This window comes from Streptomyces sp. NRRL F-5755, assembly GCF_001279365.1.
GTDB classification, from domain to species: domain Bacteria; phylum Actinomycetota; class Actinomycetes; order Streptomycetales; family Streptomycetaceae; genus Streptomyces; species Streptomyces rimosus.
In genome coordinates this window covers 57,672-100,419 of record NZ_LGCW01000261.1, presented here as the reverse complement: position 1 = coordinate 100,419, position 42,748 = coordinate 57,672, and the positions used below count along the sequence as shown (strand labels likewise).

Sequence of the window (42,748 nt, the reverse complement as noted above, 5' to 3'; positions counted from 1 at the left end):
GGCGGAGACACATGGCTCGCGGCACGGCCGTACGGGCAACCCTTTCCGCAGCGGCGGCAACAAGGGAGCACCTATCCGGACCCGAAAGGCAGGTCGTCCCATGGCAGCACCTGGCCGTCACCGCTCGTCCCGCAAGCGCTTCCTCGTCGCGCTGCTCGCCGCCGCCACGCTCGGCGGCGGAACCCTCTTCGCGCTCGACACCGCCGCCCAGCCGGCACGGGCGGCGGACGGCTGCGCGCCGAACGAGTCCACGCCGATGGGCAAGTACTGGCTCAACAACAACACCTGGGGGTCGGGCAGCGGCTCCGGCTGGACCTGCACCTGGGCCACGTACCAGTCCGGGAACACCATCGGCTGGGGAACCAACCACGACTGGACCGGCGCGCCGGAGTCCGTGAAGTCGTACGCGAGCAGCGTGCTGGGCTGGCACTGGGGCTGGAAGTCCAACGCCACCGGGCTGCCCGTGCGGGTGTCGGCGAAGACCCCGGTCCGCACGAAGTGGTCGTACAAGGTGAAGGAGTCCAGGCCGGGCGCGTACAACGTCGCGTACGACCTGTGGCTGCACGACCGGCCGGACACGGACTGGCAGAGCCGCCCCAAGCACGAGGTCATGGTGTGGCTCGCGAAGGGCGGCGGCGCCGCGCCCCTGGGCACCCGGCAGCAGCGGGTGAAGATCGCCGGTGCTTCCTGGGACCTGTACGTCGGCCGGACCGACTGGAACGTGTACTCCTTCGTCCGCGTCGGCGACACCACGGCCTCCGACTTCGACCTGAACGACTTCCTCCAGGCACTCGCCCGGCGGGGCCTGGTGGCGCCGGCCGACTATCTCAGCGGGGTGGAGGCCGGTACGGAAGCCTTCACGGGCAAGGCGCAGCTGGACACGTCCGCGTATGAGGTGAACGTCGGCTGAGACGGCTGGGGATGACGGGGTGTCGGTCGCGGGGCTCCGCCGGAGGTGCGGCGGAGCGTCGCCCGCGGGGCCTGGGTACCGTACGGGGACCGTCCGGCCTCGCCGTACCGATCCGTGCCGAAAGGATGCAGCACATGCCGTCCCGCCCAGAGGTGACCTTGCAGGAGTATGTCGTGGCCGGCCCGGAAACGGGCCCGTACGCGCTGACCGCCGGGCCGGACGGCGCCCTGTGGTGCACGCTCGTGCACCAGGGGCGGGTCGCGCGGGTGACCACGGCGGGGGACGTGACCACCTACCCCCTGCGCACCGCCACCGGCGGGCCCACGATGATCGCCACGGGGACGGACGGCGCGCTGTGGTGCACCGAGTTCAAGGAGCACCGCGTCACCCGCCTCGTGCCCGGCCGGGCCGCCGACGGCGGCGCTCAGGTGGAGTCCTTCACCCTGCCGACCGCGGACGCCGCGCCCCTCGGCATCGCCGCGGGCCCGGACGGCGCCGTCTGGTTCACCGAATCCGCCGCCGACCGCATCGGCCGCATCACCCCGGACGGCACCGTCACCGAATACCCGCTGCCGGTACGCGGCGCCTTCGCCTCGGTGATCGCGACCGGCCCGGACGGCGCCCTGTGGTTCACCGCCAACCAGGCCAACGCGATCGGCCGCATCACCCCGGACGGCGACACCGTCCTCCACGACCTGCCGACGCCGGGCGCGGGCCCGGTCGGGCTCACGGCAGGGCCCGACGGCGCCCTGTGGTTCGTGGAGATCGCGGCGGGCCGGGTCGGCCGCATCACCACGGACGGTACGGTCGAGGAGTTCCCGCTGCCGGACCCGGCGTGCCGCCCGCACGCGATCGCCGCGGGCCCGGACGGCGCCCTGTGGTTCACCGAATGGGGCGCGGGCCGCATCGGCCGCATCACCACCAGCGGACGCGTCGACGGCTACGACCTCCCCGACCCCGCGTCCGAGCCGCACGGCATCGCGCTCGGCCCCGACGGCGCGCTGTGGGCGGCGCTGGAGACCGGGTCGGTGGTGCGGATCGCGGTGGCCGCGGAGGGCGCGTAGCCGGGCCGGTGACTCCCGTGCGTCAGCCTTCGGCCGTCAGCTCTCGGCCGCCGTGATCCACCGGTACGCGGCCTCCGCCGTGAACTCCCGCTGCCCGCCCGGGAAGAACAGCCCGGCGCTGCCGAAGGCCGGGTCCGTCGCCGTTTCCGGTACGTACGGGATCGCGACGCACCGCATGCCCGCCCGGTGCGCGGCCTCGGCGCCGGGCGGCGCGTCCTCCAGCACCACACACTTCTGAGGCGGCGCGCCCAGCCGGCGCGCCGCCTCCAGGAAGATGACCGGCGCGGGCTTGCCCTGCCAGACCTCCTCGGCCGAGACGAGCACGGTCAGCTGCGCGTCCAGGCCGGTGCTGCCGAGCACCGCCTCGATGGCGTGGCGCGAGGAACCGGAGGCCACCGCCAGCGGATGCCCGGCGGCATGCAGCAGTTCCACGAACTTCCGCATTTCCGGGAAGACCTCGGTGTGCGCCCGCGCCCGTTCCAGATAGGCGCGGTTCTTGTCGGCCAGCAGGTCGTCGAGGGGCGCGTCGATGGCGTGCTCCCGGCGGAGCGTCGCCAGCGTCTCGCGGGAGCCGATGCCGATGAAGCGGGTGTGGTCCTCCCAGGTGAAGCCGGAGACGCCGTGCCGGGCGAGCACACTGCGCGTCGCCTCGAAGTAGTTCGGCTCGCTGTCCACGAGCGTGCCGTCCAGGTCGAAGATCACGGGGGCGGGGGAGCCGGGGGAGGCGCCGGCGGAAATGCTCATGGCCCCAGCATGCCAAGGGGCCCCTCAGCGCGGTCCGGCGGCCCGGCCCACGGCTTCGACCAGCGGCAGCATCCGGTGCGGCACCCGCTCGCGCAGGGCCACCTCGGTCCGGGTGCGCACCACGCCCGGCAGGCTGATCAACTGCTGGATCACGTCCTCCAGATGCGCCGCGTCGCGCGCGACCACCCGGGTCAGCAGGTCACCGCCGCCGGTCGTGGAGAACGCCTCGATGATCTCGGGCACCTCGGCCAGCGCATCGGCGACCTCCTCCAGGTGCCCCTGGGTGACCTCGATGTGGACGAAGGCGAGTACGGGGTGGCCGAGCGCGGCGGGCGACAGGCGCGGCCCGTACGCCGTGATCACCCCGTCCCGCTCCAGCCGGTCCAGCCGCGCCTGCACGGTGCCCCGGGCGATGCCGAGGATGCGCGCGTACTCCCGCACGCTGGTGCGCGGCTGCTCCAGCAGGAGCCGGAGGATCTTCGCGTCGAGTGTGTCCACGGCCATGGGCCAACGGCCTCCTCGGGGGCGGGGCGGGGTCCGGCGACTGTACCAATGGCCTGGTGGCAGGGGTGTGGGGTGGGCCGTTGGTCCGGAGGCCGGGACGATGACCGTACGCCGGGCCGAAGCCGTGCGCCGGGCCGAGGGCCGTATGCCGGAACCGCGCGTCGGCGTACGGCCCTCACCTCACCCCTCAGCAGACACCGTCCCCCGGCTTCGGGTTGGCCAGCCGGAAGACCGGCCGCAGCTTCAGGCCCGCCCAGGTGCCGAGCAGGGCCGTCGCGCCCCAGATCCAGCCGTGCAGGCTGCCGGAGGCGATACCGGCGAGGTAGGCGCCGATGTTGCAGCCGCCGGCCAGCCGGGCGCCGATGCCCATCAGCACACCGCCCACGACGGCCGCGACCGCGGTGCGCCACGGGGTGCCCCGGTGCAGCGCCCAGGTGCCGCCCAGCGCGGCGGCAAGCGCCGCGCCGATCATGATGCCGATGTCGGTGAGACTCGTCCTGTCGGCCAGCACCGGCCCGGACAGGGCGTGCGCGTTCGCCGGCTTCTGCCAGTACGTCCAGGTCTCCGGATGCCCGCCCAGCGCGCTCACCAGCTTCGCGCCCCACAGGCTGAACGCGCTGGTCACACCCCACGCACCGCCGGAGACGAGGAGCACGCCGCCGCCCAGCACCGCCAGCACCACGGCACCGGCCGCCAGCGGCCAGGAACCGCGCAGCACCCGGGCGACCGTGGTCCTCGCCGACGGCACCGGGCCGGTCGGCGGCGGGTTGCGGCGCGCCTGGACCGCCCGGCTGACCACCACGATCACGGCCAGCGCCAGGAGGGTGACGGCCCACGACCCGAACCAGCCGATGTGGTCGGCGAACACCACGGGCTCGTACGCCGGCAGGTCCTTCCACAGGTCGAACTGCCAGGCGGCCAGCGTCGAACCGGCGATGAACCCGCCCAGGGTCAGCACGATCGAGGTCTGCCCCGACCCCACCGCGAACAGCGTGCCCGAGGCACAGGCGCCGCCCAGCTGCATCCCCACGGCGAACACGAACGAGCCGAGGAGCAGCCCGACGCCCAGCGGCCCGCCGGACGGCTCGGGAACCGAGCCGAACAGCCCGGTGCTCGTCCCGATGACCAGGGCGAACAGCGTCGCCGTCGTACCGAGCAGCAGCGCGTGGGCCCGCAGCCCGGAGCCGTTGCCCACGGCGACGAACTGCCGCCACGCCGAGGTGAACCCGAACCGCGAGTGGAACAGGGCCACCCCCAGACCGAGCCCGAGCAGCAGCAGGACGCCCGGCTTCGCGCCGTACGAGGCGAAGACGAAGCCCGCGAGCGCCACGGCGATCAGCAGGCCGACGACGAGCGGCACCCGGCGGACCGGCGGCGCCTCGGGAGCCGCCGGGCGGGGCACGGAGGTGGGGGAGGGAGCGAGCAGGGCCGGGGCCGGGCGGGGGACCTCGGTGAGCGGATCAGGGGGTGCTGTGGTCACAGCGGGCTCCGTGAAGGTGAGCGGGGGAGGTGAGGCAGCCGGGGTTTCCGGGGCAGGCAGGGCCTTCCGGGGTGCCTTGATTGCACGTCGCCCCGGGGAGGTCGGGGGAAACGGAGGGGGATTCGGACGCGCCGGCGCCGCGTCGTGCGGGCGCGCGGGCGGACAGGCGTCAGCGGCGACAGAGCCCGTCGTCGACGCACCAGGCCGAGTTCGCGAAGAGCGCGAGACAGAGGAGGCGTGCGGGTGCGGACATGACGACGAGGGTAATGCGTGGGGGATGCACGCGGTCGGGGCGTTCCGGGATGTGGACGGTTGGATGAGACGCGGGGGAGGCGGGGGCGGGACGCGGGTGAGGCGCGGGCGGGGTACGGGTGGGATGCGCGCGAGGCGGGACGGCTGGCGCCGGTCAACCCGTACGCCGGGTAGCGAGCCGCGCCATTGGCCACCTTCTGGCCCGTGCTCACTCGTTCCTGCTGGGCCAATGGCTCAGTGCTCAGGGACTCTGTTGAGCCAACGGTAGTGTTGATGTTGTCATAGGCCAGTCAACGGCGCTGCGGAATCCCGCGGCGCCTTTTTCGTGCGGAATCAGTGCGGATCCAGCGCGGGAATGCGGCGCTGCGCGGCAGAGCCGGTCCGCGGCCGAGGTACCGAGCCGACCAGCAGAGGGGTGGGAAACCGTGGTGAAGAAGGTGTTCATGGCGCCGGACCCGGGACGGCTGCGGCTGCGCAGCGCCGCCCGCGCCGTCCTGGGCGTCGCCGCGGGCGTGGCCGTCTGCGGCCTCGTCGGGCACTCGCTGGCCGGCGCCGTGGTGGGCGGGCTCGCCGCGCTGCTCGCCCTGTTCACCGTGGCGGACACGACGGTCCGCGGCCAGATGGTCACCACGGCCCTGCTGCCCCTGGCCGGCTTCCCGGTCCTCGCGGCGGCGGCGCTGCTGCACGATCACCCGGTCGTACGGGACGTGGCCTTCCTCGCCATGGTCGGCGCCGGGGTCTACGCCCGCCGGTGGGGGCCGCGCGGCAACGCCCTCGGCATCTTCGCGTTCATGTCGTTCTTCGAGGCGCAGTTCCTGCGTACGGTCCCGGAGCAGCTGCCCGAGCTGTACGCGGCCACCGCGCTCTCCCTCGTGGCCTGCTCGATCGTCCGCTTCGGGCTGTGGTGCTACGAGCGCCGTACGCCCCCGCCCGCCGTACCGGCCCTCCCCGGCGGCAGGGGACTCGCCCGGCCGACGACCCGCCAGGCGCTCCAGGCGACCGCCGCCGGAGCGTTCGCCCTGCTGGCGGGCCAGCTGCTCTCCCACGAGCGCTGGTACTGGGCCGTCGGCGCCACCTGGTGGATCTTCGTCAACACCGCCTCGCGCGGCGAGACCGTGGTCCGCGGCTTCCGCCGGATGCTCGGCACGCTCCTCGGCATCCCCGCCGGGCTGCTGATCGCCGTACCGCTGCACGGCGCCGTGGCCCCCACCGCCGCCCTGATCGCCGTCTGCGTCTTCTCGATCTTCTACGCGTCGCCGGTCTCCTACACCTGGAACATGCTCGCGGTGACCCTGCTGGTCGGGCTGCTGTACGGGCTGCTCGGCGTGCTGGACCCCGCCCTGCTCGCGCTGCGCCTCGCGGAGACCGGCGTCGGCGCGCTGAGCGTGATCCTGGCCGTCCTGGTGGTGCTGCCCGTCACCACACACTCCACGACGGACGCCTGGATCCAGCGGGCCCTGCGCTGCGTGCACCGCTGCACCGCCGAGGCCGCCGCCCGCATCGCCGGCGACGCCACGGCCGACCCGGCCCCGCTCGTCGCCGAGCTGGAGCTGCTGCTGCGCCGCGTACGGCTCTCCCTCTCGCCGCTGGTGCATCCGCTGGCCCCGATGCGTGCGCGCAAGGAGCGCGCGCGGCAGGTGCTGGCGCTGCTGGACGACTGCGCCCGCGAGGTACGCGGCCTGACGTCCATCGCCGCCGACCCCGAGGCTTCGCACGACGCCCGCCTCACCGCCGCCTGCCAGCGCGTGGAAGCCGCCGTCGAAGCGCTCACCACGCCCCAGCAGGCCCGCGAAGCGACAGCCGCGCAACCGGCCGCCGCCGCGCACCCGCCCGCCCTGGAACCGGCCCTCGCCCACCTCCACAGCCTGGAACGGGCCCTGGCCGAACTCGCCGCACCCCTGCGCAGCCACCCGCGCGCACCGCTGGCCGACGCCTGAGACCGGGCGAGCCCTCCTGCCGCCCCGGCGGGCTGTTAGCGTCGGCCCGTACGCGTAGTGCAACTCCGTACGACGCGCGGGGCGGACGAAGGGCAGGCGGGGAGCCGATGGGCACGACAGGCGGCGGGCGGCGGGCGTACATCGGGTCGTTCACGGCGGCGGGCGGACGCGGAATCGTCACGGCGGCGGTCGACCTGGAATCGGGCGCCCTGACCCCGCTGCACGCCACGGTCGAGGTCGGCAACCCGAGCTACCTCGTGCCCGCGCCCGACGGACGCCACCTGTACGCGGTGAGCGAGACCTCCGACGGCGCGGCCGCCGCCTTCGCCCTCACGGAGCACGGGCCGCGGCCGCTGGGCGCGCCCGTGCCGGTGCGGGGCGCCGACCCCACGCACCTCGCCCTCTGGGCCGGGCACCTGCTGACGGCCAACTACAGCTCCGGCAGCGTCAGCGCGCTGCCCGTACGGGCCGACGGCGGCCTCGCGGAACCGGCCGCCGTGGTCCGGCACGAAGGCGGCGGCCCGCACCCCGACCGCCAGGAGGGCGCGCACGCCCACGCCGTGGTGCCCGACCCCACCGGCCGCTGGCTGCTCAGCGTCGACCTGGGCACCGATTCCGTGCGCATCTGCGAACTCCCGACGGCCGACGGGGAGCTCGTCGTACGCCACGAGGTGCCGCTACGGCCGGGCAGCGGGCCCCGGCACCTCGCCTTCCACCCGCGCGGCGGCCACGCGTACGTCATCAACGAGCTGGCCTCCACGGTCACCCCCTGCCGCTGGGACGCCACCACCGGCACCCTCACACCGCTGGCCGAGACGGCGGTCCTGCCGCCGGACGCGGACGCGGACGGGGAGGCGGCGGACAACTACCCCTCCGAGCTGGTCGTCTCGCGGGACGGCCGCTTCGCCTGGGCGGCGAACCGGGGACACGACAGCATCTCGGTCCTCGCCGTCGACCCGTCGGCGGAGGGGATCTCCCTGGTCACCACCGTCCCGTGCGGCGGCCACTGGCCCCGCGACCTGGCGCTGCACCCCGGAGGACGGCACCTGTACGCCGCCAACGAGCGCTCCGGGGACGTGACCTGGTTCGCCATCGACACCCGCACCGGCGTGCCGGAACGCCGCGGCTCGATCGAGGTGCCGGCCGCCTCCTGCGTGGTGTTCGTCTGAGGCGGACGGGGCGGTCGGTGCCATGCGTACGGCCGTAAGGATGGCGCGGGCCCCCGGTAAGCCGAAGAGCCCCGGTAGGCCGAAGGGCCGCTCCCCGCACCGGGAAGCGGCCCTTGGTCATACGTCGGTCACCGTACCGGCGTGCCCTGGCCCGCCGACTGCAGCTTGATGCCCAGCGCCGACGCGTAGTTCGACAGCACCAGGCGGCCGACCGTGCCGTACGCGCCCAGCGGCTCCGCCGCCGAGCAGCCCGCTTCCGCTGCCGCCGCCCCCACCAGGCCGTCGGCGATCTCGGGACCGATCAGATACGGGGCCAGGGCCAGCTGCTGCGAGCCCGAGGAACGCAGTTCGTCGGCCGTGCGCGCGATGGCGCCCTCCTCGTCCAGCGCGGCGGCCAGCACCGGCACGGCCAGGCGCGCGGACAGCAGCATGCCGGTGATCCCGGCGGCCTGCACCGCCTCGTCGCCGCCGACGGTGGCGAGGACGATGCCGTCCGCGGCCGTCGCGACCGTGAACAGCCGCGCCCGGTCGGCACGGGCCAGACCGGCCTCGGAGAGGCGTACGTGCAGGGCCTCGGCGAGCAGCGGGTGCGGGCCGAGCACATCGGTCAGCTCGGCGGCCGAACCGCTGTTCATGATCGCCTGGCGTATGCGGCGGAGCAGCGCGCTGTCCGGCCCGGCCAGCAGCGGGACGACCACCGCGGGCGGGCCCTGCTGCTCGGACTGCGCACCGTCGCCGGCGCGGTCCTTGTGCTCGGCGGCGGCCTGCGCGAGCACGGCCTCCAGCGAGGGGTACTCCTCGTCGCCGCCGTCCACGTAGCCGATCCGGGCGTCGAGGCCGGGCAGCTCGGAACGCGCGATGCTGGTCACCTCGGCGGCCAGGCCGCGCGCGGCGGCCGAGGGGGCGCCGGGTACGGCGAGGACCAGGGCGGGCGCGCCCTCGGGCGCGACGACGGGCTCCGGCCGGCGGTGCCGACCGGACTGCCGGGGACGCGGCATTCGTACAGGCAGGCCGGGTGCGGCGCCCGAGCTCGGAGAAACTTCGTCAAAGCGGGGCGAGCCGGGTGCGGGCCCAGTGGGGGAACTCATGGCGTCGCATGCTAACGCCTCATAGGTCCCCCGCGCGGCGGGAGGGTTCGGTCGGGAGGTATCCGTCCCGAATTGTCCCGCGCGGCGTATGGCCAGGTCAGAGCCCGGATCGGCGGACAAGCGGTGACATGCCGGACGGCTCGGTACGGGGCGTTCGAGACCGCCCGCACGCCTGTCCACGCGCCCGCGCCTTTCGTGGTGCTCCGCGCCCCTTGAGTGCGCCTTGCGCGTGCCCGGATGGATGTGCTGCCGCCATCGGCTGGGGAGCCGAAGGATGTGCCGAAGTATCGGGCGAACCGTGACGACTTCGGGATTTATGGGGGTGCTGGGTGCGGTTGCCGATATGCGTCGGGTGCCGCCTGCCTTGGGTGCCATCGTGCAGGTCTCGCTGGGTGGACGCTTTGTTCACGTACTGGACCGGGTCGCGTCGACCGGGTCCCGCGGGCACCGACCGTCCCAGGCCGAGCCGTTCCTACGCCGTCCGGCAGACGGACCGCGCCCGCACCTACCGCGTAACCCGCAGCAACTTCTCATCCCTGGGCAGCCGCAGTTCGTCCGTCGCCAGCGCCGCGGCGACGCGCAGCGCTCCGTCCAAGGGGTCGCCCGCTGCCCGGACACGCCGGGCGTGCGGCAGCAGTTCGGCGAACGCGGCACGGAGGGGCGCCAGCAGCGGTTCGCCCAGGTGCAGCAGGCCGCCGGTGAAGGCCACCGCGCTGTCCGCCGCCGGGGGACAGGCCGCCGCTGCCGCCTCCACGAGGTGGCGCGCCGCCTCGGTCATGATCGCCGACGCCACGGTGTCGTGCCCGGCGCAGGCGGCCACCTCGGGCGCGAAGGACGCCAGGACGGCGGGCCGGTCGGTGCGCGGGTACAGCGCCCCGGGCAGTTCCGCCGCCGGGCCGAACACCGCCTCCATACGGGCCAGCAGCGCGGCCGAGCCGCCGGCCCGCCCGTCGTGGGCGCGCAGCGCGGCCTCCAGCCCGGCCCGGCCGATCCAGGCGCCGCTGCCGCAGTCGCCCAGCAGGTGACCCCAGCCGTCGGCACGGCGCCAGCCGCGCTCCGGCGTGAGGTCGGTGCCCATCGCTATGACGCCGGTGCCCGCGGCGACGACGGCGCCCGGCGTCTGGCCGAGCGCCCCGGCGTACGCGGTCACCGCGTCGGCGGCCAGCGCCACGCGCCGTACGCCGAACGCCTCGGCCAGTGCCGCGGGCAGCTCGGCGCGCAGGTCGTCGCCGAGCGTCGCCATGCCGGCCGCGCCGACGCACACCGCGTCCAGCTGCCGGGCACCGGTGTCCCGCATCAGGTCCTGGGCGGCAGGCACCAGCTGTTTGAGCAGCTGGTGGGCGTCCATGCCCTTCGGCCCGGTGCCGATGGGCTCCTGGGAGGTGTACGAGGCGAGCGGCCGCGCGTCCCTCCCGTCCGCGCGGGCCACGGCGATCCGCAGGCCGGAGCCGCCGGAGTCCACGCCGAGGACATGGCCGGACACCGGGCCTGCCGCACCGCCCCGGGGCTCAGCCAAGTCCGCGCGCGTCCTGTTTGAGGGCGGTGTCCACGGTCAGGGCCGTGGCGACGACCAGGCTCCGCAGCGGTTCGGGGAGCTGCACGTGGATCTGCAGGACGTAGTTGTCCGCGGTGGTGAACATTGTCTTGGCCAGGCCCTCCCAGGTCTTGGTGATCCGGGCGACCTCGGTGTCGGTGTGGTCGACGATCGCGAAGTTCCAGGCGCGCCAGTTCTCCGCCTTGATGGCGCCGATCTGCTGCCCGCCCGCCATCATCGCGAAGTTGATCTTCCCGATGGCGTTCTGCTGCACGATCTCGCCGACCGGCTGTCCGTCGGGACGCTCCACCAGCACCTTGGACTTGATGAACTTCGCGGGGCGGGTGAGCGCCAGCTGCGGCTGCCCGTAGGCGTCCCGGATCTCCAGCCGGTGGGTCATGTACTGGTCGAGGCTGGAGACGATCCGCAGTACCTTCTTCGCGGTGCTCTGGCCGACCTGGACGACCGTGCCGAGGGTGTTGCCGTGCTGGTCGAAGACGCTGTACTCGTTCGTCACCTCGATCAGCTTGGCCTTCTGGTTCACCACCAGGACCGGTTCGGTGAACAGCGTCCCGCCGCCCTGCGCGGTGGGCGCGACACCGGCCTGCTGCTGGACCTGGTGCTGCACTTTGCCGGGGTCACCGCTCGGCTGCCCGTACCCGGGCTGCGCGCCCGGCATCGGCTGCCCGCCGGTCATCTGATGGCCGCCCGGCGCCTGCTGTCCCACTGCCACCGGCTGTGCCGCCTGCGGCGCGTACTGCTGCGGCATCGGCTGCCCGGGGCCCTGGCCGTATCCCTGCTGCCCGTACGGCTGCCCGCCCTGCTGCGGCGCCTGCTGGGCCTGAGCCGCATGCGCCGGGACGGGGCCCTGGGCCGGGGTCTGCCGGGCGGCCTGCCCCTGGTGGTGAGCCTGGGCCTGGGCCTGCTGTCCCGGATGCGTGTGCTCGGTCCACCGGGAGCCGTCCCACCAGCGCAGCTGGTCGGGCGTGCCCTGCGGGTCGGCGTACCAGCCCGCAGGGATGTTCGCGTTCGTCATGCGGGCACACTATCCCGCAGCCTCAGGGCAGTCTCCAGTCCACCGGCTGTGCCCCCTGCCGCACCAGCAGGTCGTTGGTCCGGCTGAACGGGCGCGAGCCGAAGAAGCCCCGGTCGGCCGACATGGGGGAGGGGTGCGAGGACTCCACCGCCGGCAGGTTGCCGAGCAGCGGGCGCAGATTGCGCGCATCGCGGCCCCACAGTATCGACACCATCGGGCGGCCACGCGCGACCAGGGCCCGGATGGCCTGCTCGGTGACCTCCTCCCAGCCCTTGCCCCGGTGCGCCGCCGGCTTGCGCGGCGCCGTCGTCAGGGCTCTGTTGAGCAACAGCACCCCCTGCTGCGTCCACGGCGTGAGGTCGCCGTTGGACGGCCGCGGCAGCCCCAGGTCCGAGGCCATCTCGCGGTAGATGTTCTCCAGGCTTCCGGGCAGCGGGCGGACGTCCGGCGCGACGGAGAAGCTCAGCCCCACCGCGTGTCCGGGGGTCGGGTACGGGTCCTGCCCGACGATGAGCACCCGTACGTTGTCGAAGGGCTGTTGGAAGGCGCGCAGCACATTGCTGCCCGCCGGGAGGTAGGTACGTCCCGCGGCGATCTCCGCCCGCAGGAACTCGCCCATCTTGGCGATCTGCCCGGCGACCGGCTCAAGTGCCTTGGCCCAGCCAGGTTCGACGATTTCATGAAGAGGTCGTGCAGCCACGCCGTCACCCTACTGGCCGCAGGGTGATCCACTTCAACCGATGGCCCGATCCCGGCTCGGTGTTCGCGCCGCTCACCTCCCTTCGTACGGTCCGGTCCGTCGCACCCGGGCGGTCACCCGACGGCGGCCGCCCGCACACACAGCACGTCCGGCAGATGCGAGGCGAGCTGCCGCCAGCTGTCGCCGTCGTCGGCGCTGGCGAAGACCTCTCCGTTGCGGTTGCCGAAGTAGACGCCCGCGGGGTCGGAGTCGTCGACGCACAGCGCGTCCCTGAGCACCGTGCCGTAGTGGTCCTCGCTGGGCAGACCGGCGGTGAGCGGCTCCCAGGTCGCGCCTGCGTCCTCGGTGCGGAACACCCGGCACCGGTGTTCGGCCGGGACCCGGTCGATGTCGGCGGTGATGGGGAAGACGTACGCGACGTCCGCCCGGCACGGGTGGGCCGCCGTCGCGAACCCGAAGTCGGAGGGCAGCCCCCCGCCGATGTCCGTCCACTTCGCGCCCGCGTCGTCGCTTCGGTACACGCCCCAGTGGTTCTGGAGATAGAGCCGGTCACGGTTGACCGGGTCCTGCGCGATCTTGTGGACGCACTGCCCGAACTCCGGGTCCGGGTCCGGCAGGAACACGGCCTTCACGCCGCTGTTCGACGGGGTCCAGCTCTCGCCGCCGTCCGTCGTGCGGAACACCCCGGCGGCGGACACCGCGACGGTCACCGCGTCCGCGTCGCGCGGGTCGGTGATCACCGTGTGGACCGCGAGGCCGCCGCCCCCGGGCACCCACTGCTCGCGGGTCGGGTGGTCCCAGAGGGACCGTACGAGCTCGAACGTCTCGCCCCCGTCGGCCGAGCGGAACAGCCCGCCGGGCTCCGTCCCGGCATACACCACGTCGGGGGCGGCCGGGCCGGCCGGATGGAGCTGCCACACCCGCTCCAGCGAAGTGCCCGTGTCCCGCGGGTAGGTGACGGCCGGGCGGGAGGGTTCCTGCCAGGTCTCGCCGAGGTCGTCGGAATGGAAGACGGAAGGACCCCAGTGCGCGCTGTCCGCGCCGGCCAGCAGCCGGGGCGTCGGGCGCCGGGTGTCGATACCGATCGAATAGACCGCTTGCGCGGCGAAGTGCGGTCCGCCCAGCTCCCAGCGGCCGCGCCGTCGCCGGCCGATGAAGAGCCCTTTGCGCGTGCCCACCGCGAGGAGCACGTCTGCGGTGTCGGATGCCATGTCGGAACACCTCCGGGACGCCGTTGTCTCCGATACCGCTCAGTCTGCACCCGACCACTGACAACGGCCCTCCGGTGCACTGTCCGCGCAGGTCAGGGCCCCTTTTCGGCGCACATGGAAAAGGCGGAGGCCCCCTGTCGCCAGGGGGCCTCCGCCGGTCGCCGCCGTCTCGGCTCAGCGCTGTTGGTTGCGCCCGATGGTCACCCGGTAGATCGCCAGGACGATCACCGAGCCGATGATGGCCGCGATCCACGTGGACAGGTGGAAGAAGCCGTTGATCGACTCCACCCCGAAGATCACCTTGCCGAGCCAGCCGCCCAGCAGACCACCGACGATGCCGATCAGCATGGTGACGAGGCACCCGCCCGGGTCCTTACCGGGCATCAGTGCCTTCGCAATCGCACCTGCCAGCAACCCGATCAGAATCCACGCGATGATTCCCATGGCAGCTCACCTCGTTCACAAATAAGATCAAAACGCTTCGACACTGGTGTTTCCCGGTTTTGCGGATCGAAACACCGCAACCGGTCAGGGTCCCTGTGCGACGGTGTGTGCGCCGGTCGCTCCCTCAGGGCCGCCACCGGCGTCGGCGCGTGGTCCGCTCGTACGGCTGGGCATCCGGGTATGTCAGCAGCTCCAGCGTGCTCCCCCAGGGCGTGCGCAGATACACGAAGCGGTTCCGCGGGCCCTCTTCCGGGCCGGGCAGGGGCTGCGGCGGTCCGAGCGGCACGGCGCCCGCGGCCTCGGCCCGCGCCACCGCGGCGTCCAGGCCGTCGACGTAACAGGCCAGATGCTGCCACCCCAGGTCGCACGGGACCGCGGGTGGTCGCCGCCGCGGGCCGGTGAACTCGAACAGCTCGATCCCGGGGCCGTTCGGCAGGGCCAGCATCCGGATGGCCACCTGCGCGGTGCCCTCCGGTACGCCGAGCCGCCGCTCGGCCTCCTCGCCCGCGTTCGGCCCGTCCTCGCGGCGCAGCGTGTCGTACAGCACCTCCGCGTCCAGCGCCGCCGCGAAAAAGGCCGTCGCCGCGTCGATGTCGGGAACCGTGACGCCTACGTGGTCGATGCCGCGCGGAGCCATGCGCGCGCCCTCCTCGGGATGCCGGGCGGGGGAACTGCTTCTGAGTAGGGCCGTGCCACGCCCCGCGCTTGTCTCCTCCCCAGGCGCCAAAAATCGCTCGAACGGGCGGCGCCGGGCGTCCTATCGTGAGCCGATCGGCCCGGGGCGACGCCCGAGGGCCGGACTGTCGGCCGCGGCGGTACGGGGGTACGTCGCGGGCCGGGCGGTAGGACGTGCGGGGCCGGACCCATGGCGGGCCGGCCCCGTTTCCGTACCCGCGGGCGGCCACCGCCGTTCATCCCGCTTCCCCGCGCCGTGCGCGGCCACCTCGCCATGCCCGGCCGCCGCCCACCCGCCATGTACGAGATCCATCGTAGTTTGACAGCCTCCGTACTACGAGGGTTATCGTACGAGGCGTCAAGCTGAAGCAACCCCAAACGCGGGAGTCCGTCGTGAGCGCACTGTTCGAGCCCCTCACCCTCCGGTCGCTGACCATCCCCAACCGCATATGGATGGCTCCCATGTGCATGTACTCGGCGGCGCCGGACGGCCCGGAGCAGGGCGCGCCCAACGACTGGCACTTCCAGCACCTGGCCTCCCGGGCCGCCGGCGGTACGGGGCTGATCCTGACCGAGGCGACGGCGGTGAGCCCCGAGGGGCGGATCAGCCCGTACGACCTGGGGCTGTGGAACGACACGCAGACCGCCGCCTTCCGGCGCATCACCGACTTCCTGAAGGCGCACGGGTCCGTCCCGGGCATCCAGATCGCGCACGCGGGCCGCAAGGCGTCGACCGAGCGCACCTGGGTGGACCGCGGCGCCCCGATCGCCCCGGGCGACGGCCACGGCTGGCAGCCGGTGGCCCCGAGCCCGCTGGCGTTCGACGACGCGTCCAGCACGCCGGATGAGCTGACGGCCGAACAGATCCAGGAGATCGTCGGGCAGTTCGCCGCGACCGCGCGGCGGGCGCTGGAGGCGGGCTTCCAGGTGGCGGAGATCCACGGCGCGCACGGCTATCTGATCAACGAGTTCCTCTCGCCGCACACCAACCGTCGCACGGACGAGTACGGCGGCTCCTACGAGAACCGCACCCGCTTCGCGCTGGAGGTCGTGGACGCCGTACGGGCCGTGTGGCCCGAGGAGCTGCCGCTGCTCTTCCGCATCTCGGCGACCGACTGGCTGTCGGAGAACGCGGAGGACGAGCGCGAGGGCTGGACCGCCGACGACACCGTGCGCTTCGCCGCCGACCTCAAGGCGCACGGAGTGGATCTGCTGGACACCTCCACCGGCGGCAACGCTCCCGGCGCGAAGATCACCGTGGAGCCCGGCTACCAGGTGCCGTTCGCCGAGCGGGTCAAGAAGGAGACCGGGCTGCCGGTCGGCGCGGTCGGCCTGATCACCGAGGCGCGGCAGGCCGAGAAGATCGTCGCGGACGGTCAGGCGGATGTCGCCCTCATCGGCCGCGAGCTGCTGCGCGACCCGTACTTCGCCCGCAAGGCCGCCCGCGAGCTGGGCGCCGACATCCAGGTCCCCAACCCGTACCACCGCTCCTGACCTGCGAGGACGCGCCGCGCCTGACCACCGGGCGCGGCGCGTCCGTACGGTGCGCCCCGCGCGGAACCGGCCGGCGGTCAGCCCGCCGCCCTGCTGCCCTGTCTGCGCACCATCTCGTTGATCCAGGTGGGCGCGAACGGGGACGTGCAGCCCGGGGAGGTCGGGTAGTCCTTGAGCACTCCCAGGCGCTCGCCGATGCCGATCGCGCGGGCGCGGTGCTCCGCGTGCTCGATCCCGATCTGGGCCAGGCAGTGGTTCATCGCCCACTGGAGGCGGTCCGGGGCGTCCCGCATCTCCGCCTCGATGGTGTCGAGCAGTCCCGCGAGGTCCAGGCCCGCGGGCTTCTTCGCCACGCGTTCGGTGGTCAGCGCCCAGCCCGCACCGGCGACCACCGGGTCCGGATCGGCGGACCAGGCCACGCGCAGCTCTTCCGCGTGCGGGTTCTTCTTCACCACGTAGTTCACGAGCCAGTCGCGCACCTTGGGCGTGCGCGCCTCGCGCAGCATGCCGTCCAGCTCGTCGCGCCCGAACGCCTTGGGGCGGCAGATCAGGAGCGCCAGCAGCCGCGCCGCGCTGTCGCCCGTCGCCCAGAGTCCGCGCGCGAGTTCCTGCTGCGTCTTCAGCCGCTTCGCGAGCGCGCGCAGCTTGCCGAGGTTCACGCCGTGGCCGTCACCGTGCTTCTCGTTCACTTCGCGTGTCTTGGGGTCCGCCAGCCCGGCCAGCTCGGCCATCACCTCGGACACGGTCGTCCCGGCCACCGCAGCCTCCTGCCTTTCCTGTCCGGAATTCAGCCTACCGACGGACGTCGGCCATCTGGAGTGCGCGGCGGTTCGGCGGCAGCTACCGGTCCGAAATCCCGCATATCAGGCCCGCATATCCGGCAAAGCGCCCCATCGACCCACCCCCTGAGCAACGAAAGAGCGGTGGGGTTAGCATCTGAGCACCGCCTAGCTCGAAAGATGGACCTGTGACTGTCAACGAGGACTCGTTCACAAACTGGAAGAACCGCGAGGAGATCGCGGAGTCGATGATCCCGATCATCGGGAAGCTGCACCGGGAGCGGGACGTCACGGTCCTCCTCCACAGCCGCTCCCTGGTGAACAAGTCGGTGGTCAGCATCCTGAAGACGCACCGATTCGCGCGGCAGATCGCCGGCGAGGAGCTCTCGGTCACCGAGACGCTGCCGTTCCTCCAGGCGCTCACCGCACTGGACCTCGGCCCCTCCCAGATCGACATCGGCATGCTCGCGGCGACGTACCGGAGCGACGACCGCGGGCTGTCGGTGGCGGAGTTCACCGCCGAGGCCGTCGCCGGCGCCACGGGCGAGAACAAGATCGAGTGCCGTGACGGACGCGATGTCGTCCTCTACGGGTTCGGCCGCATCGGCCGCCTCGTGGCCCGTCTGCTCATCGAGAAGGCCGGTTCCGGCAACGGACTGCGGCTGCGCGCCATCGTCGTGCGGGGCGGCGGCGACCAGGACATCATCAAGCGTGCCTCGCTGCTGCGCCGGGACTCGATCCACGGCCAGTTCCAGGGCACGATCACCGTCGACGAGGCGAACAACAAGATCATCGCCAATGGCAACGAGATCCAGGTGATCTACGCCGACGATCCGACGGCGGTGGACTACACGGCGTACGGCATCAAGGACGCCATCCTCATCGACAACACCGGCAAGTGGCGCGACCGCGAGGGTCTGTCGAAGCACCTGCGCCCCGGCATCGCCAAGGTCGTGCTGACCGCCCCGGGCAAGGGCGATGTGCCCAACGTCGTGCACGGCGTCAACCACGACATGATCAAGCCGGACGAAACGATTCTGTCCTGTGCGTCCTGCACCACCAACGCGATCGTGCCGCCGCTGAAGGCGATGGCGGACGAGTACGGCGTACGGCGCGGTCACGTGGAGACCGTCCACTCGTTCACCAACGACCAGAACCTGCTGGACAACTACCACAAGGCGGAGCGCCGCGGCCGTTCCGCGCCGCTCAACATGGTCATCACCGAGACCGGCGCCGCCTCCGCCGTCGCCAAGGCGCTGCCCGACCTCGACGCGAAGATCACCGGCAGCTCGATCCGCGTCCCGGTGCCCGACGTCTCGATCGCGATCCTCAGCCTCCAGCTGGAGCGCGAGACCACCCGCGAGGAGGTCCTGGACCACCTCCGCAAGGTGTCGCTGACCTCGCCGCTCAAGCGCCAGATCGACTTCATCAGCGCCCCCGACGCGGTGTCGAGCGACTTCATCGGCTCGCGCCACGCCTCGATCGTCGATGCCGGCGCCACCAAGGTCGACGGCGACAACGCGATCCTCTACCTCTGGTACGACAACGAGTTCGGCTACTCGTGCCAGGTCATCCGCGTCGTGCAGTACGTCTCCGGCGTGGAGTACCCGACCTACCCGGCCCCGGTGGCCTGACGCACCGGCACCGTCCCCTGCCCGCCGTGCCGCGGCGGGCAGGGAGGCCGCCGGCGCCGGCCCGTCACCACCGTCCCTCCCCGTAGCGTCGGCGCAACTCGTCGACCTCCCGCTCGTCGCGGGCGGCCAGGGATCGCGTGCGCCGGACTCCGGCCTCTATGAGGAACACCACCAGCCCGCCGATCAGCACGGAGGCGAGCAACAGCACCACCACATACTCCACCTCTGCGTTCTACCCGCTTCGCGGGAATCCAACGAAAAGTGTGGTATGCGGTGGTGCGCCCTCCGGCCCGTCAGGCCGAGGGGTGGAAGGAATACGCATGGCCGCAGGCGTCGCACGCGAAGCGGCCGTTGAGTCCGTCGTTGGCGGTCTGGCAGCGTGGGCACGGGGCCGTGGTGAAGTACTCCGGCCGCCGTACGGCCGGTTCCCCGATGCCCGCGCCGCCGGGCCTTGGCTCAGCCTCTGTCATCCAGACGCTCCACAGTTGCACGACCATCCGCCGTCCGGCCCTTGAATGACCTGGGCACCACACCGGTTGCAATACATAGCAGCTCCTCGAACCCACACCACCCCGCGTGCAGCCCGAGTACACCCATCACAACATCAGCACGCCGTTATTCAGAGAATGTCCGGAAAAGGCGCGCCGTTCCGGAGCAAGGATGCCGCACGGTCATCCGATGTCCGTCATGACGCCAATTGCCCCACCGGTAGCCGCACGATAATCGACTTGGCCTGATTCAGGGATCACTTTCGGCCAGTACGTCCCGTGCCGTGCGTCCCGGCCGGGTCTACAGCCAGACGATGCGCGTGGCCGGATCCGGGGCATACGAGCAGTAGGCCCCGGTTCGAACGCTGCGCTGGAGGTGCAGTCCGAGCACCGGGTCGTGCACGGCGACGCGTTTCACCGCGGCCTTCAGCGCTTTGGTGACGCTCAGCCGGGCCCGCTCGCTGTCGGAGTCGGCCCGGCGGTCACGGCCACCGAGGCCGACCGCGCCAGCGAGCTGCTCGGTCACCGCGTCGAGTTCGACGCGGGCCCGTTCGGCGCGCCCGGTGTCGTGGAAGCGCTCGGCCTCCTCCAGATCCTCGGCCAGCTCGCGCAGGCGCCTGCGGTAGGCCGCCTTCGCGCGGGCGTCGAGGGCCGGACCGGCGTCGCCGGGGCCGGGGGAGGCGGGCCATTCCCGTAGGACCGGGGCACCGAGGGTGGCCATGCCGCGCTCGGCCGCCGCCAGTTCGCGGGCCAGGAACTCCCGGTCGGGTTCGGCGAGCAGCCGGGCCAGGTAGCCGAGGCCGACCGTGTGCTTGAGGTGCACGACCAGGCCGTCGTGGCTGAGGGTCCAGTAATCCCCTTTCCTGCGCAGCGCGGCCTGGTGAGGCACTGCCGCCGCGCGGGTATCGGTGGCGGCCGCGCTCCTACGAGGCGCCTCCGTACGAGACGCCTCCCTACGGGGCGCTCCCGTACGCGGTGTCTCCCCACGGGCCGGCGGGAGCGGCGGCGGTGCCGTACCGAGTTCCGCGGCGGCGGCCAGCACGGCGGCTTCGAGCGGCCACCGCAGCCCGTGCTCCCGTGCCGTGCCGAAGCGCTGCTCGCCCAGTTCCGCCCGCACCTTGCGGATACCGGCCGCCCGCCACCCCTTGAGGAAGGCCGGCAGCGCGGCACCGGACTTCTTGCGCGCCGTGTCCGCGGCTCCGAACAGCGCCGCGGCCCGCTCCCCGTGCTGATGCGACATCGCCAGCATGGCCGCGACCTGGAAGACCTCGGCGAGGCCCCACGGCGCGTCGAGCTGGTGGAACAGGCGCAGCGCCTCTCCCGTACGGGCGCGGGCGTCCCGGACGTCCCCCAGGCCCCACGAAGCGGTGGCGAGGGTGAGGTGGGCCCACGCGATGCCCTTCGGCTCACCCGCCTCGTACAGCAGGCGGAACGCGGTCCTGCCGTGCTGGGAGGCCCGCGCGAAGTCGCTCCGTACGACCTCCACCATGGCCAGGAACAGGTACGACCAGCCCGCCAGCCACGGTTCACCGGTCTTCAGGGCGGTCTCCAGCGACTCGCCCAGCATCTCCACCGCGCCGTCCGGATTGCCCACGAGCAGTGCGGCGAACCCGAGGCACTGGAGGGCGCACACGAGGCCGGGCAGGTCGCCGTTGCGGCGCGACAGCAGCTCGGCTTCGGAGCAGGACAGCCGGGCGCTTTCCAAATCCCCCTGGATCACGGCGAGCAGGCCCAGCCCGTTCAGAGCCCGTACGCGGCCTTTGGCGGCGGCGTCGCGGTCCGCGCCCAGCGCCCGTTCGAGCCAGACGCGCCCCTCGGCGTAATGGCCCTGCACGTCCCAGAACGAGGCGAGGGCACCGGCCAGGCACACCGCGTTGTCGATGTCGTGGGAGGTCAGCAGGTGTTCGAGGGCGACCCGGAGGTCGTCGTGCTCGGCCCGCAGGCGCTCCAGCCACAGCGCCTGGTGCGGGCCCCGGAACCGTTCCCACGCCTGCTCGGCGAGGTCGTGGAAGTACGCGGCGTGCTGCGCCGACAGCGACGCGAGGCCGCCGTGCTGCCGTAATCGCGCCAGCCCGTACGCGCGCAGGGTCTTCAGCATCCGGTAGCGGGCCGGCGTGTGCTGCGGTACGACCGTCACCAGCGACTTGTCGACCAGCCGCAGGAGCAGTTCCCCGAGGTCCGCGGTGTCGGTCCCCTCGGCGGTCACGGCCTCGACGGCGTCCAGCGTGAAGGCGCCCGCGAACACCGCCAGCCGCTCGAACAGCGTCCGCTCGGGCTCGCTCAGCAGGTCGTAACTCCACTCCACGACGCTGTCCAGCGTCCGGTGGCGGGGAGAGGACGCCCGGGTCTCCCACGCCAGGAACCGGAACCGGCCGTCCAGCCACCCGCTGAGCTGCGCCGCGTCGAGCGCGTTCGTGCGCGCCGCGGCCAGTTCGATGGCCAGCGGCAGCCCGTCCAGCTTGCGGCAGATCTCCGCCACCGCCGCCGCGTTCGCGTCGGTGACCGCGAACCCCGGCTCGACCGCGGTGGCCCGGTCGGCGAACAGGCGTACCGCGTCGTACTCCAGGACCTCGGCCCCGCCGACGTGCGCCGGGGGAGTGGCGAGGCCCGTCACCGGCCACAGGACTTCGCCGGGGACGCCCAGGCGTTCCCGGCTCGTCGCCAGGACGCGCAGGTTCGGGCAGGCGGACAGCAGGGTGAGGACGAACTGCGCGACGGCTTCCACGAGGTGTTCACAGCAGTCCAGGACGAGCAGCATGTCCGCGTCGCGCAGCCGCTCGGCCAGGACCTCCGGCAGTGTCCGGCCCGCCTGTTCCTGTATGCCGAGACCGGCTGCCACGGCGTGGGCCGGCAGCAGCGGATCGGCGAGGACCGCCAGTTCGACGAAGCGCACGCCGTCCCGGTGGCGGTGGGCGCGGCCGGTGGCCACCTCGATGGCGAGCCGGCTCTTTCCCGCGCCGCCGGCTCCGGTCAGGGTGACCAGTCGGCTGCGCTCCAGGCGCGCTCCGACTCCGGCGGCTTCCTGCCGACGGCCCACGAAGGTCGTCAGTGATGCGGGGAAGCCTTCGGGTCCTGCGGCTGACACCATCTTCGACGCTCCAACCGAGAGCGCATCGTGGTGCACCCCCCGCCGCGAGAATAGGTTCGCCTCCGGCGCCGGAACAACCGAAAGCAGGCTGATTCCCCGCAGCTCGCCCGTACCGACCAGGCGGTTGTATACAACAGTGACGCCTCTGCCGGTGGCGGGTGGGACATGCGGCGTCACTGGTGAAGAGGGCACCGGCGCCGGCCCGCCGCGGTGGTCGGCGAGCGGTGCCGGGGCGGGCGCCCGGAGCGGGTGAACACGACGGTGCCGCGGCCTCCTTGGACGTACCGGCCCTACGGATTACGCACCCCTGGGCGCTGCCCGGCCGATCGTGGCCTTCCCAGTGTTACTTGAATTTTCACGGTGTTCCGTCGCGGTTCACGCCTCTGCGGGCAAGAGCCCCGAGCCGCCGGCGCACCGGCGACGGCTCCGCCGACACCGGGAACCGCCCCGTCGGCAGCCGGACGCCCGGTGCGCCCCAACCTCTTCCGCACCTCCGAAGGAGCTCACGTGGTGGGAAAATCCGTCGAGGCACCAGCAGCCGGCCCGGCCGGCGCGTCCCCGGCCCCGGCAGCCGCACCGCCGGCCGGCCCGTCCGCCGTCCCGCACAGCCACCCCGGTGATCCGGCCGGCACCGAGGCACTGCTCGCCGCGACCCTGGCCGCCGTCCTGCGTGTCGAGCGCGTGCGGGCCGATGCCCACTTCTTCACCGACCTGGGCGCCGACTCGCTGCTCATGGCCCACTTCTGCGCCCGCGTCAGGAAGCGCGCCGACCTCCCGTCGGTGTCGATGAAGGACATCTACCGGTACCCGACGATCAGCGGCCTGGCGACGGCGCTCGCCGGGGACGCGCCGGGAACGGCCGCCCGGGCACCGGTGCCGCCGCCGGACCCCGAGCCGTCCGAGGCGGTGCCTCCCGTCGGTACCCCCGCGTACCTGCTGTGCGGAACGCTCCAGCTCCTGACGCTCCTCGGCTGTTCCTTCCTTGTTGCGGTCGTCACCGCCTCCGGTTACGAATGGATGTCCGCCGCGCCGGGCCCGGGCGGCATCTACCTGCGGGCGGTCCTCTTCGGCGCCGTGATCTTCCTCGGCCTGTGCGGCCTCCCGGTGCTCGCCAAGTGGGTGCTCATCGGGCGCTGGAAGCCCCGGGAGATACGCATCTGGAGCCCGACGTACTTCCGCTTCTGGGCCGTCCGGACGCTGATGCACGTCAGCCCGCTGGTCCTCTTCGTGGGGTCACCGCTCTACGTCGGCTACCTCAGGGCGCTGGGCGCCAAGATCGGACGGGACGTCACGATCCTGTCCAAGCACATTCCGGTCTGCACCGACCTGCTGACCGTCGGAGCGGGCACGGTCATCCGCAAGGACGCGTACTTCACCTGCTACCGGGCCCGCGCCGGAGTGATCCGGACCGGAACGGTCACCCTCGGACAGAATGTGCTCGTCAGTGAGGCGACGGTGCTCGACATCACCACCTCGCTCGGCGACGGGGCCCAGCTGGGCCACGCGTCCTCCCTCCACCCGGGCCAGACCGTCCCCGCCGGCGAACGCTGGCACGGCTCTCCCGCGCAGCGTACGGAAGTGGACTACCAAAGGCTCGACGCGACCGGCCGCGGCGGCCCGCGCGCCGCCTACGGCGCGCTGCAACTGCTCGGCGCGCTGCTCGTGTACCTGCCGCTGAGCATCGGCGGGGTGAGCATCCTGCTCGCCGAGGTCCCGCGGCTGGCCACGCTCCTGGATGCGGGCCCGCTCGCCTTCACAACCTGGTCCTTCTACGGCGATGCGCTGGTCACCTCGCTCGCGCTGTTCTTCGGCGGCACGCTCGCCGGTCTGATCGTGGTGGTCACGGTGCCCCGGCTGCTCAACCTCCTCATCGTGCCCGGCAAGGTCTATCCGCTCTACGGCCTGCACTATTCGCTGCACCGGACCATCGCCCGGATGACCAACATCAAGTTCTTCATGCGGCTCTTCGGCGACAGCTCCTACGTCGTCCCCTACCTCGGCCGCCTCGGGTACGGCCTGCGCCCCGTCGAGCAGACCGGCTCGAACTTCGGCACCGAGGTACAGCAGGAATCACCGCACCTGAGCACGGTCGGCAGCGGCACGATGGTCGCCGACGGCCTGTCGATCATGAACGCGGACTACTCCAGGACCTCCTTCCGCCTCTCGCGCGTCGCCATCGGACCGCACAACTTCCTCGGCAACGCCGTCCACTACCCGCCGGGCGGCCGGACGGGCGACAACTGCCTCCTCGCCACGAAGGTCGCGGTCCCTCTGGACGGGCCCGTACGGGAAGGCGTCGGCCTGCTGGGCTCGCCCTGCTTCGAGATCCCCCGGTCCGTCGAGCGCGACGCCGCCTTCGACCACCTGCGCAGCGGCGAGGAACTGCGGCGCCGGCTCGCCGCCAAGAACGCCTACAACCTGCGCACGATGGGACTGTTCCTGCTGGTCCGCTGGTCACAGGTGTTCGTGGTGACGCTGATCGCCTGGGCCGCCGCCGACCTCTACCCGGTGTGGGGCGCCCCGGCGGTCGCCCTGGGATCGGTCCTCGCGCTGCTCTTCTCCGCCGGCCACTCCGTGTGCGCCGAACGCGCCGTCAACGGCTTCCGGCGCCAGGCCCCGCGCTACTGCTCGATCTACTCGCCGTACTTCTGGCGGCACGAACGGTTCTGGAAGCTCCAGGCGATGCCCCTGCGCTTCTTGAACGGCACCCCGTTCAAGAGCCTGTTCTGGCGGGCGCTGGGCGCCCGGGTCGGTCGGCGGTTCTTCGACGACGGCTGCTTCCTGCCCGAACGTTCCCTCGTCACGTTCGGCGACCACTGCACGCTCAACGCGGGCAGCGTCATCCAGTGCCACTCCCAGGAGGACGGCACCTTCAAGTCCGACCGCACCACCCTCGGCGACGGCTGCACCCTCGGCACCGGAGCCTTCGTCCACTACGGCGCCACGGTGGGCGACGGTGCGGCGCTCGCGCCCGACACCTTCCTCATGAAGGGCGAGGACGTGCCCCGCCACGCGCGGTGGGGCGGCAACCCCGCCCGGGAGATGACCGACACCATGACCGAGAAGTGAGGACCCCACGATGGCCAGGTCAGCAGCAGAAGCCGGCCGCGAGTTCTGGCGCGGCGTGCTCGGCGGCGGTGGCTTCACCGCCCTCCCGCGGTGGACCCGCGACCCCGTACCGGGCCTGGCCGCGCACGAGGCCGCGGTCCCCGACGACCTTCTGGTGGCCCTGCGGCGCGTCGCGGCCGAACTGGCGGTACCGCTGCGCTCCGTACTGCTGGCCGCACATGTCAAGGTGCTCGCCGCGCTGACCGGCGAACGCGAGGTCACCACCGGCTACGCCGCGACGGCGGGCAGCCGGCCGCTCCCGTGCCGCCTGACGGCCGCCCCCGGCACCTGGCGGGCGCTGGTGCTGCACACCCGCCGGGCCGAATCCCGGCTGCTGGCCCACCAGGACGCGCCGGTCGAGGACCTGGAACGCGACCTGGGCATCGAAGGCCCGCTCTACGAGACGGTCTTCGACCCGCACGACACGACTGGCGACCTCGTTCCGAGCACTAGCCTCGCGCCGCCCACCGGCCTCGCGCCGCCCACTGATCTCGCTCCATCCACCGTTCTCGCGACGGGCGTCGCCCTCCAGGATGGCCGCCTGACCTTACGGCTGCGCCACCGCACCGACGCGCTCGACGCGGAGTGCGCCGCCCGGATCGCCGGGTACCACCTGACCGCCCTCGCCCTGATCGCCGCCGATCCGTACGCCGAACACGACCGGCAGAGCCTGCTCTCCGCCGGCGAACTCGCCCTCCAGCTCGAAGGGTTCGCCGGGCCCCGCAGGGAACTCCCGGACCGCCGCGCGCACGAGATCTTCGAACAGCAGGTGGCGGCGCACCCCGAAGCCGTCGCGGCCGTCCACGGCGACCGGCACTGGACGTACGCGGAGCTGAACGCCCGCGCCAACCAGCTCGGCCGGGCCCTGCTGGCGCGGGGCCTGCGCCGCGAGGGAGTCGTCGCGGTGGTCACCGAACGCACCCTGGACTGGATGGCCGCCGTCCTCGCCGTCTTCAAGGCCGGCGGCGTCTACCTGCCCATCGAGCCGCACTTCCCCGCCGACCGCATCGCGACCACCCTCACCCGGGCGGGATGCGGCCTCGTCCTCACCGAACGCGGCAGCACGGCCACCCTCGACCAGGCCCTGAAGACCCTGCCCGGGGTCCGGTGCCTCCCGGTGGACACGGCCTACGCGGAAGACCACCCCGCCCACGACCTCGGCCTTCGCGTCACGCCCGGCCAACTCGCCTACATCTACTTCACCTCCGGATCCACCGGCGAGCCCAAGGGCGCGATGTGCGAGCACGCGGGCCTGGTCAACCACCTCTACGCCAAGATCGACGACCTGGAGATCGGTCCGGGCCAGGTGGTCGCCCAGACCGCGCCCCAGTGCTTCGACATCTCGCTGTGGCAGCTGATCGCCGCGCTCCTCGTCGGCGGCCGCACGCTCCTGATCGAGCAGGAGGCCGTCCTGGACGTCCCCCGCTTCGTCGACCGGCTCGCCGACGGCCGGGTCCGCGTCCTCCAGGTCGTACCGTCGTACCTGGAAGCCGTCCTGTCCTACCTGGAGCAGCACCCCCGCGAGCTGCCCGACCTGGCGTACGTGTCCGCGACCGGCGAGGCGCTGAAGCCCGAGCTGGCGCAGCGCTGGTTCGCCGCCCGGCCCGGCGTCGCCCTGGTCAACGCGTACGGGCTGACCGAGACCTCGGACGACACCAACCACGAGGTCATGCGCCGCGCACCGGACGGGCCGCGGGTCCCGCTCGGCCCGCCGGTCGGCAATGTGCGCCAGTACGTCGTCGACGAACACCTCGCGCCGGTCCCGCTCGGCGCGCCCGGCGCGATCGTCTTCTCCGGCGTGTGCGTGGGCCGCGGCTACGTCAACGACCCCGAGCGCACCCGCGCCTGCTTCGGCGCCGACCCTTACAGGCCGGGCCAACGGCTCTACCAGGGCGGTGACTTCGGCCGCTGGCGGCCCGACGGGAAGCTGGAGTTCCTGGGCCGCCGCGACACCCAGGTCAAGGTCCGCGGCTTCCGCATCGAGACCGGCGAGGTCGAGAACGCGCTGCTCCAGGCGCCCGGTGTCCGCGACGCCGCCGTGGTGGTCAGCGAACGGGCCGGACAGGCCGCGCGCCTGGTGGCCTTCTACAGCGGCCGGCGGCCGGTCGGCGCCGACGCCCTGCGTGGCCGCCTGGAGCGGTCGCTGCCCGCGTACATGGTCCCGTCGGCCTTCCACTGGCGCGGCGACGGACTGCCGCTGACCGCCAACAGCAAGACCGACCGCAAGGCCCTGACCGCGCTCGCCGCCGAACTGGACGCCACGGACGACCACCGCGGCACCCTGCGCACCCCCACCGAACAGCGGCTCGCCGCCGCATGGGCCACGGTGCTCGGCATGCCCCGGGACCGCGTCGGCCGCCGGGACCACTTCTTCGACCGGGGCGGCACCTCGCTCGCGGCGGTGAAACTGGCGATCCTCCTGGACCGCGCGGTCTCCCTCAAGGACGTCACGCGGCATCCGGTGCTCGCCGACCTGGCAGGACTGCTCGACAGCAGGTCAGGGGCAGATACGGCGACAGGCGGACAGCTGCTGCGCCCGCTGTCCGCACCGAACGCCACCCACGAAGGCACCCTGGTCTGCTTCCCCTGGACGGGCAGCGACACGGCGGCCTTCCAGCCGCTGGCCGAGGCGCTGCGGGGGAGCGGGTGGGCGGTGTACGCGGCCGAGCTGCCGGGGCGGGAGCCGTCCGCATCCGGACCGGCGGCCGCCACGGAACGCGTCGGTCATCTCGTCGCCGAGCTGACCCGGCTCGCCCCGGCCGAGCTCCTTCTGTGGGGGCACGGCTCGGGAGCCGCGTGCGCCGTGGAAGCGGCCCGGCAGCTGGAGGAGCGCGGCAAACGCGCCCGGCGGCTGTTCATCGGAGCGCACCTGCCCGATGACGTCCACACACCACCCGTACCTCCCGCGGCGCAGCTGACCACACCGGTCACCGTCGTCGTCGCGGCCGACGATCCGCGCACGGCCCGGTTCCGGCACCACTACCGCGCCTGGGAGCTGCTGGCCGAGCACGTCGAGCTGTACGAGCTGCCGGCGGGCGGCCACGGCTTCCCGCGCACCAGGCCGGACGACACGGCGCGGGCGGTGCTGCGCGCTGCCGAACTACGGGCGCCCTCCTGAGGACACCACCGAAGCCACGTCCGAACCATCCGCAAGTACTGCCCCGCACCACCGAAAGGACCATCCCATGCCACCCTCACCCGCCACACCGCCCGTCGACGTCGACCTCGTCCCCCGCACGCCCCCGGTCCTCCTGGCCGAACCCACCGGCGACGCGGCGAGCTGGGCCGCCGGCTACCGGGACACCCTGCGGGCCCTCGCCACCGAGCACGGTTCCGTCCTGGTCCGCGGCCTCGGACTGCGGGACGCCGACCAGACCGCCGCCGTCTTCCGGCACCTGGGCACCGGCCTGCTGACCGAGCGGGAAGCCTTCGCGCCGCGCCGCGAATACGCCGACGGCGTGTACTCCTCCGCCCAATGGCCCTCCTACCAGCCGATGTGCATGCACCACGAGCTGAGCTACACCCTCGCGGCCCCCGGCCTGCTGCTCTTCGCGTGCCTCGGCGCGCCGGACAGTGGCGGCGCGACCGCGGTCGCCGACGCGTCGGCCGTCCTCGACGCGCTGCCCGCCGAGCTGACGGCGCGCTTCGAGGCCGAGGGCTGGCTGCTCACCCGTACCTACAACGACGAGATCGGCGCCACCCTCACCGAGGCGTTCGGCACCGACGACCGCCGCGCCGTCGAACGCTACTGCCGCGGCCACGCCATCGACTACGCCTGGCAGCCGGACGGCGCCCTGCGCACCCGGCAGCGGCGCGGCGCCGTCCTGCGCCACCCGGTCACCGGCCGCCGCTGCTGGTTCAACCAGATCGCCTTCCTCAGCGAATGGACGATGGACCCCGAGGTGCGCGAATACCTGATGGACGTGTACGGGGCCGACGCGCTCCCGTTCAACACCCGCTACGGCGGCGGCGACCCGATCGGCGAGGACGTCGTACAGCTGCTCAACTCCGTCTACGAGGCCCACACCGCGCGCGAACCGTGGCAGGCGGGCGATCTGATGCTCGTCGACAACGTCCGTACGGCCCACAGCAGGGAGCCGTACGAAGGGCCGCGCGAGGTGCTCGTCGGCATGACCGACGCGGTGCACCTGACCGCCGGCGCGCCCACGGGGGAGGCGATGGCCTGATGACCAGCACACCTTCCACCGGGACGCGGCACGCTCCCGGCGCACCGGACGGGCCGCGCACGGTGCCGCCCTTCGCGGCCGTCTCCGGGGCCCAGGTGCAGCGGGTCCTGCGGGGCCGCGAGCGGCAGCTCGTCCGCCTGGTCGAGGACACCTACCGGCTGCACAGCGACGGGCATACGCTCAACCCGCCGTCCTACTTCCTGCGCTTCCCCGACCGCCCGGACTCCCGGATCATCGCCCTGCCCGCCTCGCTCGGCGGGCCGCACCCGGTGGACGGCCTGAAGTGGATCTCCAGCTTCCCGCGGAACGTGGCGGACGGCATCCCGCGGGCCTCGGCCGTGCTGATCCTCAACGATCCGGCCACCGGCTATCCGTATGCCTGCCTGGAGAGTTCGATCATCAGCGCCACCAGGACGGCGGCCTCGGCCGCGGCGGCGGCCGACCGGCTCAGCCGCGGCCGGCCGCGCCCGCGGCGCGTCGGATTCCTCGGCACCGGCCTGATCGCCCGCTACGTCCACACCTTCCTGGCCGCCACCGGCTGGCGGTTCGAGGCGACCGGGGTGTACGACGTGTCCGCCGACAGCGCGGCCGGCTTCCGTACGTACCTCGAACAGCACGCGGAAGCGCACCCGGTGTCGCCCGCCGGCCAGATCACCCTGCACACCGACCCCGAACGGCTGATCCGCACCAGCGACCTCGTCGTCTTCGCCACCGTCGCCGCCCGGCCGCACATCACCGACCCGGCCTGGTTCGCGCACCACCCGCTGGTGCTGCACATCTCGCTGCGCGACCTGACGCCCGAGATCGTGCTCGGCTCGGCCAACTTCGTCGACGACGTGGACCACTGCCTGAAGGCCGACACGTCACCGCACCTGGCCGAACAGCGCACCGGTAACCGGGACTTCATCGACGGAACGCTGGCCGACGTGCTGGCCGGGCGGGTGCGCGTACCGGACGACCGTACGGTGATCTTCTCGCCCTTCGGGCTCGGCGTACTCGACCTCGCCGTCGGCGACTTCGTCCACGGCGAAGTGGCCCGCTCCGGCGAACTGCACGTCATCGACGACTTCTTCCACGAACTGCGCCGGCACGGATGACCACGCTGCCGGTGACGAAGGGGCCGACCGTGTCGGCCCCGGTGAACGACTAGTGCACTGCGGAACCAGGGGGGAACACGTGCCGGTCATATCCATGCCGCTCGACTTCAACGAGGAGGACCTCTACGTCGACCTGCGGGCGACGTTCGGGCATCCGCTCTACCTGAAATGCGAGGGCTTCAATTTCGCGGGCTCGATCAAACTGAAGGCCGCCACGGAAATGGTCGCGGCCGCGGAACGCGACGGGGTGCTCACGCCCGGAGCCACCCTGGTGGAATCCTCGTCCGGAAATCTGGGGGTGGCGCTGAGCATCATCGCGGCCAGCAAGGGCTACGGATTCCTGTGCGTCACCGACGCCCGCTGCAACCTGTCGGCCCGGCGGACGATGGAGGCGCTGGGCAGCCGGGTGCACGTGATCACCGAACCGGATGCCCAGGCCGGCTTCCTCGGCGCGCGCATCGACTACGTACGCAGCCTGACCGCCTCGGACAGCCGCTACGTCTGGCTCAACCAGTTCGCCAACCCGGACAACTGGAAGGCGCACTACCGCCGGACCGCACCCGCGATCGCCCGGCAGTTTCCGCACCTGGACGTGCTGTTCGTCGGCGCGGGCACCACCGGCACCCTCATGGGCTGCGCCCGGTACTTCCGCACCTGGCACCGGCCCGTGCGGGTCATCGCGGTGGACAGCGTCGGCTCCGTCTCCTTCGGCGGCGCCCCGGGCCGCCGGATGATCCCGGGCCTGGGCACCAGCGTTCCGCCGCAGCTGCTCGACGCGTCGTACGTGGACGAGGTGATCCGCGTGGAGGAGGCGGACACCATCCGCACCTGCCACCGCCTGGCCGGCCGCGGCTTCCTCTTCGGCGGCTCCACCGGCACCGTCGTCAGCGGCGCCGCGCACTGGCTCGACCGGCACCGCCCGCACCGCCTGACCGCCGTGGCGATCGCCCCCGACTTCGGCGAGCGCTACCTCGACACGATCTACCGGCCCACCTGGCTGCAGGACTGCTACGGCGACGACCTGTACGGCGAGGGCCTGCTCGCCCCCGACCGGCTGACCGGCATGCGCTCGGCGTGATCCGCGTACGCCGTCGCAGCCCAACCCGGCCGGAGGCCCGTCCACCGGCCGGGTTCTGCTGCCGCGCGATGCACGCAAGCGGTCGAACGCGAGCGTGAGCCGCCCGGGCGGGGGTACGTGAGCCGTTCCGAAGGCCCGGATGCCGAGAAAGGGTGGACGACGTGCGCAGTGTGGGTGTGGAGGAGGAACTGCTGCTGGTGGACGCCCGGACGGGACTGCCGCGCGCCCTGTCGGCGGCGGTCCTCGCGGCGGCCTCGCGGGACCCGCAGGGCAGCGAGGAGGTCTTCGAGAGCGAGCTGCACCGCCAGCAGCTGGAATTCGCCACCCGGCCCCGGACGGACATGGGCGACCTGGACAAGGAGATCCGGCGGTGGCGGGCGGAGGCGGCCCGCTACGCCGAAGGACTGGACGCGACGGCCGTGGCCCTGGCCACCTCGCCGCTGGAGGTGAGCCCGTCCATCGGCACCGGGGAGCGCCACCAGTGGCTCGCGGAGCACTTCGGCCTCACCGCCCAGGAGCAGCTGACCTGCGGCTGCCATATCCACGTGGCGGTCGACTCGGACGAGGAGGGCGTCGCCGTACTCGACCGGATGCGCCCCTGGCTGTCCGTACTCATGGCGATGAGCGCCAACTCTCCCTTCTGGCAGGGCGAGGACACCGCATACAGCAGCTACCGCAACCGGGTCTGGGGGCGGTGGCCGTCGGCCGGGCCGGTCGAGGTGTTCGGGTCGGCCGACCGGTACCACGAGCAGGTACGCGAGATGACGGCCAGCGGCGTGCTGAAGGACGCGGGCATGGTCTACTTCGACGCCCGCCTGTCCCGGACGTACCCCACCGTGGAGGTACGGGTCGCCGACGTGTGCCTGGACCCGTCCACCACCGTGCTGCTGGCGACCCTGATCCGCGGCCTGGTGGAGACGTCGGTACGGCAGTGGCGCGACGGGAAACCGCCCGCCCGGCACACGGTGGCGCTGCTGCGCCTGGCGACGTGGCGGGCCGCCCGCTCCGGCCTCGACGGCGAACTGATCCACCCCGTCACGATGCGCCCCGCCCCGGCCGAGGCCGTCGTACGGGCCCTGTTCGACCATGTACGCGACGCCCTGGAGGACACCGGCGACATCCTGCCCGCCCAGGAGTCCCTGGCCACCCTCCTGAAGACAGGCAACGGCGCCCACATCCAACGGCAACTGCTGCGCCGCACGGGCAGCCTCCAGGGCGTGGTCACCGAATGTGTGCGGCGCACGCTCGACTGATCCGTGACGGCCCAGGCCGAGCAAAAGGTGCGGGGCAGCCGCTCGGCCGCCCCGCACCGGGGATCACGCGTCGCGCCGTGGGGGGCGCGTCAGGAAGTCAACGTCAGTCGTTGACGCAGGTGTTGCCGAACGTCGGGTTGAGCAGGCCGACGACGTTGATGCTGTTTCCGCAGACGTTGACCGGTACGTGGACCGGGACCTGAACGACGTTGCCGGACACCACGCCCGGTGAGTTGAGCGCCGCGCCCTGGGCACCGGAGTCGGCAGCCGCGAGGCCCGCTCCGCCCAGGAGGATGGCGCAGGTTCCCACGGCGGCAGCGGCAGTCTTCTTGACACGCGACATGGAATGTTGCTCCTCGGAATTGAGATATCTGGTCAGGCGGCCTGACAGGGGCCACGGGGTGCCCGCTGTCCCGGCTGGTGTGCCGCCGTGACCAATCAACCCGATGGCGGTGTGATCTGTTGTGGGGAACGGAAGGTGTTCACTCTATTTAGGGTGTATCGAATCAGCGTATTAATTGCCCTGGTCCGGGCGGCCGGCTGGTGCCGGCCGCCCGCCCCGTGCTCAGCCGCAGCGTCCAGCGGGCCGCGTCCGTGTGACCAGGTCGGTGTAGCCGGTGGTGCCGTCCACCCACACCACCTGCCGGCCGCCGGGCATCGCCGGCCAGCCCTGCTGGCCGCGGTTGCAGGAGACCCGGCCGCGCTGTTTGCCGTCGGCCGAGAACTGCCAGAGCTTGAACAGCGACTCGTTGGTGTACACGACGGTCGGCGACCAGGTGGCGACGGTCACCGCTTCGTCCGTGGCCACGATGTCGTAGCCGTTGAGCGCGTCCGGCCCCTCGGCGGGGCTGAGGTCGGTCACCCCCGTACCGTCCAGGTTGGCGCGGCGCAGCGCCGCGCGGTCCGATTCGCCGCCCGCGGGCACCAGCCAGAAGACGTGCTGCCCGGTGATCGCGGTCGCGCCGATGTCCGCGGGCGTCCCGAGCTGGCCCATCTGGGTGCGGAGGCCCGTCTTCAGGTCGAGGGTCTCGACGCCGAACGTGCGGGAGTTGCCGATGCCGCGGGTGGTGCTGTAGGCGATCCGGCCGTGGCTGATGGACGGGTTCCCGGTCCGCACGCCGCTCTCGTCGGTGACGTTCACCACCGTCGGGTCGCTCAGCCGCACGTACCGCACCCTCCGCGTGCTCGGCCGGGACCGCGCCTCGAACACCACCACGTCGCCCTCGACCCGTACGTTCGTGGCGCCGCGCCGGCCCGACCACAGTTTCTTGATCGGCCCGCCCGCGAGCGGCCGCGCGAGGATGTCCGTGCTCCTGCGGTTGTACGCCTGCCAGACCACCGTCTTGCCGTCGGTCGCCGGGTGCACGTGCTGGCGGCCGTCGTTGGGGCTCATCAGCTTGAGCGCGCCGGTGCCGTCCGCGCGCCCGGCCCAGATCGAGTACGGCTCGGTGCCGTCGTCGTTGGACTTGGCGGCGGCCCACCAGCCGCCGCCCGCGCCGGTGGCCGAGCCGTCCGTGTTGACCCGGCCCAGGAGCGGGTCGGAGTCGACGCCCAGCGCCAGTTCCCAGCCGGGGACTATGCCGTGGGCGTTGAACGCCCGCTCGGCGGTGCGCAGTTGGGCGTCGGTGGCGTGCAGGTCGCGGGCGGCGGCGAGGACGGCGGCGCGGCCCTCGGTGAAGCCGTCCAGCGGGGTCAGGTACTCGGTGAGCGCCTTGTAGACGATCTTGTCGGCGAGCGTCTTGCCGAGGTCTTCGCGCAGGTCCCACAGGGCGCCGGCGAAGATCGTGGAGTTGAGGTGGACGCCGCCGTTGTCCTCGGAGAACGACACGCCGAGGAAGGACTTGGCGGTGGTCCGCCCGTCGTTGAGGTCGCGGAACGCGCACTCGCGCGCGGGCTTGGTGCGGCACAGTGTCTCGCCCAGCAGCCCGGAGTCGGGGCTGTCCATGGGGATGCCGTAGGTGTCGGTCTCGATGGCGTTGCCGAAGTAGTCGGCGATGCCCTCGTTCAGGGCGCCGGACTGGCCCGCGTAGACGAGGTTGGCGGAGTTCTCCACGATGCCGTGGGTCATCTCGTGCCCGACCACGTCCAGACCGGCGGAGAGCGCGCGGTACTCCGCGTCGCCGCCGCCGTAGACCATCTTGGAGCCGTCCCAGAAGGCGTTGACGTACGGCTGCCCGAACTGGGTGACGCCCACCAGCGAGTTGACGGCCATGCCGCGGCCGTCCAGGCTGTCGCGGCCGTGCTGTTTGCGGTAGTAGTCGTAGACCTTGCCGGTCGCCCAGTGCGCGTCGACCGCGCCCGCCTCGGTGGCCTCCGGGCCGAAGGCCGGGGTGGGCGAGCCGAACTCCTGGATGTCGTACGGCCAGGAGGGGGTGACCTCACTGACGTCCTTGCCGCGCGCGTCCCATGTGGACAGCGTGTTCTTGCTGGAGTTCGCCATCCGGGTGTCGTCGCGCAGCACATACGCCTTGCGCGACTCCTCGTACACCACGGGAAGTTCGACGGTCTTGCCATCGAACTTGACGCCGGAGCCCTGGATGCCCTTCACCCCGGCCGCCGTACGGGCGGCCTTCGATGCACCGGCCGCCGCACCGCTTCCCGGGGCCCGGAACGTCTTGATCCCGCTGTACTGGAGCACCGGGTACCCGGCCTGCGCGTCCACGTAGACCTCGTGCAGCACCGGCTCGCCGGTGACCGGGTGCGTGCCCCGGACGGTGATGTGCCGGGTGAGCACGCCCGCGCCCCGCGGGATCACGACCAGCCCGCGCGCGGTGCCGGTCAGCGTCGGTGTGTCCGTGCGGGGGAGGCGCTTGTTCAGGAGCCGGTCGGTGGTCGCGTCGACCGCCCGCTCGACCGCCAGCGCCTCGTCCACCTCGGGTTCCACGTCGGTCTTCAGCCCGGTGAAGTACTTGCCGGAGGTGCCGGTGACGACCCGTTCGCCGCCCTTGTGCTCCATCCGCACCACGTACTGGCCGCCCAGGACGTCCACGCCCCGGTGCTTCTGCTGGAGCCGGACGACCTCGTGGGCGCCCGAGTCCACCGTCTGTACGGGCCGCAGGTCGCGCGCCGGATCGGCGATGTGGTAGCGGCTCTCCTTCGCCGCGAGGTGGCCGCGCGCCGCTTCCGCCGGGCTGCCCGTGGCCTTGGCCGGTTCCCGGATGCCTTCCACCAGGGCCGGGGTGGCGGTGCGCTGCCCCGGTACCACCTGGCCGGGGCCGGGCGGCGGGCCGGATGGTGCCGCGCCGGCCGGTACCGCCGAGGCCAACAGTGCGGCGACGCCCATCAGCGCCGCCGCACCCGTCAGGCTTCCCCGCGCCCCGGCCGCCGCACGTGCCCCCCGTAACCCGCCCGGCCCGCCGGGTCTTTCGCCGCCCGCTCTCCCGTCCCGCGCTCTTCGCTCACGCAAGGTGACCCCTCCTGCCTGCTGCCACATGCCTGGCAGCCGTCACTGACACGGACAGGCATATGCAAGCGGCACCGGTTCACCACCACAACGAATCCGGCAAGTCGATGGACGACTTCCGGACGGTGGCCGGTGGCGGGCGGTCAGCCGGAGAGGAGGGTCTCCGTGACATGCCGGCCCAGGAGGTCGTGCAGCAGGGTGGTCGCGGGCAGAGCGGGGTGGAGATAGACGAGTTCACGGCGGTGTTCGATGACGGCGAGCATCTTGCGGAGGGTGGCCGTGGCGTCGTCGCGGCGGCCGGCGTGGTGCTGGGCCTGGGCGAGCAGGCCCAGGTGGAGGGGCAGGCGCAAGTGGGAGCGGGAGGGCCGGAGTTCGGCGATCGAGGTGTGCATCAGGTCAAGGCCCGCCTCGTCGTCGCCCAGGTGGGTCAGGGACCAGCCCTCGGTCAGGCGCAGCATCGCCTTCCAGTACAGGAGCCCGTGTTCCTCCGCCACCCGCGCGCCCTCGGCGCCGGAGGCCCGCGCCGTGTCGGGGTCGCCTTCCCACGCCGCCAGCACCGCGTCCACGTACAGGGCGAAGCACCGGTCGGAGGGCCTGCTCTCGTACGCGGTCAGGGCCTGCAGCTGGCGGCGGCGCCCGAGGGCGGTCTCGCGGTCGCCCAGAATCCAGTGGGTGAAGGCGTCGTAGGAGCGGCAGGAGACGCGCGGGTCGTGCTGGAAGGTGCGGGCCAGGCTGCGGCCCTCCCGTGCGAAGCGGTCCGCCAGCCCGACGCTGCGCTCCAGCTCCGCGAGCGCCTCCGGCAGCCGGCCGCGTACGTGCAGCGCGACGCCCTTGCCGTACGCCGCGCCGAGCTGGGCCACCGGGTGGCGGGTACGGGACCCGATGTCCCGCAGCAGCCGGGAGAACCGCCCGGACTCGTCGTACCGCCCGGTGACCAGGAACGCCGCGCACAGTGCCCACAGCACCGACGGGTCCTCGGGCGCATGGGTGACCGCTCCGAGCGCGCGTCCCCGGCTGAGCGCCGCCTCCGCCTCCGCGTCCCCGTAGCCGCGCACGGTGGCCAGCAGCTGGCCGAGCTGGACGTACAGGCGCTGCTCCAGGGAGCGGGCCGACGCGTCGTCGCGCGGCAGCAGCCCGGCCAGATGGACGGCCCGGCGCAGCCACGTCTCGACCTTCTCGTACGCCAGCTGCTGTTCGGCCTGCTCGGCGGCGCGCAGCAGCCGGGGGAGGGCCCGCCGGGCCGGCAGCGCGTCCTGGGCGTGCCACGTGTGGTGGGCCAGCCGCTCGTACTCGTCGTCGCCCACCTGTCCGCCGCGCTCGCACAGGGCCCCGGCCACCCGGGCGTGCAGCTGCTGGCGTTCGTTGCGCGCGAGGACGTCGACGAGCGTCTCGCGGACCAGGGCGTGCACGAAGTGCAGCCGCCCGGGGTGGTGCGGGTCCTCGCCCAGCAGGCCCGCCCGGATCGCGGTCTCCAGGGCCGGGGCGACCGGTTCGTCCTCGGCGGCGGTGCGGTGCAGCAGGTCCGTGTCGATCTCGGTGCCGATGACCGCGCACAGCCGCAGCACCCGCAGGGCCGGTTCCGGCAGTCCGGCGAAGCGCTGGCGCAGCGCCTCGCGCACACCGGTCGGGATCTGCGCCAGCAGGACGTCGGTGGCGTCCGCGTCGTGCAGGCGCCGTACGTCGCCGAGGAGCGACAGGAGCTGCATGACGAAGTACGGGTTGCCCTTGCTGCGCTCGTGCAGCACCTCGATCACATCGTCGCCCACCCCGCGCCCGGCCCTGGCTTCCACGAGGGTGGCGACGGCGCTGCGGGGCAGGCCGCCCAGGCGCAGCGATTCGGTGCGGGGGCTGCGCAGGACCTCGGCCAGGATGCGGCGGATGGTGGCGTCGGAGTCGCCCTCGAAGTCCCGGGCGGTCAGCACGATGCTGATCCGCTGCCCCTGGCGGCGGGTGCCGAGCAGCCGCAGCAGGTCGAGGGAGGCGGCGTCGGCCCAGTGGAGGTCTTCCAGGAGCAGCACCAGCGGGCGTTCGGCGGCGAGTGTGAGCAGCACCTCGCAGACCGCGTCGTGGGTGAGGAACCGCGCCTGCGCCCAGTCGTCGTCGTGGTCCTGTCCTCCGGAGCCGGCCGACTGCTCCGGCATCAGCGGGGCGAGCAGCGCGCCGAAGGGCGCGGTCGCGCTGCGGAACGCGTCCGGCCGGGTGGAGCCCAGGCGGCGCAGTACCTGCGTCCACAGCCAGTACGGCGGTACGCCCTCGCCCGGGAAGCAGTGGCTCCAGACCACCTCTGGTGCGTCGCCGCCGCCTTCCAGAGCGGGGGCCAGCTCCATCAGCAGACGTGTCTTGCCGACCCCGGCGGGGCCCAGCACGCAGGCCACGTGGCCTTCACCGGTGGCGGCGCCCGCCGCCGCGGTGACCAGGCGGTGCAGCTCCTGGTCGCGCCCGATGAACGGCCAGGGCGCCGTCGTGTCCTCGGCGCCCGGGCCGTCGTCCGGGAAGGGCGCCGTCCGGACCGGCGTGTCCCGGTCGGCCCCGCGTATGCGCCGCGGACCCGCCGCCCGGGTGCGCCGGGCCGGTCTGGTCACCGCCGTACTCCGGTCCGCGGATTCAGCGCCCGTGTCCCGGACCGGCGGTGCCACGACTTCCTGCGTACGCGGGGGCTGACCGGCTTGGGCGGGAGCGGTTGGGGAAGCGGCCGGAGGAGCCGCTAAGGCGGCGCCGCTCACCGGGCCGCAGTTGTCCAGCTCCTGGCGGAGAATGGCGGTGTGCACCCTCTGGAGCTCGGCGGCGGTGTCCACGCCGAACTCCTCCACCAGGTGGGAACGCGTCCGCTCGTACACCTCCAGCGCCTCGGCCTGCCGTCCGAGGCGGGACAGCGCCGTCATCAGGTGGCCGACCAGGCGTTCGCGGGTCGGGTGGTGGCGTACCTCCAGGCCCAGTTCGGCCGCCACCTCCTCGAAGGCGCCGAGCGTGAGACGGGCCTCCGCACAGGCTTCCAGCGCGGAGAGGCGGACCTGTTCCAGGCGGGCGGTCTCGTCGGAGAGCGGCGGCTGGGCGCCGAACTCCGTGTACGGCGAGCCCTGCCACAGCTCCAGCGCCTCGGTGAGCCGGTCGCGGGCGCCGCGCGGGTCACGCCGGTCCAGTGACTGCCGCCCCTCGGTGACCATCTGCTCGAAGCGGTACGCGTCGACCTGCTCCGGGGCGAGCTGGAGCACGTAACCGGGTGCCTGGTAGCGCAGAACGGACGAGGCGCCCTGGCCCGCCGCGGGGGCGAGCACCCGGCGCAGGTGGGACAGGTGGCTCTGCAAGGTGGCGACGGGGTGCCGCGGAGGGTCTTCCTGCCACAGCTCCTCGATGAGCAGTTCGGTGGGGACGACTCTGCCAAGTCGTATGAGCAGCAGGGCGAGCAGCGCCCGCCGTCTGGGCGGGCCGAGGGGCAGGTCCTCCCCGTCGAGCTGTGCCGACATCGGGCCCAGGACGCGCAGTACGGGTCTGGGGAGTGTGCATACGGGTCCCAATCGTTCTCACGCCGGCGGCTGTGACAGGGGACGTGCCGGGCTGTAACGGGGTCCATCCGGAAAGTGATCATGGCATATGTGGCGAGTCGTTCAAAGATCGGCAACCAGCCATCGGCAAGCGTCCGGCAAGCGGAACGACAAGGAAGCGGCAAGCCGCGGCCCGATGGCCGGCAAGCGTCCGCCAGCGTCCGGACAAGGGGGCCGCAAGGGGGCTGACGCACCATGGCCGCCGGCCGCCCGCCGGCCCGGCCGACCACCGTCGACGGGCCCGGGTGCCCAGTCGCACGACCGGCAACCACCTCGCGAACAAGGACGACATGCACACGGAAAGCCACTCGAACGCGCCCGGCGCGAGGACCGGAAAGCCGGCCGACGCCCCGGACGCGGGCTCGGCGAACCCACGGCCCCGGCGCCCCGCGGCGCCATAGCGCGGCGCCGGACCGAGGACGCTCCGCTGCGCGCCGTCGCCTCCCCGTATCGCTTTGTCCCACGCCGGATCCGGGAAGTTTTCACGGAATCCGGCCACGCGGCCCCGGACCCGGCGGCCGCCTCCTCCGACACCCCCACGCCGAGCGCGCGACCGGCCACCGCCCTGCCTTCTCCCCACGGAACCAGGACCCGAGACATGAACCGGACCCAGAAGATCCAGCAGTTCATCGAAGAACGCTTCCTCGTCCAATTCGGCGGCGAGGTGACGGCCGACACCGACCTCTTCCAGGCGGGCGTCATCGACTCGTTCGGCTACATCCAGCTCATGTCCTTCATCGAGAACGACTTCGCGGTGCGCGACACGGACGACGAACTGCTCTCCAACATTTTCGTTTCCCTGACGGACATCGACGCGTTCGTCGCGGGGCTGGCCGAAAAGCACGCCCCGGCGGGTGACGGGTGGTGAAGCCCGGCGGACGCAGCGTGCTCTAGGCGCGTTCCAGTACGCCCAGCACCCCGTCCGCGGCGAAGAACGCGCCGGGCAGCGCCACCCGCCGTACGACCGAGCAGGACACGTCCCCCTCGTTCCACTGCTCGCCGGTCACCTCCGCCGCCATGGCCGTGTATCCGCGCAGCAGTACCGCCAGTTGACGGATTTCGCACCAGGGCACGTCCCGTCGGCTCCGCCCCGTTGCGGGCAGGTCCGTCAGGCCGGTCAGGGCCGTCAGTACCTCGTAGTCGAGGGAGCGCGGGTAGACCTGTCCGACACAGTCGAGGACCCGGGTGAAGCCGAGGTGGCGCGCGACACGCCGCTCGACGCGGGCCAGTGCCGCCCGGTCGCCACCGAACAGGCCCAGCAGATCCTGGGCGGTTCCGACCGGGCCCTTGAGGCCGCGCAGTGGGTACCGGGCGGCCACGGAGCGCAGCCGGGCGGCGGACCGGCGCAGGGACTCCGCGGCCGGGACGGTGCGTTTTCGCCGGTCCAGCCGGTCCGCGACGCGGTCGGCCCGGCCGTACAGGTGCTCCAGCGAGCGCCGGACCCGCACCTGCGTGATGTTGTCGGTGATGTCGCAGGAGGTCAGGCCCTTGTGGATGTGCTGGTGGCCGGCGAGTGCGTTGAACTCCTCGATACGGGCCTTGAGATCGTGCCGCGTCCGGCGCTCCCGCGCGGCGATGGACACCAGGTCCACGTGGTGCGCGGCCTCCTCGTACGCGGCTGTCGCGGCGGGCGGCACCGGCACCCCCTCGGCGGCCTGCGCCCGCAGCACCGCCAGCCACAGGTCCCGCTCCAGCAGCACCTTGCGCTCCGGGGACCAGAGGTCCGCCAGCACCGCCGACGCCCGCTCCCAGGCCAGGACGTCCTCAGGTGCCGTCGCGGGGGAGCGGCGGCGGCAGGAAGCCGCTGGAGCGGAAGAAGCCGAGGTAGCGGTCGAGGAGGGCGGCGTCGGTGGGCGGGCAGCGCAGTCCGCTGTCGGCCAGGCCCCGTTCGGTGTTCGCGCGCCCGAGCCGCGGGAAGACGTCATCGAGATACATCTCCTTCACGCTGATGTCGGACTTGTTGCTGCGGTCCACGCACAGCGAGACGAACGGCGTCGTGGGGCTGCTGGGATGCCGCGCCACATGCCGTACCAGCTCCGCCACCCAGGCGTCGTAGGGCAGTTCGCGGATGCGGTAGCCCGCCGCCCGCATCCGGGCCAGCATGTCGGCGAGGCGGGCCGGCCGGGGGTTGGTGAGGTGGTAGGTGCGGCCGTCGGCCGGCTCGTGGGTCGCCAGGTGCACCACGGCGGCGGCCAGGTGGTCGACCGGCACGAAGTCCAGCGGCAGCGGCACATCGGGCGCGACACCGGTCTCCGCGATCACCCGGAACAGGGAGCTGATCGCCGTCTCGGTGTTGCAGATCCCGGTCCGTTCCTCGCCGGTGACCTCGTACGGACGGTGCACCGCCACCGGCAGCCCCGCCCGGGCCGCGTCCTTGAGCATCCGCTCGGCCACCCACTTGCTTTCCGCGTACCCCATGGTCAGGTGGTCGGCGTGGGCCAGCGGCGCGTCCTCGGCCACCTGCCGAACCCCCGCGGTGCCGAAGCCGGCCAGGACGGCGATGGTGGACAGGAAGTGCAGGGGTATGCGCCGCCCGCCGGCGAGCCGGACCAGTTCCCGTGTGCCGTCGACGTTGGCCGGGCGCAGCGCGGCGTACGGATAGAGGAAGTTGACGCGCGCCCCGGCGTGCAGGATCAGATCGGCCGTCTCGCCCAGCCGCGTGAACCGCTCCTCGGACAGGCCCAGACGCGGGGCGGCCAGGTCGGCGGGGAAGCAGGTCAGGCGCTGTTCGTACGGGGCGGTGTCGAGGCCGTAGCGGGCCGCGTTGGAGCACACCCGGCGCCGCGCGTGCGCCGCGTCCCGCGCCCGTACGGGGCACAGCAGCTCGGCGCCGGTGGTGTGGGCGAGCC

32 protein-coding genes (1 of these 32 running past the window's edge) are annotated in these 42,748 nt (G+C 72.8%); 13 read left to right on the top strand and 19 right to left on the bottom strand.

What is annotated here, in order from left to right; genetic code table 11:
• Positions 1-100 precede the first annotated feature (100 nt).
• Positions 101-910: a GH12 family glycosyl hydrolase domain-containing protein gene (locus ADK86_RS21895; RefSeq protein WP_053698105.1), complete on the top strand. Its 810-nt coding sequence runs from the start codon at positions 101-103 to the stop codon at positions 908-910.
• A 134-nt stretch (positions 911-1,044) separates the two neighbouring features.
• Positions 1,045-1,974: a virginiamycin B lyase gene (locus ADK86_RS21890; protein ID WP_063789055.1), complete on the top strand. Its 930-nt coding sequence runs from the start codon at positions 1,045-1,047 to the stop codon at positions 1,972-1,974.
• Between the two features lie 36 nt (positions 1,975-2,010).
• Here the strand turns inward: ADK86_RS21890 and ADK86_RS21885 are convergent, their stop codons facing one another.
• From ADK86_RS21885 to ADK86_RS21875, 3 genes are all read right to left on the bottom strand, one after another.
• The gene (locus ADK86_RS21885; protein ID WP_053698103.1) at positions 2,011-2,718 is read right to left on the bottom strand and encodes an HAD family hydrolase; all 708 of its coding nucleotides are present in this window, start codon (positions 2,716-2,718) and stop codon (positions 2,011-2,013) included.
• A 24-nt stretch (positions 2,719-2,742) separates the two neighbouring features.
• Positions 2,743-3,222 (bottom strand): Lrp/AsnC family transcriptional regulator, encoded by a 480-nt coding sequence (locus tag ADK86_RS21880; protein WP_053698102.1) that lies wholly within the window; start codon positions 3,220-3,222, stop codon positions 2,743-2,745.
• A 187-nt stretch (positions 3,223-3,409) separates the two neighbouring features.
• On the bottom strand, positions 3,410-4,702 hold the full coding sequence (locus tag ADK86_RS21875) for a YeeE/YedE family protein (RefSeq protein ID WP_053698101.1): 1,293 nt from the start codon (positions 4,700-4,702) through the stop codon (positions 3,410-3,412).
• Positions 4,703-5,379: 677 nt separating this feature from the next.
• On the opposite strand from ADK86_RS21875, the gene ADK86_RS21870 reads away from it, so the two are divergent.
• Together ADK86_RS21870 and ADK86_RS21865 are read left to right on the top strand one after the other, a co-directional pair.
• Positions 5,380-6,891, top strand: a complete 1,512-nt coding sequence (locus ADK86_RS21870; protein ID WP_053698100.1) for an FUSC family protein — start codon at positions 5,380-5,382, stop codon at positions 6,889-6,891.
• Between the two features lie 107 nt (positions 6,892-6,998).
• The gene (locus ADK86_RS21865; protein WP_053698099.1) at positions 6,999-8,060 is read left to right on the top strand and encodes a lactonase family protein; all 1,062 of its coding nucleotides are present in this window, start codon (positions 6,999-7,001) and stop codon (positions 8,058-8,060) included.
• Positions 8,061-8,188: 128 nt separating this feature from the next.
• Here the strand turns inward: ADK86_RS21865 and ADK86_RS21860 are convergent, their stop codons facing one another.
• The 7 genes from ADK86_RS21860 to ADK86_RS21830 form a co-directional block, all read right to left on the bottom strand.
• The gene (locus tag ADK86_RS21860; RefSeq protein ID WP_053698098.1) at positions 8,189-9,058 is read right to left on the bottom strand and encodes a sirohydrochlorin chelatase; all 870 of its coding nucleotides are present in this window, start codon (positions 9,056-9,058) and stop codon (positions 8,189-8,191) included.
• A 595-nt stretch (positions 9,059-9,653) separates the two neighbouring features.
• The gene (locus ADK86_RS21855; protein ID WP_053698097.1) at positions 9,654-10,664 is read right to left on the bottom strand and encodes an N-acetylglucosamine kinase; all 1,011 of its coding nucleotides are present in this window, start codon (positions 10,662-10,664) and stop codon (positions 9,654-9,656) included.
• Positions 10,657-11,718, bottom strand: a complete 1,062-nt coding sequence (locus tag ADK86_RS21850; protein WP_053698096.1) for a phospholipid scramblase-related protein — start codon at positions 11,716-11,718, stop codon at positions 10,657-10,659. Before ADK86_RS21850 ends, ADK86_RS21855 begins: the two co-directional genes overlap by 8 nt.
• Before the next feature lie 22 nt (positions 11,719-11,740).
• Entirely contained in the window at positions 11,741-12,418 is a 678-nt protein-coding gene (locus tag ADK86_RS21845; protein ID WP_053698095.1) for a uracil-DNA glycosylase, read from the bottom strand.
• A 113-nt stretch (positions 12,419-12,531) separates the two neighbouring features.
• Entirely contained in the window at positions 12,532-13,629 is a 1,098-nt protein-coding gene (locus ADK86_RS21840; RefSeq protein ID WP_053698094.1) for a WD40/YVTN/BNR-like repeat-containing protein, read from the bottom strand.
• 174 nt (positions 13,630-13,803) lie between these two features.
• Positions 13,804-14,073, bottom strand: coding sequence for a GlsB/YeaQ/YmgE family stress response membrane protein (locus ADK86_RS21835; RefSeq protein WP_030370086.1), 270 nt, complete (start codon positions 14,071-14,073; stop codon positions 13,804-13,806).
• 124 nt (positions 14,074-14,197) lie between these two features.
• The gene (locus ADK86_RS21830; RefSeq protein ID WP_053698093.1) at positions 14,198-14,710 is read right to left on the bottom strand and encodes a VOC family protein; all 513 of its coding nucleotides are present in this window, start codon (positions 14,708-14,710) and stop codon (positions 14,198-14,200) included.
• A 431-nt stretch (positions 14,711-15,141) separates the two neighbouring features.
• On the opposite strand from ADK86_RS21830, the gene ADK86_RS21825 reads away from it, so the two are divergent.
• Positions 15,142-16,242, top strand: coding sequence for an NADH:flavin oxidoreductase/NADH oxidase (locus ADK86_RS21825; protein ID WP_053698092.1), 1,101 nt, complete (start codon positions 15,142-15,144; stop codon positions 16,240-16,242).
• Between the two features lie 77 nt (positions 16,243-16,319).
• Here ADK86_RS21825 and ADK86_RS21820 read toward each other — a convergent pair whose 3' ends face one another.
• Complete coding sequence (locus ADK86_RS21820) at positions 16,320-16,973, bottom strand: DNA alkylation repair protein (RefSeq protein WP_053698117.1); 654 nt, start codon at positions 16,971-16,973, stop codon at positions 16,320-16,322.
• Positions 16,974-17,209: 236 nt separating this feature from the next.
• Between ADK86_RS21820 and ADK86_RS21815 the strand changes: the two genes are divergently transcribed.
• A complete protein-coding gene (locus ADK86_RS21815; RefSeq protein WP_053698091.1) occupies positions 17,210-18,655 on the top strand; it encodes a glyceraldehyde-3-phosphate dehydrogenase in 1,446 nt (481 codons plus the stop codon).
• A gap of 64 nt (positions 18,656-18,719) precedes the next feature.
• Here ADK86_RS21815 and ADK86_RS43225 read toward each other — a convergent pair whose 3' ends face one another.
• The 3 genes from ADK86_RS43225 to ADK86_RS21805 form a co-directional block, all read right to left on the bottom strand.
• Entirely contained in the window at positions 18,720-18,878 is a 159-nt protein-coding gene (locus ADK86_RS43225) for a hypothetical protein (protein ID WP_156100286.1), read from the bottom strand.
• A 70-nt stretch (positions 18,879-18,948) separates the two neighbouring features.
• Positions 18,949-19,125: a hypothetical protein gene (locus ADK86_RS21810; protein WP_158706268.1), complete on the bottom strand. Its 177-nt coding sequence runs from the start codon at positions 19,123-19,125 to the stop codon at positions 18,949-18,951.
• A 319-nt stretch (positions 19,126-19,444) separates the two neighbouring features.
• Positions 19,445-22,231 carry an ATP-binding protein gene (locus tag ADK86_RS21805; protein WP_159393912.1) on the bottom strand — a complete coding sequence of 929 codons (2,787 nt, stop codon included), beginning with the start codon at positions 22,229-22,231 and terminating at the stop codon, positions 19,445-19,447.
• Between the two features lie 507 nt (positions 22,232-22,738).
• Between ADK86_RS21805 and ADK86_RS21800 the strand changes: the two genes are divergently transcribed.
• The 6 genes from ADK86_RS21800 to ADK86_RS21775 all read left to right on the top strand — a co-directional run bounded on the left by ADK86_RS21800 (position 22,739) and on the right by ADK86_RS21775 (position 32,954).
• On the top strand, positions 22,739-25,300 hold the full coding sequence (locus ADK86_RS21800; protein WP_420718872.1) for a Pls/PosA family non-ribosomal peptide synthetase: 2,562 nt from the start codon (positions 22,739-22,741) through the stop codon (positions 25,298-25,300).
• Positions 25,301-25,310: 10 nt separating this feature from the next.
• Entirely contained in the window at positions 25,311-28,457 is a 3,147-nt protein-coding gene (locus tag ADK86_RS21795) for a non-ribosomal peptide synthetase (protein ID WP_053698089.1), read from the top strand.
• A gap of 67 nt (positions 28,458-28,524) precedes the next feature.
• A complete protein-coding gene (locus ADK86_RS21790) occupies positions 28,525-29,526 on the top strand; it encodes a TauD/TfdA family dioxygenase (protein ID WP_053698088.1) in 1,002 nt (333 codons plus the stop codon).
• The gene (sbnB, locus tag ADK86_RS21785; RefSeq protein ID WP_053698087.1) at positions 29,526-30,623 is read left to right on the top strand and encodes a 2,3-diaminopropionate biosynthesis protein SbnB; all 1,098 of its coding nucleotides are present in this window, start codon (positions 29,526-29,528) and stop codon (positions 30,621-30,623) included. Before ADK86_RS21790 ends, sbnB begins: the two co-directional genes overlap by 1 nt.
• Positions 30,624-30,702: 79 nt before the next feature.
• Complete coding sequence (sbnA, locus tag ADK86_RS21780) at positions 30,703-31,701, top strand: 2,3-diaminopropionate biosynthesis protein SbnA (protein ID WP_053698086.1); 999 nt, start codon at positions 30,703-30,705, stop codon at positions 31,699-31,701.
• Between the two features lie 161 nt (positions 31,702-31,862).
• Positions 31,863-32,954, top strand: a complete 1,092-nt coding sequence (locus ADK86_RS21775) for a glutamate--cysteine ligase (protein ID WP_053698115.1) — start codon at positions 31,863-31,865, stop codon at positions 32,952-32,954.
• A gap of 103 nt (positions 32,955-33,057) precedes the next feature.
• Here the strand turns inward: ADK86_RS21775 and ADK86_RS21770 are convergent, their stop codons facing one another.
• The 3 genes from ADK86_RS21770 to ADK86_RS21760 all read right to left on the bottom strand — a co-directional run bounded on the left by ADK86_RS21770 (position 33,058) and on the right by ADK86_RS21760 (position 39,821).
• On the bottom strand, positions 33,058-33,297 hold the full coding sequence (locus ADK86_RS21770; protein WP_003984304.1) for a chaplin: 240 nt from the start codon (positions 33,295-33,297) through the stop codon (positions 33,058-33,060).
• Positions 33,298-33,519: 222 nt separating this feature from the next.
• The gene (locus ADK86_RS21765) at positions 33,520-36,237 is read right to left on the bottom strand and encodes a M4 family metallopeptidase (protein ID WP_199834450.1); all 2,718 of its coding nucleotides are present in this window, start codon (positions 36,235-36,237) and stop codon (positions 33,520-33,522) included.
• 263 nt (positions 36,238-36,500) lie between these two features.
• A complete protein-coding gene (locus tag ADK86_RS21760) occupies positions 36,501-39,821 on the bottom strand; it encodes an ATP-binding protein (protein WP_053698085.1) in 3,321 nt (1,106 codons plus the stop codon).
• Positions 39,822-40,497: 676 nt separating this feature from the next.
• On the opposite strand from ADK86_RS21760, the gene ADK86_RS21755 reads away from it, so the two are divergent.
• Positions 40,498-40,767 carry an acyl carrier protein gene (locus ADK86_RS21755; RefSeq protein WP_030597740.1) on the top strand — a complete coding sequence of 90 codons (270 nt, stop codon included), beginning with the start codon at positions 40,498-40,500 and terminating at the stop codon, positions 40,765-40,767.
• Positions 40,768-40,789: 22 nt separating this feature from the next.
• Here ADK86_RS21755 and ADK86_RS21750 read toward each other — a convergent pair whose 3' ends face one another.
• Together ADK86_RS21750 and ADK86_RS44615 are read right to left on the bottom strand one after the other, a co-directional pair.
• Positions 40,790-41,632: an adenylosuccinate lyase gene (locus tag ADK86_RS21750; protein ID WP_053698084.1), complete on the bottom strand. Its 843-nt coding sequence runs from the start codon at positions 41,630-41,632 to the stop codon at positions 40,790-40,792.
• A 31-nt stretch (positions 41,633-41,663) separates the two neighbouring features.
• A protein-coding gene (locus ADK86_RS44615) for an amino acid adenylation domain-containing protein (protein WP_053698083.1) crosses the window boundary here: on the bottom strand, positions 41,664-42,748 show its 3' end. 2,200 nt of this gene lie beyond the right edge of the window; 1,085 of the gene's 3,285 nt are visible here — the last part of the coding sequence; its start codon lies beyond the right edge, outside the window; its stop codon occupies positions 41,664-41,666.

Bases quoted from the DNA above. Each gene is read 5' to 3' on its own strand.
- ADK86_RS21895 (WP_053698105.1), top strand. From the start codon at position 101: ATGGCAGCACCTGGCCGTCACCGCTCGTCCCGCAAGCGCTTCCTCGTC.
- ADK86_RS21890 (WP_063789055.1), top strand. From the start codon at position 1,045: ATGCCGTCCCGCCCAGAGGTGACCTTGCAGGAGTATGTCGTGGCCGGC.
- ADK86_RS21885 (WP_053698103.1), bottom strand. From the start codon at position 2,718: ATGAGCATTTCCGCCGGCGCCTCCCCCGGCTCCCCCGCCCCCGTGATC.
- ADK86_RS21880 (WP_053698102.1), bottom strand. From the start codon at position 3,222: ATGGCCGTGGACACACTCGACGCGAAGATCCTCCGGCTCCTGCTGGAG.
- ADK86_RS21865 (WP_053698099.1), top strand. From the start codon at position 6,999: ATGGGCACGACAGGCGGCGGGCGGCGGGCGTACATCGGGTCGTTCACG.
- ADK86_RS21860 (WP_053698098.1), bottom strand. From the start codon at position 9,058: ATGCCGCGTCCCCGGCAGTCCGGTCGGCACCGCCGGCCGGAGCCCGTC.
- ADK86_RS21850 (WP_053698096.1), bottom strand. From the start codon at position 11,718: ATGACGAACGCGAACATCCCTGCGGGCTGGTACGCCGACCCGCAGGGC.
- ADK86_RS21840 (WP_053698094.1), bottom strand. From the start codon at position 13,629: ATGGCATCCGACACCGCAGACGTGCTCCTCGCGGTGGGCACGCGCAAA.
- ADK86_RS21835 (WP_030370086.1), bottom strand. From the start codon at position 14,073: ATGGGAATCATCGCGTGGATTCTGATCGGGTTGCTGGCAGGTGCGATT.
- ADK86_RS21830 (WP_053698093.1), bottom strand. From the start codon at position 14,710: ATGGCTCCGCGCGGCATCGACCACGTAGGCGTCACGGTTCCCGACATC.
- ADK86_RS21820 (WP_053698117.1), bottom strand. From the start codon at position 16,973: ATGGCCGAGCTGGCCGGGCTGGCGGACCCCAAGACACGCGAAGTGAAC.
- ADK86_RS21810 (WP_158706268.1), bottom strand. From the start codon at position 19,125: ATGACAGAGGCTGAGCCAAGGCCCGGCGGCGCGGGCATCGGGGAACCG.
- ADK86_RS21805 (WP_159393912.1), bottom strand. From the start codon at position 22,231: ATGGTGTCAGCCGCAGGACCCGAAGGCTTCCCCGCATCACTGACGACC.
- ADK86_RS21795 (WP_053698089.1), top strand. From the start codon at position 25,311: ATGGCCAGGTCAGCAGCAGAAGCCGGCCGCGAGTTCTGGCGCGGCGTG.
- ADK86_RS21790 (WP_053698088.1), top strand. From the start codon at position 28,525: ATGCCACCCTCACCCGCCACACCGCCCGTCGACGTCGACCTCGTCCCC.
- sbnB (WP_053698087.1), top strand. From the start codon at position 29,526: ATGACCAGCACACCTTCCACCGGGACGCGGCACGCTCCCGGCGCACCG.
- ADK86_RS21770 (WP_003984304.1), bottom strand. From the start codon at position 33,297: ATGTCGCGTGTCAAGAAGACTGCCGCTGCCGCCGTGGGAACCTGCGCC.
- ADK86_RS21765 (WP_199834450.1), bottom strand. From the start codon at position 36,237: ATGGGCGTCGCCGCACTGTTGGCCTCGGCGGTACCGGCCGGCGCGGCA.
- ADK86_RS21760 (WP_053698085.1), bottom strand. From the start codon at position 39,821: ATGTCGGCACAGCTCGACGGGGAGGACCTGCCCCTCGGCCCGCCCAGA.
- ADK86_RS21755 (WP_030597740.1), top strand. From the start codon at position 40,498: ATGAACCGGACCCAGAAGATCCAGCAGTTCATCGAAGAACGCTTCCTC.